The sequence below is a fragment of the Ulvibacter sp. 2210JD10-4 genome (genome assembly GCF_058148525.1).
Genome location: NZ_JBYVJZ010000005.1, coordinates 1 through 57,671, shown reverse-complemented (window position 1 = coordinate 57,671; position 57,671 = coordinate 1). Strand labels below are relative to the sequence as shown.

The window sequence follows — 57,671 nt, the reverse complement described above, 5'->3', positions numbered from 1 at the left end:
AAATCCAAGTATCTTTCCTAGTTCTGGTTGTTGCGACCTGACGGTGTCCTATGATAAAGTAGCACAACGTTGGATTGTCTCTTTTTTAAATGGCTTGAACTTAGGTGCTCAAGTAGCAATATCTGATGGGACAAGCACAAACCCTTTGTTAACCGGATGGTATGTTTATAATATCCCACAGATTAGGGATTATCAAAAACTATCCGTTTGGCGAGATGGTTATTATCTAACTGATAACAGGAGTATTGGTAATAAAGTGTGGGTAATGGAGCGAGATCAAATGTTAGTAGGGAATCCTAACGCTCAAATCATTGGATTTCCTTTACCGGGTTTTCAAACGTTTCAGTTTAACGGACACCAGGTTCTAAACATAAGTGATGACAATATTCCGGAAGATGGTCCGGCTACTGTAGTTTATTATCAAGACGATGCTTGGGCAGGCGTAAATGATGACCATTTAAAATTTTGGAGTGTTGATGTGGATTGGCAAAATCCTCAAAACTCTTTTGTTTCGTCACCTACAGAATTACCACTAACTCCTTTCATCTCTGTATTTGATGGAGGTAGTTTTAACAATTTAACGCAACCTGGCGGTGGTCCTGTAGACATGGACGCACTAACGCTTTTGATCATGAATCAAGCGCAGTATAGAAAGTTTGAAACCCATAATTCTGTAGTTTTCAATTTTGTGGTAGATGCAGATGCCGGTACCGGGGAGAGGGCAGGGGTACGGTGGTGTGAATTACGTCAGTCTGACGATGGACAGCCATGGACACTTTACCAAGAAGGTACTCACTTATCACCAAACAAACACGCTTGGGGCGCAAGTTTAATTATGGATAGTCAAGGGAATATTGGAATGGGTTACTCGGCTATGACGGTAGATCCAAACGATCCAAATCCAATAAGAGTTAGCTCATACTTTACGGGACGATTTGCCAATGACCCGTTAAACACAATGACTGTTGCTGAAGAACTCATTGCTAATGGAAGCGCAAACTTTACTACTATTAGATACGGAGATTACTTCAAAATTGATGTTGATCCTGTGAACGATCGTACTTTTTGGCATATTACTTCCTATATGAACCCAACCAGAAAGGCAGTTGTTGGTGTTTTTGATATTGCTCCAACACTCAATACAGACGTTGGTGCGGTTCTTATTGATTCACCTAATAGCGGAGCATTAACAGCTAGTGAAATTGTTCAGGTAACACTATTTAATTACGGCATCACTAATCAATCAAATATCCCGGTGTCACTTACCGTAGATGGGTCTCTAATCACTTCGGAAATCTTTACGGGTACAATTCCTTCTGCTACTTCTGCCACTCATGTTTTCTCAACACCCATAGACCTATCTACACCAGGGCAAACCTATTCTATTGAAGTAGCTACAAATCTAGCAGGTGATGAAGACCTTGCCAATAACATTGAAATTAAAGAAGTAACTCATGCTTTTGCAGATGATATAGGAATAAGTGATATAATTTCGCCTGTGAGTGGTCAAGGTCTTGGAAATGAAACCGTTACTGTTGCTATTCGAAACTTTGGAACCGAAGTACAATCAAATTTCAACATTTCATATACTATAAATGGGGGTACTCCTATTGTTGAAACTTACAGCGGTTCCCTTCTGCCAAGTGCAACGGTTAATTATAGTTTTACTACCCTTGCTGACTTGTCTGCTATAGGTGCTTACGAAATTAGTGCCACAACAAATTTGAACAATGATGGAGATGGAGCAAATAATACACGAATAGAAACGGTAGATAACTTTATTCTTGATATTGAAGATAATATGGACGATCATGGGAAGCTAGTCGTTCTACATCAAGAAAATAATCAATTTAAATTGTTATTAAACACAAAAACAATTACAGATAAGTTAAACCTTTCGGTATTCAACATGCAAGGGCAAATAATTGCATTCTATAGATTAGAAAATAAAAATGGCAAAGGATATGAATATGACCTGGATATGTCATATGTATCATCGGGTATTTATTTTATACGTATTGGAAACGAAAAAGTTGAAGGTGTAAAACGAATAATTGTGAAGTAGTCTTTTTATAGGTTAAAGAGAGCTTTGATAAAAAATTAAAATGTGAAATAACTTGCTCAAAATATTCGTAGATCCATTCATTAATGTTACCATTAGTAGATATTCTTCATTGTGAAAAAAATGGGAAAAACCCCTTTTGAATTTGGGTTAAATCACTCTATTTTAGGTTTTTGCATGTTTGTATATTTAATTTCTATAAATGCAAACTAAAAACTCTAAAATTTATTTATCATGAAAAGACTCATTGTTTCGGCAGCAGCCAGTCCATTGTTCAAAAACTTTCTTATGTTAGTTTCTGTTTCAACCGAAAAAGAAGGCAGCCCTGTTAAAAAATTAAAAGCGTCCAATTTTAGTATCTATCATCTGGCGAGCTTAAACCATGCCCATGCATCAAAGCGAAAGGTTAAAAGTGTAAAAGAAGGGCCAGATGGATTTTATATTGTACAATTGGTTCCACAAGAATTTCAACCGGAGTTACCACCTGGGCATTATGTTTTTTCAGTAGGTGTTAAAAAGCCTCATTTGGTCGTTGGGCAAGTAGGAAAACCACTTCCTAGACCTAGTAAATTTGATTTGGGTCAGACTGTTGCGGTTGGTGATTTACCTTAATTTTGTAAATAACATTTAAAAATACGTTCAGATAATTGGCAAACATGCTAATGTTCATTCTTTTTAGTCTCAGCTTGATTTCTTTTACTTCGGTAATCATGTGGAAAAAATACAACAACAACAAAGTTAATAATCGCTAACAGCAATTTGTGTATCACTTTTTTCATAGCAAATATATATTCCGTGAATAATAATTTGTTTGCTTTTTATAAAAATGCAACAAATATTCCTTTGAACCAAGAGGAAAAATCCTGATTTCCGGTAGGAAAAACCCTGTTTTTTTACAAATAACACTAAAAGATGGATTTTGTGGTTAGAAATAATTTGTTAAACCGTTAAAAACAGGCTATTCCATTACTCATTTAACACATTTTTAAGAAAACACTATACGTAGCGATTGTATATTTAGTGCTCTTATTAAAATCAATCAAAAATGATATCAAAAAAATCCCTTAAAGCGTATGTTGTTATACTAACAGCATTGGCTTTTGTTACAATTTCGTGTAACAATGAAACAACGAATAGTGTAGAAAAAACTGCAAAACTATCTATTGATTTCGAGAAATATGAATTGGAAAATGGTTTGGATGTAGTATTGCATCAGGATAAAAGCGACCCTATTGTGTCTTTGGCCATTCAATATGGAGTAGGATCTAATCGTGAAAAGACCGGAAGAACCGGATTTGCACATTTGTTTGAACACATGCTGTTTCAGGAGTCTGAAAATGTAGGGCAGGACCAGTTCTTTAAAAAGATTCAGGATGCAGGAGGAACCCTAAACGGAGGAACATGGAAAGATGGTACGATCTACTATGAGGTAGTTCCTAAAAATGCAATGGAAATGATTATGTGGCTGGAAAGCGATCGCATGGGGTATTTGATCAATACCGTTACCGAATCTGCTTTTTATAACCAACAGGAAGTAGTTCAGAATGAAAAAAGACAACGTGTGGACAACAATCCTTACGGACACACAAATTGGGTGTTGGACAAAAATCTATATCTGGAGGGTCATCCATATAATTGGCAGGTAATAGGAGAACTGGTAGATCTTCAAAATGCGACCGTGGACGATGTTCGTGAGTTTTATGATAAGTTTTATGGGCCAAATAACGCTACATTGGTATTAGCAGGTGATTTTGAAACCGAAGAAGCCAAATCATTAATTGAAAAATATTTCGGAGAGATCAAACGCCGCCAGGAAGTTGAACCTTTAAAGCCACAGCCAGTAACTCTTGAAGAAACAAAACGGTTCTACCATGAAGATAACTTTGCTACAGCTCCCCAATTGAATATGGTATGGCCGGCTCCAGAGCAGTTTACACCTGATGCATATGCACTGAATTTTTTGGCTGAAATTTTAGCAAGCGGAAAGAGGGCTCCTTTGTACAAGGTGCTGGTAAAAGAAAAGGATTTAACTTCTCAGACCAATGCATACTATAATGACCAGCAATTAGCCGGGGAGTTCCAAATTAGTATCACAGCAAATAGCGGTAAAAGCCTGAAAGATGTTGAAGCAGGTATTTTTGAAGCCTTTGCCATGTTTGAAAAAGATGGTGTTACGGACCGTGATGTTGAGCGTATTAAAGCTGGGTTGGAAACTCAATTTTATAATGGAATTAGTAGTGTACTAGGTAAATCTTTTCAATTATCGCAATACAATGTATTTGCCGGAGACCCCGGATTTATTGAACAAGATATACAAAACATAAAAAAAGTAACGAAAGAAGATGTACTACGCGTATATAATACATACATCAAAGACAAACCTTTTGTAATGACGAGCTTTGTTCCAAAAGGGCAAATAGAACTGATTGCTGAAAATTCTCTTAAAGCTCCTGTGGTTGAAGAAGAAATTAAAGAGAATGTTACCAAGACAGTGATAGATAGTAATGAAGAAATAGCTAAAACCCCTTCAAATTTTGACCGTTCCATAGAGCCTGCACAAGGAGAAGCTCCGGCATTGAGTATTCCGGATACTTGGACGGCTAATTTATCTAATGGTATTGAAGTGTATGGTATTGCACAAAATGAGATCCCTACAGTTAATTTCAGCTTAGTGATTGAAGGAGGACATCTACTGGATGATAAAAATAAAAATGGAGTGGCAAATCTAATGACTGATATCATGATGGAAGGTACTGCCAATAAAACTCCCTTAGAATTGGAAGAAGAAATAGAATTATTGGGAGCAACCATCAACATGTTCACTACAAACGAATCCATTGTTATTAGAGGGAACACTTTAGTAAGAAACTTTGATAAGACCATGAAACTAATAGAAGAGATCCTATTGGAACCACGTTGGGATGAAGAAGAATTTGCTCGTATTAAGACAAGAACGATCAATCAGATTAAACGTTCACAGGCAAACCCAAATGATGTGGCCGGACGGGTATTCAATAAATTGTTGTATGGAGAAGACCATATCTTCAGTTACCCAATTAGCGGTACTGTAGAAGATGTAAAAGCACTTACTATAGACGATCTAAAAGATTACTACAATAAAAACTTCTCACCGTCTGTGAGTACATTCCATGTTGTAGGAAAAATTGACAAGAATACTACTGTAGAAAACCTAAAAGGATTAGAAGAAAAATGGGCTGCTAAAGAAGTTACAATTCCAGATTATCCTGCTGAGAACAACCGGGATAAAAAATCTTTATATTTTGTAGACATTCCAAATGCAAAGCAATCTGTAATAAATATTGGTTATATCGCTTTACCAAGAACAGACAAGGATTTTTATCCTGCTGAAGTGATGAATTATAAACTGGGAGGATCATTCTCAGGGAATGTAAATCTGATTCTTCGTGAAGAAAAAGGATATACTTATGGAGCTCGTACCAGATTTAATGGAGGTAAGATTCCCGGAAAGTTTACAGCTTCGTCTAGTGTTCGCACCAATACTACAGGAGAATCTGTACAGATATTTAAAGATCAGATCGCGAATTATAAGGAAGGTATCCCGGAAGAAGATCTGGAGTTTACAAAGAATGCTTTGATCAAGTCCAATGCACGACGTTTCGAAACACAATTCTCTCTTTTAGGAATGTTACAGGAAATGAGCAACTATGATCTACCTTCAAATTATATAGAAGGCGAAGAGCAGATCATAAAAGGGATGACCTTAGAGCAGCACAAGGCATTGGCTAATAAATACTTAGATGAATCTAAAATGGCATATTTGGTTGTAGGAGATGCAGCTACACAATTTGCTCAGTTTAAAAACATGGACTTTGACGAGGTGAAATTATTGGATAGAGAAGGAGAAGAAGTTAAGTTGGAAGATGTTAAAATGTAAATATTAGTTTTAATATTCTGAAAAAAGGGCGCTGATTGGCGTCCTTTTTTTTTGATACCTTTAAACGGTATTAGTTAAAATATATCTACTATTGAAAAATCTCTTTAAGAATATTGGCCCTGGAACCTTAGTGGCTGCAGCATTCATTGGTCCCGGTACAGTTACCGTTTGCACTTTGTCAGGTGTACAGTTTGGGTTTACCTTACTTTGGGCAATGGTTTTGTCAATTATTGCTACCATTGTTCTTCAGGAGATGGCAGCACGTTTAGGACTGGCCTCTGGAAAAGGACTTGCCGAAACAGTAAAAAATGAAATAAGCATCCCTGCCTTTAGAATAATTGCTATTCTATTGATCCTTTCGGCGATACTCATTGGAAATGCAGCCTACGAAGCCGGAAATATTAGTGGAGGCGTATTAGGATTACAAACACTTTTTTCAGAAAAGACCATATCCATAGCGAATCTGGAAATTAATGTATTGAGCCTTATAATAGGGGTACTGGCATTTGGGCTGCTCTACATAGGAAATTATAAAGTAATTGAGCGTAGTTTGGTCACACTCGTAATCTTAATGAGTTTGTCATTTATAATTACTTCAATACTTACCAAACCAGATATACTGGCTGTATTGAAAGGAATGTTTATACCTGCTTTCCCCGAAGAAGGCTGGCTTACCATTATAGCACTTATTGGTACGACAGTAGTACCGTACAACCTATTTCTACATGCTTCTTTGGTAAAAGAGAAGTGGAAAGATATAAACGATTTAAAAGCGGCCCGTAAAGATCTATACATTTCTATTATTTTGGGAGGAATAGTTTCGATGGCAATTATAATTTCAGCTACAGCCATTCAGTCTTCGGAAATTTCCAATGCTTCAGATCTGGCAAAGAGTCTGGAGTCCTTGTACGGGAGTTTTTCAAAATATTTTTTAAGTATCGGTTTGTTTGCTGCCGGAATTACTTCAGCCATAACCGCACCATTAGCAGCAGCTTACGTAGCAAAAGGATGTTTTGGATGGAGTGGAGGGCTAAGGTCAAACAAGTTCAGAGCCGTTTGGATCTTTGTTTTAGTTTTAGGGATTATATTTTCATCGATAGGAGTTAAACCCATTGAGATCATAAAATTTGCACAAGTAGCTAACGGTCTGCTGTTGCCGATTATTACCGGATTCTTACTTTGGGTGGTGAACCGGAGTATGGTAATGGGATCTTATCGAAATTCAAAGGTTCAGAATATTTTAGGCGTTCTGATTCTACTAACAACGATTATCTTAGGAGCAAAGAGTCTTTTGAAAGTTTTTAATATTTTGTTTTGAAAAAATTAATTGATATCAATGCCGATTTAGGAGAAGGGACAGGAAATGACGAGTCCATAATGCCATTTATTTCATCATGTAGTATAGCTTGTGGGGGGCATTTTGGAAATGAAAAGACCATGCGTACAGCAATACAATTAGCTAAAAAGAATAAGGTAAAAGTAGGGGCACATCCTTCGTTTCCAGACAGGGATAATTTTGGAAGAAAAGTACTAACAATTACTAAAAGTGAACTAACAGCTGCTATTTTTGACCAGTTATTACACTTTTATGCAGTTTGCGAGACTGAAGAGATTGAAGTGCACCATGTAAAACTGCACGGTGCATTGTATAATCTTGCAGCTAAAGATGCACCTACAGCTGATGCCGTTGTAGAAGCTATTGTAGCTACAAAAGCTCGCCCAAAACTGTATGTTCCTTTCGCCTCTATTTTGGCTAAAAAGGCTGAAAACTTATTACCCTTGGTATATGAAGCATTTATAGACAGGCGTTACAATAGTGACCTTTCATTGGTCTCCAGAAAAGAACCAAATGCTGTGATCGATAACCCTCAAGTAGCTTGGCAGCAATTGTTCCAAATGGTAAATGAAGGTTGTGTAAGTACCGTCTCTGAAGAAAAAAAAGAAATAACAGCAGCTACGTTTTGTATTCATAGTGACCATACACATTCGATAGCTATTTTGCAATACATCCAGGAGCAATTGAAAAAACATGCTATAGCCCTCCTATGAAAAAACTACCTATTTGGCAAGAATTTGGTGAACATGCGCTATTAGCCAGCTGGGATGCCGGCATTGACGAAAAAGAGAATGCTGAGGTGCTGTGGTACAGCAATTTTATTTCTCAAAACTTTCCTGAAGAAATTATAGAGACGGTACCGGCATATTGTTCACTGGCAGTATATTTGGATGAGAGTATAGTTGCAAAAGATTTTTTGAAAAAACTCAAAAGCACTCAGTTTAAAACAACAAAGATTACTTCAGAACAAAAATATGTAGTTTCTGTTCCAGTGTGTTATGAAGGTGCTTTTGCACCGGACATAGCAACGATTGCTTCCACTAACAGTTTATCTGTTTCAGAAGTGATCTCGTTGCATACAAAACCACTATATAAAGTCTTTTTCATTGGCTTTCTTCCGGGATTTCCATATTTGGGCGGATTGGAAGAACGATTGCATACTCCTCGAAAAAAGACCCCACAAAGATATGTTGAAAAAGGATCTGTGGGTATTGGTTCAGGCCAGACAGGTATATATACGTTGGATTCACCTGGGGGGTGGAATATCTTGGGAAGATCCCCTCTCCATTTTTTTTCTTCGGAATTAAGACCTCCCAGCTTATTACTAGCTGGAGATTATGTGAATTTTTTTTCAATTTCTAGAAAAGAGTTCATGGAAATTGGAACTCAAATTGAAAATGGAACTTACAAAATAAAAAAGGAGGTGTACAATGGTTAAGGTCATCTCCGGGGGATTCTACACAACGATCCAGGACTTGGGCCGTTATGGATACCGAAAGTATGGAGTTCCGTTAGGAGGGAGCATGGATAGTTATTCGGCCCGATTGGCAAATCGTTTAGTAGGAAATGCCAGAACCGAAGCTGTAATGGAGATTACATATATCGGCCCCGTACTTCGCTTTGATACAGCCACAGAAATAGCCATTACCGGTGCAGGGTTTTCACCTACACTTAACGATATTGAAATTCCTTTGAATACACGTATTCAAATTCAGAAAGGGAGCATTCTTAAATTCGGACTTCCGGGATATGGTTTACGCGCTTATTTATCTGTTCTTGGTGGATTTAAGACCGAATATGTGATGGAAAGTTATAGTTACTACAGAGGTATTAGTTTAAAACACTCTATTGATACCGGAGACCAATTACTCATTGCTCCCTATACTGGTGTACAATCTAATGTTACAGCTTCGGTGAAGATACACCGATCGTATTTTTCATCATCCATAATTGAAGTTAATAAAGGCCCTGAGTTTAGTCTGCTGTCTAAACTGTTTCAACAACAACTACTAAACACTACTGGCATTATTTTACCGGAAAGCAACCGCATGGCTTATCTATTAAAAGGATATGAAGCACTTTCAGCAAAGGAGATCATTACGGCACCTGTTCAACCGGGAACAGTCCAATTGATGCCTTCCGGAAGATGCGCAGTCTTAATGCGCGATGCACAGACTACCGGTGGTTATGCAAGGGTTTTACAACTTAGGGAGGAAGCGATTAACTTATTGGCACAAAAAGGAGCAGGAGATGAAGTGAAGTTTAAACTAATAGATTAGAACGACATTTTAGGGTCCTCATTTTTCTCTATTTTTTGAGTATTGACCAATTTTTCAATCTCTTCAAATTGATTGTCCAAGAGCGGGTGTTCTAAAATACGCTCAATATAAAGTAAACTACTTCGACTTAAATGGCGAGAGAGGGTGGGTTCATAAAACTTCCATGGATCAAAGAATGATTTTTCAGGATCTTCGGTCTTATCAAGAATCTCTTTGTTCTTTTTGTCTAAGAATTGTTGTAAGTCTTTTAAAACATCATTATCCCCATTTTCAATCTTTCCATCAAAAAAACTTTCTACATCATCAAACGAAACTTTATGTGGCATAAAAATTTTAAAGTATCGTATGTTTCCGTTTTGAGTATTTTCCCAATTGGTGATATAATCACTTAAATATCCGGGAATCTTATCCAGGTTTAAACCGGTTTTTAAATCTACAATGATATTATCAGTTTCATTTTCATTTTTAATAATGTGTTCAATATTGTATTCTTCTTTAAATCTATTTATCAAGTAGTTAATGTACAATGTTTTACTGTTGATAATTTCCAAATAAGCAATTTGTTTATCTCCGATCACAGATTTCTTATAATTAAGAAGATAATTGTGTAAATCTAAGCAACCCAACAAGCCACTGTTGTCAATAGCTCCAGCATCTATGTAGTGGCCGTAACCGGGAATTTTTGCGGCAGGGCTAAAGACAGGAAAACGATTGGTAGTAGAAACTGCCTGATAGAAAGGGATCGTTTTGGTTTCATCGTATAGGTCGGCAAGATTTTCAGCAAAAGGAAATACCTTATTAAAATCATTTTGTTTTACAGACCATAAAATACCTCTGCTTCCTTTAGTACCGGCAGTATTCATAATAAGAGACGGGAAGTATCCGGTTTTAGTAAATGCTTCTTTCCAATAGTCTCTAAAAGAAATACTATCAAGCGTTTTTCTGTTGGTATCATCCACATTCTTTTGGTATTTCACCATGGCATAATAAGGCCTGTCCCTTAACCCTATGCGTTGGCTGAGAGGCCATAATTTACGGTAGCTATCCAAGCCGAATGTGAGTGTAAGGTCTAATGAAGTATAATTTTCCTCGGAGATTTTATCAATTTTTTCTTGAATTGTATTAGTATCAATACCATTTTCTTTATATAAGCCTGTATAAAGTGCTAATCCCAGAGAGCCTCCGGATGCTCCGGACATAGCAATGGTTTGGTTAAGCAATTTCCCTTTGGTTCTTTGTTGTAGCCTATTCAAGACATTTAGGGTCCATACATTGGCTTTAAGCCCACCGCCATGAGAAGCAATAAAGAATAAGGTGTTATCACTTTTGGCTGAAAGACTATCTAAAAACCGGTCTTCTAGAATTTCAACCTTATTGTTTTTTACCAGATCAAGTTCGTGTGTTGTAACTTCTACATTGGCACAGTTTGTAATGAAAAGAAGTATTACAACAACAGAAGAAACTCCAAAAATAACTCGGTATTTTCTGGTGCCAAACAAATTCATTTTTTTAGTGACAAAGAAATATTTTCCTAAACTGGCAATAATAAAATAATAGAAATAGAAGAAGGCCAGAAGTATAGGGATTCCGTTGTTTAATCCCCATCCTTTGATACTTGCGATAGTTGAGTAAACAAGTAAAAAAATTGAAAAGAGAAAATTCAAATTGAATAATGCAATATAGTTTTCAGATTTTTCAAGAAATTTTATCCATCCAATAAATAGTTGAGCAGGTAGTAATAAGGGGCTTTTTAGTGTTTTTTTAACTCTAGAAAACTTTGTTCTTAAAAGTCTGAAAAACACATAATTAAACATAAACGCATAACTGGTCAATAAGATCAATACAAAACCTCCCGGGCTAAAATTCCCTGCAAAAATTGTAATGAGTAGTAATAATAGGTTTGATAATGCAATAAAGAAGTACCAAAGCCCAAGCCTTTTGTATAGCTTATTGAGTTTATTATAATTTTCTGTTTTTTTAAGATCAGACAAGCCATCTCCGTTTTTGTCTGTCTGTGACGTGAGTTTTGTAAACTTTTCTTTGAAAATTATATATAGGATAAAAGGAACAACTAGTAAAGAATAGATGACAGCCTTAACAGGCCCTAAAGGGAATATTTCAAAGATGAGGTTAGGAGCAAAACTACTTACTATAAAATGAATCCATACCCCGTGAATGAGTAAACCGATAAAATACCGCAAATAATTTGCCCAATTGTCCGGAGTATACCCCGAATCTTTATTAGTTGTAAAGATAAAAATGGGAAAATGTTTTAAGGGCCAAAATTTAAAGGGGTACACCTTCTTCCAATTGGTAAAATCTTCCGAATTGTTTAGATCAGCAGCGTAATACGTATAAATTGGAAAATGAGAAAGCGCAATAGCCAATGCGTTAATAAAAAGAAATGAAAGAAATAGTGATAACCCGCGGTTTTCAATGAGGTCCACCATCATAGTAAATGCTTGATCCATTTGTGTTAGGAGCAGCAAAATGATGGTGATGATAATGAGGCTTAAAATAGATGATTTCACAAAGTTTTTAAACGACCGTATCAAGTGATTAACACCTGCGATAAATCTTGCAATTCTTGATTTTTTTTCAGCCATGGAAGGTAGTTAAGGTATGATTGTCTAATTTACAGATAAGAAAGTAGCAAAACAATAAACTTTCTGCATAATGAAGCAGAATAACTGTTTTACACTAAGGGCGCTATTGAAAATACATCTATTTTGGATTTTTGAAAATTCCGAGTTCTTTTCATTACGGCAATACCGTTTCTGGAACCTGCCTGATTTGTATTTCCTTCAATAGTTTCAATAACATCATCTTTTACAGCAGTTATAATTCCTGTATGTATCCAGTCGAATCTGGATTTTTGCAATAAAAAAAGGTCTCCGGCTTTTATTAAAGAAGGATCTCTTCTTATATCTTGATACCTGCTAAGCAACCCTTTTTCTATCCCTTTGTTGCCAACGGTATCACAACTATAGGTTAGAGGGAACAGGGTTTTAAAATTTTTCCCTTGTGCACTGGCAGCCTGGTCTATGATTGTTTGAGCAAATCCCATACACCAATACCACGAAGAACCTTCATGACCATCCATATAAGCACGTACCCACGGACCACTATTAGAAGCCCCTTTAATTTGTAGTTCGTAAGCAAAACTGCTTAGATGATTCTCTGAAGCTTCTACGACCAAGTCTCTTAAGTTTGTAACTGTGAGCGGTTTCTCAAAAGCTTCTTCCATAGGAGCGCATAATTTTGAAAACAATAGTTTGGTAACAATTCCGGAAACGGGCAAATTCATCGCTTTTTGAAAATTCTTTACGGCTTTTTCAGTTGCAGGGCCAAAATCACCATCTATGGATGTGGCTGTACCGGCACTTGGATTTTTAATTGCGTACAAAGAAAGCCATGACTGGATTTTCATAACATCTTTTTTGTTATTTTCCGTACCTTTTCTCTTTTGTGTTGCTTTAATGGAAAGCTCTTTTTTGTAAGATGTTTTTTTCATGATTGGCCCTTTTAATCTTTATTATTGGTTTTTTTATTTGTAAAAGTTAAAAAATAAATCCGTTAGATACTTTTTGAACAGGAATAGCGAGTAGAAAGCTATTTTATAATAAAAATCTGTACAAGAGGTATTTACCTAAATATTTAAGGTTTTTTCTTGAAAATGATAAGGAAAAACCCTGTTTCTATTCTCAGGATTTTCCCTTTTTTAATGATTTAATGGAAGGCTGGACTAAGTTTTTGACTATTTTTAAGTACTAATTTTAAAAACCCAATTATTATGGAAAAACCGTCAAAATGTATTAGTGAAACCGAAGCAAGAGCATTGTATAACAACTGGAACCCCCGTGCGTCCTTAATAGATAGGGATCTGGGATCAGATGTTAGAGATTTTGTGTTTAGTGTGAAGGAATTAGAAGAGTTTCTGGCATATGTAAAAAAGAATCATATCGGAACTTCTGAACCTGGCATTAGAATATACCTTGCTGCCTATAACAATTCAAAGTCTAAACAAAATACTGTGTTTTTAGCTCCTACAAATGGTATTAAAGCAGATTCTCCCAATAACTATAGTATAGATTCACTAAACACTGTAGGAGGCGGTTGGCCCCCTAATATTTACTAGTCATTGGAAACACGATTATTTTTCAATTTATTAGAATTAATAGCTTTTTTACTATCTATATACTATTATAGAAAATCTAGCGATAGGTTTTCATTAATACTGGTATACTATTTAGCTTTTACAGTATTTGTAGAAATCATTGGCTGGTACAATTATTTTATAAATGATTTTTCATTTTTAAACTCATTGAAGGGAACTGTTTTCGAACAGAACTATTGGTTGTACAACATACAGTTACTCATTAGTATGATATTCTATGTAACATACTTTAAGCTTTATCTGAAGTCAAAGAATCTTAAGAGGGTTTTAAATGTGCTTTTAACCCTCTTTGTTCTTACCAGTGTTTTGTATTTGACTTTTTCAGGAATCTACTTTGTAGCTTTTTCACCATTTACGGTCATAGTTGGTACCCTGTTGATATTTCTTAGTATATTCTTTTATTACCTCGAACTTCTTAATAGTAATGAAATTCTGAGGGTGCACAAAACGCTGCCCTTTTATGTTTCTGTAGCTGCATTGATATTTCATTTGTGTACAACACCATTGTTTATTTATAGTACTTATTTTAGTGAATCACATAACCCTGAGTTTTTCAATTTATATATTCAGGTTATCTTTAGCTGTAATTTCATTATGTATTCTCTTTATATCATAGGATTTTTTATATGCGCCCGGAACAAGAACCATTATTACAGCAAGAAGCATTATTAATTATATACTTTGTTGCTATATTACTTTTCCTTGCTGTTTTTGCAATCATATTTGTCATTGCATTTCAAAGAAGGAAAAATAAATTTCTGATGGAGCGCTTAGAAGCAAAACAAAAATTTGAAAAAGAACTTGCAAATTCTCAACTCGAAATACAGGAACAAACGTTAAAGAACATTGCCTGGGAACTACATGATAATGTAGGGCAATTATTATCTGTAGCGAACATACAACTAAATATGCTTCTAAATACAACTCCGTTGAAGTTCCATGACCAAATCAAAGAAACTAAAGAAGTGGTTAAAGAATCTGTTACCGAAATCCGCTCATTGTCGAAAATTCTCAATAGTGATGTTATTCAAAAAAACGGACTTGTCACTTCTTTAAAACTGGAACTGGAAAGATTTAATCGACTCAACTTCCTAGAGGCTACTTTTAAAATTGAAGGAAATGAAGCCTTTATTAAAAGTGAAAATGAAATTATCATCTTTAGAATTTTACAGGAGTTCTTTTCAAATGTTATAAAACATGCGAAAGCAAATAATTTATTAGTACATTTAAATTATAAAGAAGCGGAACTGGAAATTACTGCAAAAGATGACGGCGTAGGATTTGATCCTACTCAGAGCAGTGAAAACAGCGGCATGCAAACCATGAAAGGCCGCGCAGAATTATTAGAAGCAGATTTATCGATCACTTCGAAAATTGGAGAAGGAACCAACTTGTTTTTAAAATATCCCTATACCCATGACAAATAACCCCACAAATCACACCATTGCTATAGTAGATGACCATTTACTCTTTGCCGGTTCCTTAGAAAAACTAATCGATACTTTTTCCGGATTCAAAGTTTTATACCATGCCAAAAACGGTTTTGATTTACAGCAGCAAATGAAAGCTGCTAATGCATTGCCGGAAATTATTTTATTAGATATTAATATGCCGGTCATGGACGGTTTCGAAACCGTACAATGGCTTACCAGCACCCACCCGGATATCAAAGTTTTAGCACTGTCCATGGAAGATGATGAATTAACCATTTTAAAAATGTTGCGTGGAGGGGCAAAAGGTTATTTATTGAAAGATATTCACCCGGATAAACTTCAGGAAGCATTGACAGAAGTTATTACTAAAGGCTATTATCATTCTGAAAAAGTTGCCACAACTCTTTTACATTCTTTGCAGCCCGGACAACAAAAAAATCAGTTAGTGCTAAAAGAAAATGAAATCACATTCCTGCAATTGGCATGCAGCGAAATGACCTATAAAGAAATTGCAGGAGTCATGAATTTAAGTCCTAAAACCATTGATGGGTACCGCCAGGAACTCTTTAATAAACTTCATATAAAGAATAGAGTAGGATTGGTTATCTATGCATTAAAGAACAATATTATTTCGATCTAAATACAAGCGTTCCAAATACTATTATTTGGTGGTGGAGCAATTATTGATAGTTCTTCTTTTTTTACAGGGTGTATAAAGCCTAATTCTCTTGAATGCAGATGTATGCTTCCATCTTTGTTGCTTCGGTCAAAACCATATTTTAGATCTCCTTTTATGGGGGAACCTATGGCAGCAAGTTGACTTCTTATTTGGTGATGCCTTCCGGTTTGCAAGTCTATTTCCAATAAAACATAATTATCCAGTTTTTTTATAATTGAATAACTCAAAATAGCCTTTTTACTGTCGGGTACCTCTTTACTATTCGCGTAAGATTTGTTTTGTTTTGTGTTTCGTTTCAGAAAATGAATTAAAGTATCTGAATCTTTCGGAGGTCCATTTTTTACAACTGCCCAGTAGGTCTTTTGCGTTTCCCTTTCAGAAAACAATTTATTCAATCTTGAAAGTGCTTTTGAAGTTCTCGCAAATACGACGATGCCACTTGTTGGACGATCCAACCGATGCACCACGCCTAAAAATACAGCTCCGGGTTTGTTATATTTTTTGGCGATATACTGTTTTACAATTTCCGATAGAGGAGTATCCCCGGTTTTATCACCCTGTACAATATCGCCAGGGCGTTTATTGACAATAATTAAGTGATTATCTTCATACAAAATCTGAAGATTTTCAACGGTAGTATGCATTAATATTGTTCTTTATCGCTTGGGAAATCACCACTTTTCAGATCTTTGATATATTGCTGAAAGGCATTCGACATATCAGAATACAGATCGAGGTATCTCCGTAAAAAACGCGGATTGAACTCATGTGTCATTCCCAGCATATCATGTGTTACCAATACTTGCCCATCTGCACCACTACCTGCTCCAATTCCAATTATAGGAATGGTTAAGCTTTGAGCTACTTCTTCTGCTAATTTAGCAGGGACTTTTTCCAAAACAATGGCAAAACAACCGGCTTTCTCCAACAATAAAGCATCTTCTTTTAGTTTTTTGGCTTCTTCTTCTTCCTTCGCACGTACCGTATAGGTCCCAAATTTGTAAATAGATTGTGGAGTCAGTCCCAAGTGGCCCATTACAGGAATCCCGGCATTCAAAATACGTTTTATAGATTCTCTTATCTCTTTCCCTCCTTCTAGCTTTACAGCATGAGCACCACTTTCTTTCATAATACGAATAGAAGAGCGCAGCGCTTCTTTAGGGTCGCTTTGGTAACTTCCAAATGGAAGGTCCACTACAACCAAACTACGCTCTACAGCCCTAATTACCGAAGCTGCATGATAGATCATCTGGTCGAGTGTGATAGGTAAAGTGGTCTCGTGTCCTGCCATAACATTGGAAGCAGAATCTCCTACCAAAATCACATCAATGCCTGCACTATCCACAATTTTGGCCATTGTGTAATCATAAGCGGTAAGCATGGAGATTTTTTCACCCTTCTTTTTCATATCCACCAAAGTCTTGGTAGTAATACGTTTGTATTCCTTTTTAGCTACTGACATATATTTTTGTAACAAAATGAGCGGTAAAAGTACTAATTTTGAGAATCAATCTTTAAACATTCTCTTATGAAGTTACTTCTTTCAACTCTCTGCCTTCTGATATCTATAGTATCTCTTTCTCAAAATGAATTTTCTGAAGCCGATGCCAAACAAGTTATCGACACCTTTTTTGATGGTTTCCATGAAGGAGACACACTTAAAATGCGTTCCGTAATGATGCCAGCTGTACTCATGCAAACTGTTTTTACAGATAAGGAAGGAAAAAGCCATGTAAAAGATGGAGATGCCGATAATTTGATAAATGCAATAGCAAAGCGTCCCGAAACTGATAGGTGGGATGAACGCCTTTTAGATTATATTGTACAAATCGATGGCAATCTGGCACATGTTTGGACACCTTATGAATTTTGGTTCAATGATGCGTTTAGTCATTGTGGAGCCAATGCTTTTACACTTGCCAAGACAGATAACGGCTGGAAGATAGTCCATCTTATAGATTCAAGGCGAAAAGCCAGCTGTAAAAGCTAGCAGTCGCTTAGGCTTACCTTTACTGCCAATCCGCCTTCGCTGGTCTCTTTGTACTTGGTATTCATATCCTTTGCAGTTTCCCACATAGTGGCAATTACTTTATCCAGTGGGACTTTTGCCTGTGTCGGGTCTCCATCCAGAGCCATTTCACAAGCGTTTATGGCTTTAATGGCCCCCATAGCATTGCGTTCTATGCAGGGGATTTGCACCAGACCACCAATAGGATCACATGTTAAACCCAAATGATGTTCCATAGCAATTTCACTTGCCATTTGAACTTGTTGCGGAGTACCACCCATTAATTCTGCTAAAGCTCCTGCTGCCATTGCCGAAGAAACCCCAATTTCTGCCTGACACCCACCCATTGCTGCCGAAATAGTAGCTCCTTTTTTAAACAAACTTCCTATTTCTCCTGCAACCAGCATAAATTTTTGTACATCATCAAAATCAGCATCGTGATTTTCAATGACCATATAATACATTAGTACTGCAGGAATCACTCCGGCACTTCCATTGGTAGGTGCTGTTACTACTCTTCCCAACGAAGCATTCACTTCATTCACGGCGAGTGCAAAGCATGAAACCCACTTTAATATTTGCCTGAACTTTACTGTAGTACCTCTAATAGCCTCAAGCCATTCTTCCGGGTTTGAGTATTTAGCGTCACCAATCAGGTTTTTATGTATATCGAAAGCACGTCTCTGTACATTGAGACCTCCGGGAAGCTTTCCCTGTGTATGGCAGCCTACGTACATAGAATCAAGCATCACATCCCAAATTTCTTTGAGTCCTTTACGAATAGCGGCATCACTTCTCAATGACCGTTCATTTTCCAGAACCATTTCACTAATGGATTTTCCCTCATTGTCACAATGTATTAGCAGATCGGTAGCAGTTTGAATAGGAAAGGGGAATTGCGCAAACTTTTGTAACTTCTTCTTTGCACGCTTTCGCTCTTTTTGCACTACAAATCCACCACCAATTGAATAATAGGTTGAAGCAACCTTTTTTCCATCTTTCAGTATTGCCCGAAATGTAATTCCATTGGGGTGGAACTCTAAGAATTTTCGGTTAAACCTTATATGTTCATCCGGCTTGAAAGAAAGCTCCAGTTCACTATTGAGGCTTAACCTGTTCTTTGAAGTAATCTGCGCTATTTCAGTTTCAATTTTTTCAGTGGGGAATGTGATAGGGTCGAATCCGCTAAGGCCCAATAGTACGGCAATATCTGTTGCATGGCCTTTCCCGGTAAGGGATAAAGAACCATACAGATCAACAGAAACTTCATTGATTTTGTCAAACTTCCCCTTACTTTTTAATTCGCCAATCCATCGTCTCGCAGCTCGCCATGGGCCTAGCGTGTGGGAACTGGAAGGTCCCACACCAATTTTCAACATATCAAAAACACTAATACTTTCCATAGGTCAGATAATGGGGTCAAACCTAAGAAATTTTAATGTATCGGCTGGCGTGATTTATACATTTCCACAAATATCTTTTATTGGAAATATTCCATATATTAGGAATAATTCCATATTTTTGCATTATGGAGATTACTGCTTCTGGAAAACTTCAGAAAACAAAACACCGCCACCAGCCGGAAGTCTCAAAACAAACAGGCTTTCCCAGTGCTGCTACCCACTATATGGAGGCGCCTATTGATTTGCATAAAGAGTTAATGCACAATCAGGATGCTACCTTTTTTATTCGAATAACCGGTAATGGTTATAAAGGATTCAATATTAGACATCGGGATGTATTGTTGGTAGACAGATCATTGCCTGCTGCAATAGGGAGGTTAGCATTGGTAGTGGAAGATGGAGAATTTAAGGTAATTCGTATTCCGAAGGTCTCTTCAGAAAAAGAGCTTATCCTTTGGGGAATTATTACCTACATAATTCACTATACGCTATGATCGCAATGGTAGATTGTAATAGTTTTTATGCCTCATGTGAGCAGGTATTTCGTCCTGACCTTTGGGGTAAACCCGTGGTGGTTCTAAGCAATAATGATGGCTGCGTAATTGCAGCTAACAAAGAAGCAAAGGCATTGGCAGATATCCCAATGTTTGAACCGGTGTTTAAAATTAAAAAACACCTTGTCAAGAATAAGGTAACCTTCTTTTCTTCCAATTATACGTTATACGGAGAAATGTCACAGCGTGTAATGAACATTCTTACCACTTTTTCTCCGGAAGTAGAAGTGTATAGTATTGATGAATCTTTTGTGGACCTAAACGGCATGGAGCACGTAAATCTAAACGATTACGGACACCGGATAAAGAATAAGATCTATAATCATTTGGGCCTGCCTGTGGGCGTGGGAATTGCGCCGACGAAGGTATTGGCAAAATTGGCGAACAGGATTTCAAAGAAAGTAATAGGCAATGATCACGTATTTGTAATAGATTCTGAAGAAAAACGTATCGAAGCACTACGTTGGGCAAAGATCGGAGATGTATGGGGTATTGGCAGAAAACATACGAAGCGATTGCAAAATATTGGGGTTCATACAGCTTATGATTTTACCCAACTTCCCCTGGCATGGGTGAGAAAGGAAATGACCGTGGTAGGTGAGCGCATGTGGCGTGAAATGAATGGTGAATCCTGTTTAGAATTTACTGTAGTGCCTAAACCGAAAAAGGGAATAGGTACAGCAAAATCCTTTGGGCAAAAACTGAGGGACCTGGGGCGAATTGAAGAAGCTTGTGCATACTATATTAGTGAAGTAAGTGAAGTCTTGCGGGCCCAAAGATCCTGTGCTACTTATGTACAGGTCTTTGTGCATACCAATTATCACAGTAATGTAGACGAGCAATACTCCAATAGTAAAACTGTAACCATGGCAGTTCCCACCAATGATACATTTGCTTTGATCATAGAAGCCCGTAAGGCGCTGCGCCTTATTTACAAGCCTGGGTATCGTTACAAAAAAGTGGGTGTTTGCCTGAGCGGAATCATTCCGCAGGAATATGTGCAGGGAAACCTGTTTCATCAGCCTTCCGGGTTGAACAAGAATGAACTTATCCGCACATTTGATAAAATCAACAATAAATATGGTAAATCTACCGTATCCTCCGCGATGATAGGAACCCGAATTAACGAATGGGAGCTTATTAAAAAAGAACGCAGCCCTCGGTATACAACCCAATGGGGAGAGTTGTTGGAAGTAAGTAGTGAATAGAAGCAAGAAACTGATTCTATCTAGGTAGCCTGATCCTTCTTTTTTTATAAAAGCATTGAAACTGACACCCTGTCATAAAATGTCCACTGGCATAATCATTGTCATATACACCGCGTATAAAATTGAATTAAGTAAAAAATATAACTATAATACTATGAGTAAAATAATTGGAATCGACTTAGGAACTACCAACTCGTGTGTCGCCGTAATGGAGGGTAGCGAGCCGACTGTAATTCCTAATGCCGAAGGTAAAAGAACAACACCTTCTGTAATTGCCTTTGTGGAAGGTGGTGAAATTAAGGTAGGAGATCCGGCAAAACGACAAGCTGTGACCAATCCTACTAAAACTATTTCTTCCATTAAGCGTTTTATGGGAAATAAGTTCTCCGAATCTAAAAAAGAAGCTGATCGTGCTGCTTTTAAAGTGGTAAAAGGGGACAATAATACACCACGGGTAGATATTGATGGCCGTTTGTATACACCACAGGAATTGAGTGCGATGGTGCTTCAGAAAATGAAAAAAACTGCCGAAGATTACTTGGGACAAGATGTAACCGAAGCAGTGATCACCGTACCGGCATATTTTAATGATAGTCAGCGTCAGGCCACTAAAGAAGCCGGAGAGATCGCAGGCCTAAAGGTAAGACGTATCATTAACGAACCAACTGCGGCAGCTTTGGCGTATGGACTTGATAAAAAAGGACAAGACCAGAAGATCGTGGTATTTGACTTTGGTGGAGGTACTCATGATGTTTCCATCCTTGAATTGGGAGACGGTGTTTTTGAAGTATTGTCTACCGATGGAGATACTCACCTGGGTGGTGACGATGTGGACCAGAAGATCATCAATTGGTTAGCAGATGAGTTTCAGAAAGAAGAAGATATGGATCTTCGTAAAGACCCAATGGCGTTACAACGTTTAAAGGAAGCTGCTGAAAAAGCGAAGATCGAATTGTCTTCGGCTGCACAGACTGAGATCAACTTACCTTATGTTACAGCAACTGCCAGTGGACCTAAACACCTAGTAAAAACATTGACCAAAGCGAAATTTGAGCAATTGATCGATGACCTTATAAAAAGAACCATTAAGCCTTGCGAAACAGCTCTAAATGCAGCGGGACTTTCTAAAAGCGATATTGATGAGATTATATTAGTAGGAGGTTCTACCCGTATTCCTGCCGTTCAGGAAGCAGTAGAAAAATTCTTTGGAAAAGCGCCAAGTAAAGGGGTAAACCCGGATGAGGTGGTAGCTGTTGGAGCTTCTATTCAAGGAGGGGTATTGACAGGAGATGTAAAAGATGTACTGTTACTGGATGTAACACCACTTTCTTTGGGTATTGAGACTATGGGTAGTGTGATGACGAAATTGATCGATGCGAATACGACGATCCCTACTAAGAAATCACAAATATTTTCAACAGCTGCAGACAATCAGCCAAGTGTAGAGATTCACGTTTTACAAGGGGAGCGACCTATGGCAAATGACAATAAGACAATTGGTCGTTTTCATTTGGACGGAATTCCACCTGCGCAACGAGGTGTGCCTCAAATTGAAGTAACTTTCGATATTGATGCCAACGGTATCATTAAAGTAAGTGCTACAGACAAGGCTACCAACAAAACGCAGGACATTCGTATTGAGGCTTCCAGTGGATTAACTGAGGAGGAAATCCAAAAAATGAAAGCCGAAGCCGAAGCAAATGCGGAAGCGGATAAAGAGGTAAAAGAAAAAGCGGATAAGCTGAATGAAGCTGATGGAATGATCTTCCAGACAGAAAAGCAATTGAAAGAATTTGGGGATAAATTATCTGACGATAAAAAGAAACCAATTGAGGATGCACTGGAAGAGCTGAAAAAAGCTTATGAGACAAAAGATGTAGCAACTATTCAACCTGCGTTGGATAAGATCAACGAAGCATGGAAAACAGCTTCCGAAGAGATGTACAAAGCACAGGCAGAAGCACAGGGAACTCCCGGAGCCGACGCAGACGCAGATACTGCTTCGCAAAATGGAGAAGAGAACAGTGATGTTGAGGATGTAGATTTTGAAGAAGTGAAGTAAATAAGTATGTCATTCTGAGCAAAAGCGAAGAATTTCCATAAAAAAGCTCGATAGTTTCTATCGGGCTTTTTTAATACTTTCAAAAGATGAATTCTTTACATTTAGATTAACTAAGAAAGGAAATATTGTTCGGCATTGCCCAATAAATTTGACAATCATTATAAATTTATCATAAATATGCATAAGTTTGATAGTAATACTAAAAAAATGTTATGAAAGAAGCTATAAGTACCCTACTATGTTGTTTTATTTGTTTATTGACTTTTGGTCAGGATGGTTGGAGTGAATTACCAAATGCCCCATCAGGGATTGGACGATTTGATGATGTGTTTTTTATTAACAATGATATTGGCTGGGCAGCCAATGGCCCGTCCGGAGTGGTTTATAAAACTACCGATGGTGGTAATTCCTGGGTACTGCAATTTTCTGCAGGAGGTTTTTATTTTAGAAATATAGAATTTCTGGATGAAAATGTAGGTTTTTTGGGGTCATTGGACGGGGTCTTTTATAAGACCATCGATGGTGGTACTACATGGTCACCGGTAACCATTAGCCCAAACCCGGATGCCATATGTGGCCTGGATACCGTGGGAACTTCTACTATTTATGGTTGTGGAGCCTATTTTTCGCCTGCATATATTATCAAATCTACAGATGGAGGAACTAATTGGACTTATATTGACATGTCTGCACATGCAGAAGGCTTAGTGGAAGTACTTTTCATTGATGAGTTACATGGTTTTGCTTCTGGAAATGGTACCAATGGAGGTGTTGTCCTTGAAACATTTGACGGAGGTTTAACATGGAACCAGATCTTTATTTCAGATTATGCTGGAGATTATGTCTGGAAACTTCAGCTTATGGACAATAATACACGCATATTTGGATCTGTACAATCTAATATTCAGGGAAAACTCATAAAATCTTCTGATTCAGGTGCTACCTGGGAGCAATGGGATGCTCCTGAAGAATTTATACAAGCAGTTGGTTTTATTAATCCTACGCATGGTTGGATGGGAGGACATGGAACGGGGTTCCATAGAACAACAAATGGTGGGCTCACATGGGAAAATATGAACCTGGGGTTCAATTTAAATCGTTTTATTTTTCTAAATGAAAATTTGGCCTACTGTTCCGGAGAGACCATTTATAAATTTAATGGTACACTCTCAATAAGTGATTTTGATCAGGTTACAACGCCGACACCTGATCTGAAAATTACCATTGCACCAATGCCAATTGTTGACCGGCTAAATATTGAAGTTGAATATCAACATACCGATAACTTATTATTAGGGCTGTATACTCTCAACGGCCAGTTGGTAGAACGATTAACCAGAGACCGTATAGCAGGCGCCGGAACGAAAACTTATTCTTTTGAGTTTAATTATCCAGCCGGCTCCTATATTTTAGATTTCCATACCAATGATGGAAGACGTACTTATACCATTATAAAAAAATAAGGTCTTGTGAAATGTTTAAATGAATTGCAGAGTTTTGCCTTCTGTATATTACTGTAATTAATTATTTTAATTTACTATAAACTTCATGGCATAGGTTCTTTCATTGTCATTTATCTGTAAGATATACATACCCGACCGGAAAGAATAGACTATATCGATTTGGCCTGAAGGAGCTGCATATTTACGGGAGAGTACCTGCTGCCCGGTAATAGTAAATACAGATATTTCAATATTAGAATATAAATAGACAGGATTTAATTCTAATACAATAGCGTTTTCAACTGGGTTTTTAGCAAGGAGGTACTTATCATTGAATTCAAAAGCTGTTGTCCCTAAAACACCATTGCGTATTTCGTCTAATGCAAATTGAGCACTGGCTTGTGTTACTACACCATGAGTTTCATTTTCAGCAGGAATATAGGTATTGACAAAAGGAGATGTATGTATACCTCCAATATCCGGGGCTGTAAACCAATCGTCTTCATTGCTTATAGCTAAACTACTGATGACCGGAATAAAGGAGAACTCATCTTGGTTTAAAGCATTTATAAAGTCGGTTATCACCGGGTTCCCTCCAACTGCTCCCAATGCGTTGGATATATTGGAAGTCCCTCCAGGAGAGGCATCTATACCATCACTGTTAGCAAAGGATTCGGCATTTGTTTCAAAGGAGTCCACTGGAATACCAAACAAAAAAGAATTGAAATTGGTAACGGTATTTGTTTGACCGGCCTCCGGCGTGAAATGCAAGGTTACATCTGCCGTAGCTCCACTTCCAAAATCCAAAGTAGTATCTACAACCTGCATCCCCGGCGTTCCTGTAGTTGTTCCCTGAGAGCTTCCATTTACCATTGATACGTTTCGTACCTGTTGTGGAAAACCAAGTGCATCCAATTCGGCTTGAAAGGCATCTCTGAAATTAGGTGCACCTACAGGAAGTAACTTGGCTGGATCCTGCAGATAGTTAGAACCATTCATCAAATGTCCTAAGTAATGATCATAAAGCATTTCTTTTGCAGCAGCAGAGTTAAGTACTGTAGTAATAACTGCTTGTGCATCTGGATCACCTAATTGTTCTGCCAGATAATTGATCAAATATTGTAAACTTATAGGAATATTGGCACCTCTGTGGGGCGAATCAAATGAAAGAAACAAACGGGTTTCAGCTTCCAGGCTATTTTGTTCCATATATGCTAAGGCATATCGTGCGATCAATCCGCCCATACTTGGCCCCAATATCACTAATTCTTCATCACCTACTTTTTGATCATTCAGAAAATTGATCAATTCTATCAAAACCATTGCATTTCGCTGAATGTAATCCGCGCCACCATCTATATCCTTTCCGTTTGTATTATACTGAGGTGCATTCAATACGACAATGTCAAAGCCTTCATCACGTAAAATATCAGCCATATTTTGGCTATTAAAGTTCAAACTATCATACAGGTCGGTGATATTACTATTGTCCCCGGGATCAAAACCATCTAATATGATGATGGGTTTGTCCAAGATACCGTCAAGGTTGTCTAAGAATATTTCGTATTCTCCTTCACCAAAATAAGCCTCTGTTTCATCATATCCCTGATAGGCTATAGTTGCCACAATAGGAGTTACAACGGCTCTGTAGGTAACAGGCTTGGTTTTTATTTTTTTCTGAAAAGAAGTTTGTGAAAAAGAAATAATTGAAAAAAGGCTAAATAAAAAAAAGTATATAAATTTCATAGAATTGTAGTATTTGGACCTGTAAGATAGTATTTAAGGTAGGGTTTTCAAAATTTGAAATTGACAGGAAATATTTTTTATAGGTTTAATAATAAATGATCTGCATACTATGTAACGAAACACTGATATACAGATCAGATAAAGAAGTTTTGGACAATCTTTAGTTCAATATATTAATAGTCATATTTTAACCGGTGGGCGGTTTTTGTGGCTTATCTTTAGTTCGGTTATTATTAATGCCTTTTCCTAGAATATAGCCGGAAATACCAGATAATATGGCTGCCAATTCTCTTCCTTCAAGTATTCCCAGAATACCAAAGAGAATGATCGTTATCACCAGAACGAACAGGGTAACAAATTGTAATCCGTTATCTCCAAGAAATTCCTTTCCGATACTAGCATCAGATTTGAAATAAATTATAATAAATTATAGTAAAAAAACCAATAAGCAAAAGGCAGATCAACAGTGTAAAGTTTAAACTTACAGTCCTTCTGAATTCCTGTTTGATCTGTTCCGGTGTTAAAGCAATTTCTATTTGTTCTTCACATTTTATAATATCTTGATTAATTCTGATAACATTTTTCTTTCAGAAATTAATTTATTTTGCTCTGCAATTAAAGTATCGAGTGCAGGAATGATTTCTTTATGAATTTTTTCAACGGTTATTATTTCATAGAAGCTATCATATCTTGTGTATTCGTCAAGATATAAATTCACTCCCGGAATAGATGTTGTATCTTTTTTACCCTCAGTTCTCTTTTTTAAATCATCTTTTTGTTTACTATAAGATCTTGCTCCGGAATTCTCATCTTCTCTAATAAATTTGTAACAGATTCCAAGAGACCTTTTTTGTTTTTTAAATACGTTCTAAGCTTCTGAAAATTCCTTTTATCCGATTCAACTGTTTTTTTGAAGAAATAATTGATGGTAAGGCCACGAGTGTCTTAAGACTAGTAACAAATTATATAAAAAAGCCCATCTTTAATGATAGGCTTGTCGAAATGCTGGAAGATAAAGCGAATTACATTCGCTTGACATTTATCGCATTTAATCCTTTTGGGCCTTCTTCAATATCGTAGCTAACTTTGTCTCCTTCGGAGATTTCATCTACTAATCCGCTGGTGTGAACAAATAGATCTTTGTCACCTTCATCAGGGACAATAAACCCAAATCCTTTTGCATTGTTGAAAAATTTTACGGTACCATTACTCATAATAAAAATTTTGTGTGAAAAACTAAAATACTGCTTTTCAATTTCATAGAATAGTATTTTATGAATTACTTCTATTTTTTAATCCATCAAATGTCATTAAGCACATCTATTATTCTAATTAAAAAGAGGTTTATATTTCTCCTTATAATAGAAAACCAGTAGAATATTAATTGCTGATACGACAATTGCCGGCCACATTTCGGTAATATCTGTATTAGAAAAACTGAAAATAAGGAATGAAATTGATAATGGAAAAAGGACTATCAAAATGAAAGCTGTCCATTTATTAAAAAGTAAAAACAAACCAATAATAATTTCAAAAATGTATAAAGCGGGAAGATAAATGACGACTGCATCTATAAAATTCCTGGCATTTTCGGGCATAGCTCCATAACTGGTGGGTAAGAAATGAAAAAACTGATTTATAGCATAGATAATCAAAAATAACCCTAAAAGAATTCTAAGCCATTTTGTACTATTCTCTATATTTTTCATAATACTACCTATTTATGATAATATTAAAAATATGAGTTTCGCAGCAACAGGAATATGATATTGGTCATATATAGTATTTCGATTAATAAAATCGTAAATATGTTCTATCTTTCCAAAGAAAAATATTATTTACTTATATGGATAGTGCATCAACTCTTATTTTAGCAGGAGCCCTTATTGTTATCATGTTAGGGATGGGATTGTCATTGGTAACAGCCGATTTTAGACGTATTATCCTCTATCCCAAAGCTATTGTTATAGGATTGATAAACCAATTAATTTTATTGCCACTAATTGGTTTTGGAGTCACGTTTTTGTTTCCAATGCAACCGGAAATTGCAATAGGGGTGATGATTCTAGTTGCCTGTCCCGGAGGTCCAACTTCTAATCTAATTTCTTTTTTAGCGAAAGCAGATCTGGCTCTTTCAGTTACATTGACTGCACTGAGTAGTATAATTACTATATTTACGATTCCTTTTATAGTCAATTTTGCATTAGACCATTTTCTGGAAGTTGAACAGCTCATTGAACTCAATGTTTTTGAAACTATTACTCAGATATTTGTAATTGTGGTGATTCCTATTGCCATAGGGATGCTTATTCGGTATACAAAACCCATTTTTGCAGAACGTATGTCAAAGCCTGTGAGAATAGCTTCAGGAGCAGTCCTGGCATTAATTATTATTGGTATTGTAATTAAAGAACGAGAAAACTTTATTCCTTATTTTAAACAAGCCGGTTTGGCTACTTTAGTACTCAATGTACTTACAATGGCCGTAGGTTATTATTCCGCAAAATTGTTTAAAATTGATAAAAGGCAAGCACTCTCTATTGCTATTGAATCTGGAATACAAAACGGGACTCTTGCCATTACCATAGCCGTAATTTTATTAAACAGCACATCTTATGCAGTAGCTCCGGCAGTTTATAGTCTGTTGATGTTTTTAACCGGAGGTATGATCATCTACTGGAGTGCTAAAAGGAAGAATTAATTATATATGAAAGAGCGGTTTCAGAAGAAACCGCTCTTAATCAAAATATAAGCTTATTAATTAACCAATATTAATCCTTATATCTGATTTTACTTTAAATGTCAGACGAAATATAAGATTTTTTAGCTAAATGGTAATGATTTGCCGCAAATAGATGGTGTGTTTTCGATGAAATCACCGATTTGTTAAGAAAATTTGACGACAAACAACCAAAATCCACCTTTTAACCAGTCAATTTTTAAACATAAAAAAACTGGATAAAAAAAAGCGACTCTAAAAATGGGCCGCCTTTTCTAATAATAATTAATCTTTAAATCATGCATTAATTTTCATCATCACTAGTTTCAATGGCAATTACATTTTTAGCACTAGGTGACAGTATAGGTTCATTTAAATTTATTTTAGATCCCGAATTGGATAATAATGTCTTTGAAAAATTTTCGTTGGTCCTTAAATTGTTTTCAGCAACCATTAATTCTTTCAGGTTGGTGTTACTTGCCAGCCCGACTGGTAATTCACCATTAAGATTGTTGTCGAACACATTAAATACCTCTAGCTTTTCTAGATATCCTATAGAACTCGGAATTGTACCTTTTAATTTATTACTACTAAGGTGTAACTGCTTTAAATTATACAAGCTACCAAGTGTTGCAGGGATATTACCAGTTAAATTATTTCCATTAAAAGCAAGTATTTCAAGGTTTTGTAAATTACCTAAACTTTCCGGAAGTACTCCTGACAGTTTATTAAAAGAAAGCTCTAATACTTTTAAAGCCTCTAAATTACTCAATGTTGCAGGTACTGCTCCCTCCATATTGTTGAAGAGCAGGCTAATACCAACTACCTTGTTGTTTTCTACGGTAATGCCTTTCCAATTTGCTACAGGTTCATTAACATCCCAGGCGTTGCTCCAATTTTCACCGTTGGTAGCAAGGTAAAGGTCTAAAAGTGCTTGTTTTTCTTTTGCACTTACTTGTGCAAAGATCACTACAGAGAGTAGTGAAAAAGTTAAGGTTAGTAGTGTTTTTTTCATGATCGGGGGTGTGAAATTTCTTACATTACAATTCAAATTAATAACATTTAAAGTTATAATGCAAAAAAAATCGATGAAATGCACAAGTTAATTAACTATTTTTAGTCAATTTTGTAAGAAAGGGTCTGTAAACTTCATGAATACCATCAAAAACTTCTACTGTTAAGCGGCTTCCAAAAAGAGAGGTGCCTTTAAGTTGCTCTTCAGTTTTACGGGCTTCAGTTATATATTCATCTTTATTGCCATAGAGGTATGTTACTTTTGCACTTTGTTTTAAGTATGAAAAATCCTTCGGAATTAATTCAACCGGAATACCTCCGGAATGCAACACCAAATGGTCACATTGAACTTTTCGACTTGCCATCCAGCGTGTTGCAATGGAAACACCCTGAGAATATCCCAGAACAATAAAATTAAAAGAACCTTTAAAGTCTTCAGCTTTAAAAACAGCATCTACATAAGATAGTACATTTTTGGTTTCATCCGGAGTGTTTTCTCGGGTTAACCAGGATGCTCCTACATATTTGAAATCTTTTCCATAATAGTATTTTGAAGGTGCCTGTGGTGCTACGATATAATTTTCTTCAGGATTAAGATGTGAGAAAAAGTCAATAAAATATCGACTTAAATATCCCATTCCATGAAAAACCAGCCAAATATTTTTGGTTTTTGATGTAAGTGTATTTAGTGTTGAATATGTGTTAGTAACAGTAAAAGAAACCTGTTTTTCTAGAGCCATGTTTTAAGTTCGTTTTGTATTTTTACAAATGTAAATCAATCGTATGAAGTATTCTAAAAAAGAAACACTGGAACGCTTAAATTTGATGTGTGAAAACACATTGATGGAAACACTCGGGATTGAATTTATAGACATTTCCGATGACACTATCGTGGCCAGAATGCCTGTAACGGCTAGGGTACATCAACCTAATGGTGTATTGCATGGAGGTGCTTCGATAGCATTAGCAGAAAGTGTTGGAAGTGCAGGCTCTCTTGTTTTTTTGGATGATGAAGATGCGCAAATCAGAGGGATAGAAATTGCTGCGAATCATGTAAAAGGCATTCGTGATGGATTTGTATATGCAAAAGCAAAAATTCTACATAAAGGCAGGACAACACAATTATGGCATATCCCTATTACAAATGAAGCAGGTGAATTGATATCACAGGTAAAACTAACTACACTTACGTTACGTAAATAGCGATTATGGATGTAAAGCTGCTTACCAAAACTTTAGAAGAGCATTATAGCAAGAAACTCCCGTTTGTAACTTTTTCATTACCCGAAAACAATAGTGTTGTCACTTTGCTTCAAAAAGACTCACAATTGCATACCGAGGATAGCTTTACGACAACAAGTGTGGTTTTAGCTCCTTTTGATTTTAAGGACGTTGCCTATTGTATTCCTGAAGTACATAGTAAGATTATTGAAACAGAATTGACAGCTGAATCTTTTCCAATGGATGAAGTATTCATTGAAGAAGCCGATACCGATAAAGAACAATACATTCAATTGGTAGCCAAAGCAATTGATTCCATAAATTCAAAAAAAACGAAAAAGATCGTTGTATCCCGGAAGAAGGATATAAAGATCAAAAACTTTCAATTTAAAACCTTGTTTTCCAGAATTTTTAGTTTGTACCCCAATGCGTTTCGCTATATATGGTACCATCCGGAAATTGGCCTTTGGTGTGGAGCTACACCGGAAGTTTTAGTTACAACAGAAAACACTTCGTTTAGTACGATGGCTTTAGCAGGTACTCGAAAGTTTTCTGAAAAAATCCCCATTTACTGGAACGAAAAAGAGATTGAAGAACAGCAATTTGTTGTTGAGGCAATTACCAATAGCCTTCAAAAAGTGACAGATATACTGAAAGTTTCCAAAACCTACACACAGCAAGCCGGTTCACTGGCACATTTGAGGACAGATGTAACCGGGATATTAAAGAGTGGTAAAGCTACATTGAGGAATATTTCAATAGCATTACATCCTACACCTGCAGTGTGTGGTACACCAAAAAAAGATGCTAAGGAGTTTATACTGGAGAATGAAGGATATGACCGTGAATATTATACGGGATTTATTGGCCCGATTTGTTGGGAAAATACACGTTCGAGCCTTTTTGTTAATCTGCGTTGTATGAAAATTAAAGACAACAATGCCAGTCTATATGTTGGGGGTGGAGTTGTAGCTGCATCCAAAACCTTTGAAGAATGGCAGGAAACACAAAATAAATTACAAACCATGTTGCAGGTATTGCAACCAATGCTTTAAAATTGTATTACTACTTTGTACCTTTGTAATCAATGAATTTCTCTAAGAAAATCCTTTCGCAAACAATTACTCAATTATGTCTTGTCAAAGGGATCGATCATATTGTAATTTCTCCCGGGTCACGTAATGCACCTCTCACAATTGGTTTTACAGAACACCCATCATTTAAGAACTTTAGTATTGTAGACGAACGTTGTGCCGCTTTTTTTGCTTTGGGACTAGCGCAACAACTCAAAAAACCGGTTGCATTGGTTTGTACGTCTGGTTCTGCATTGCTCAATTACTACCCTGCCATTGCCGAGGCTTTTTACAGTGATATTCCCTTATTGGTGATTTCTGCAGACCGACCTCAGGAATTGGTCGATGTAGGAGATGGTCAGACCATTCGGCAAGAGAATGTTTTTTCCAATCATATTTTGTATAGCGCAAATTGTAAAGAAGGTGATGTTCATCAGGTTTTTAATGAGACGCAGATCAATATAGCTCTTAATACAGCAATAGAATTAAAAGGTCCGGTTCATATCAATGCTCCTTTTTCTGAACCATTATATGAAACAGTAAATGATTTGCAGGTACGTCCGCAACATGTCACTGCACGGTCAATTTCTACTTTTTTTTCTGAAAATTTAGAGCCCTTCATCAAGAAATGGAATGCTAGCACTAAAAAGATGATCTTGGTTGGAGTACTCCAGCCGGATAGTATCGAAAAGAAATATATTGAAGCCTTGGCTGAAGATAAAAGTGTTATGGTTTTTACAGAAACCACCTCCAATTTACATCATGAGAACTTTTTTCCTGCAATAGACCAATTGATCGCTCCTTTAGATGCAGCAGGTTTTGAGAAATTGAAGCCGGAAATATTATTGACCTTTGGCGGAATGGTAGTTTCTAAAAAGATCAAAGCCTTTTTGCGATCGTATTCACCGGACTTACATTGGCACGTAGATGAAAAAAAGGCATTTGACACCTATTTTGTCCTAAAACATCATTTTAAAACAACTCCCAATATATTCTTTAAGCACTTTCTTTCGGCAGTACAGATAGTGGATGGTACTTACAGAAACGATTGGCTTACCGTGAAAGAACATCGCTTATCAGAGCATAAAAAATACGAAGAAAAGATTCCTTTTTCCGACTTCAAAGTTTTTTCAGCCATCTTTAAAAAGCTTCCAAAAGAGGTTCAATTACAGTTGAGTAACAGTGCAACGATTCGATATGCACAACTATTTAGTATAGATGCTTCGGTACAGGTTTTTTGCAATCGGGGAACAAGTGGAATTGACGGAAGTACAAGTACAGCCGTTGGTGCTGCATCCATTTCAGAAGAGCCTGTAGTTTATATCACCGGTGACCTTAGCTTTTTCTATGACAGTAATGCACTATGGAACGATTATATTCCTAAAAATTTTAGAATTATTGTAATCAATAACAGTGGGGGAGGAATCTTCAGGATCTTGCCCGGAGCAAAGAACACAGAACACTTCACTACTTATTTTGAAACAGAGCACCAATTTTCGGCAGCTCAATTGTGTACTATGTATGGATTTGAGTATAGTTCAGCAAAAAATGAAGCTGACCTGCAAAAAGGATTGGACCTATTCTTTAATGATGCTACCGTTCCTAAACTATTGGAAGTTTTTACTCCTTCAAAAGTGAATGATGTTGTTCTTTTAGATTATTTTAAAAGTATACAATAGGTTATCTGTTATCCAAAATAGTTTTTGCCCAGTTATAAGCAGAAGGGATATCATCAACAATGTTAAAGGGTTTATTAAAAAAATTAGCTTCAAGAGCCGCGTTCTTTTTTCCAATCTCATTAGGAGTTACTATGGCAATACCTTTAAGAGTTGGTATTTTCTCCAGGTATTTATAATCGTTAGGGTTAACCGAATACGAATTAATCCGGTTCGCAATATAGACCCATTGCTTTGCTCTTAGGCTTTGTAAGCCTTTTACAAGAATTGAAAATGCTGTTTGATAAGATAATGTAACTCCTTCAAAAGCTTCAACTATAACAATGTTTTCATAAAAATATACATTTCCGATCTTAGTTTCGAGGACGTTATATAACGTAGCTGAATCAGGGAAATCGTGGGGAGATTTTACTTTCATCGATTGTGAAATTAATAAATAAGTTTGATATTTTTCAAGTTTTTTTTAAGCATTTTATCACGTTGGAAACTGTATCTTTGCAGCTATGATTCAACTAGGTGAATATAACATACTTACAATTCTCCGTGAGACAGATCCCGGCTTGTATCTGGGTGATGATGAAGGCGCAGAAATACTTTTACCACATAAATACAAACCTGAAAATTTTGAAATAGGTGATGAAATTAGGGTTTTTGTATACCTCGATAACGAAGAACGACCCATTTCAACAACTTTAGAGCCATTTTTAACACTCAATACCTTCGGGTATTTGCATTGCAGCGATGTGAATAAATATGGAGCTTTTATGGATTGGGGACTGGAGAAGCAATTATTTGTTCCTTTTAAGGAACAGGCACGCCCTATGAAAGTAGGTAATTGGTATATAGTGTATTTGTATCTGGATGAAATAACCAACCGTCTGGTAGGTTCCAGTAAGACAAATCGCTTTGTCAATAATGAAAATGTTACGGTCGCAAAATTTGATGAGGTTGATGTTTTGGTAACACATCTTACAGAAAAAGGAGCGAATGTGATCATCAATGGAAAACATAAAGGGCTTATTTATATAGATGACATCTTTGAAGACATTCGCAGCGGTGACAGATTGAAAGCCTTTATTAAAAAAGTACGAGATGATAAAAAGATCGATGTCGTATTACAATCTCCTGGCTACCGAAGCATAGAACCCAATGCTAATTTCATTTTAGATGAGTTAAAAGCTGCAGGAGGGTTTTTACCTGTTCATGATAAGACAGATCCCGAAACCATTAAAAATGAATTAGGAATGAGTAAAAAAAGCTTCAAAAAAGCCATTGGAACTCTCTATAAAGAAAAACAGATTGTAATTAAAGAGGATGGGATCGAGTTGCTAAATTAATACCCTCTTCCAACTCGATAAGGTGCACAACGCGAACAAATGCCTACCGGAGGACAAGGATCCAGTATATTCAAACCGCGAACTTCTTTGTAAGCTATATTCTTAACACCAGTAGCACCATCGGCCTGATATGTTTTATTTCCGTCACTTAAACCAAAGAGCTGTTCTTGCAATGGAGCAATATCTACTTTGCGTTGAATAAATTTTTGGTTTTCATTTACGACCGTTACCATATCAACCGGTTCGCGGTAATTTTCAGCATTCATTTGAAAGGTTTTCAATTTTTTGGTAATAGACGGGCCTTTTTCTAATGAAAATGAAGCCGAAGTAAGTTCCTCTATTTCCGGGAGTGATTCAGAAGTAATCGTATAATAACGTGTATCAAAATCATATTGCGCATTGACAAGCAATGGAAATAATAATAAAAGAAACACTCCTCTTTTCATAAAATCAAATGTATCAAAAATGGAGCCGAAACGAATTTTATTTTTTAAAAGTTTAACTTTTTCGATGTGGATTTGGGAACGGCGTCCTTATGCACCATAACACTAATGGTCTTTAGGCGCATATAAGCTTCACTAAAATATACATACCCACCATTGGCAGTTCGGCTTTCATCTGTTCCCCAGCTGTTCTTTACTTTATAATATTTTGTACCGTTCTGGTCGCGTAAAACACCGGTAATGTGCATTAAATGATCATCTGTCGTAGTATAGTTCTCAAACTCATCCTGGCGATATTCCTGAGAGATATTCTTTTCCGGGTATACTCCCTGTAATGCTTTGACATTGTTTTTTGAATCCTTCGGAATTATTGCAACACCGTCTTTTGAAGAAAAGGTACGTTCACTTACATCACAGTCCAATTCTATTGTGAACCCATTCTGAAGTGCATAATCAATAGTTTCCATCATTTCGTCTAAAGGTACATTGTACATACTTCCGTAGCTCCAGTTGTCTGGTATATTCAGAATAAATTCAGAGTAGTAAGGTGCATGTGAAAAAGAGGTAATGGTCACATAATCTGTAGGGCTAATTTTTGTCATTTCTAAAAAAGACTTCGGTGTATATTGTTTCCCTTCGTAGGTAAATGTCTTGGGATTAGCACCCAAATAAACATTTAGAACAGCATCTACAGCCTTTTTCCAGTTTTTACTCAACTTTCTTCCCGGATTATCAATATAGGTCTCTAACATGGAAGTTAACACAGCTACCAGTTCGGCATGATTATGAGTGGATTGTTCTGCAAACAATCCACTATAAGCTCCATAGGGAACCAATCCATAGTCTTGTACCGAGTTGATCACATCATGTGCAAGCCCACCTTCACTAAACTGTGCTTTTCCCTGGCGCATCACAAAATTTTCGGCCTTTTTAGGATAAGTATTTCGTACGGTATACATTTCTGAAAGGTCTATCTGTTTGCCGGTCAAACGGATAATTTCTGATTCCAAAAAAGAAGAAGTAGAGAAACTCCAGCAGGTTCCCGTTCTTCCCTGGCTAATAACCGGAGTAGCTTCGAGGTCAATAACTTCAGTAAACTGATAAGGCTCTTGTGCGTTTAATGTAGCGGTAAAAGCAAGTGCAAAAATGAAGAGTAAGTAGCGCATAATTTTTATCTTTACGCTAAAATAAAAAATATGAGCACACCTAACTGGAAAACGGCGAAAGAATATTCGGATATCACCTATAAAAAATGTGATGGCGTAGCCAGAATTGCTTTTAACAGGCCGGATGTTCGCAATGCATTTCGTCCTAAGACCACTTCAGAATTACTGGATGCCTTTCACGATGCACAGGAAGATACCAGCATAGGCGTGGTATTATTGTCTGCCGAAGGCCCTTCATCCAAAGATGGTGTATATAGTTTTTGTAGCGGAGGTGATCAAAAGGCCCGAGGACATCAGGGTTATGTAGGAGAAGACGGGTACCACCGCTTAAACATTCTTGATGTACAGCGATTGATCCGTTTTATGCCAAAGGCTGTAATTGCTGTTGTACCGGGCTGGGCAGTAGGAGGAGGGCACAGCTTACATGTGGTTTGTGATATGACTCTCGCGAGTAAAGAACATGCGATCTTCAAACAAACCGATGCAGATGTGACCAGTTTCGACGGTGGCTACGGAAGTGCTTATCTTGCCAAAATGGTGGGGCAGAAACGGGCAAGGGAGATTTTTTTCCTCGGAAGAAATTACAACGCTCAAGAAGCTTTTGAGATGGGAATGGTCAATGCTGTTGTATCTCATCATGACCTCGAACAAACTGCTTATGAATGGGCACAGGAAATATTAGCAAAGTCTCCAACATCTATAAAGATGCTCAAATTTGCCATGAACCTTACAGACGATGGCATGGTGGGCCAACAGGTGTTTGCAGGAGAAGCTACCCGTTTAGCGTATATGACCGATGAAGCCAAAGAAGGGCGTGATGCTTTTCTTGAAAAGCGCAAACCTAACTTCGATAAAAAATGGCTGCCATAAAAAATAAAATGGAAAGACTTATTTGCGTATTTGTATTGTTAATGATCTGTTCCTGTAAAGAGGTTAAAGAACCGGAAGCTTTTAATAAAGAAAGAGTTGCATCCGAAATTGAACAAATGCTTATCGATTACCATGGTGCCATGAATAAAGAAGGCCTAATGGCAGAGTTTGATTATCTGGATAATTCTTCCGATTTCTTTTGGGTGCCCCCGGGTTATGAAACTGCTTTGGCTTACGATTCGGTTAGAACAATATTAACTTCCAATTCAAAGTCGTTGCGTTCTGTGAAATTTCATTGGGATACGTTACAGGTATTCCCGCTTTCCAACACCGTTGGCAGTTATACAGGCATAGTCAAAGGCCAAATGGTTGATACTTCAGGAACTGAAACCAATGTTTCCATCATTGAGTCCGGAACCCTTATTAAACGTACAGATGGCTGGAAACTTTTAAACGGGCAATCTGCTGTTCTTAGTCCGAAAATGGATCCAATAATGAAATAATGTCATTCTAAGTAAAACGAGGAATCTACTTTAAATTCTTCACTTCAAAGGAGTTGAACAACAGCTTATCTTTAATAAGCATCATCATGTACATTTGCAACGGCACGCCCGCTTGGGTCGTTCATATTCTTAAAACTTTCATCCCATTCTAAAGCTACCGGACTACTGCAAGCTACCGAAGGAACAGACGGTACGCTTAAAGCAGCAGTATCGCTGGGGTAGTGCTCTTCAAAAATAGAGCGATAATAAAACTCTTCTTTACTGGTAGGTGTTTGTATAGGAAAACGGTACTGTGCATTTGCCATTTGCTCATCTGTTATGGCCTCATTCACCATTTCTTTTAAGGTATCGATCCAGTTATAGCCTACACCATCGCTAAATTGTTCTTTTTGGCGCCATGCTACACTTTCCGGAAGCATGTCTTCAAAAGCTTTGCGTAACACCCATTTTTCCATACGCTCTCCATTGATCATCTTATCTTGGGGGTTAATGCGCATGGCCACATCCATAAATTCCTTGTCCAGGAAAGGTACGCGGCCTTCAATTCCCCAGGCAGCCAATGATTTATTGGCGCGCAGGCAATCGTATTGATGTAATTTTTCCAGTTTTCGAACAGTTTCATTATGAAAGTCTTCAGCACTGGGCGCTTTATGGAAGTACAGATATCCTCCAAAGATCTCATCACTTCCTTCACCGGAAAGCACCATTTTTATTCCCATCGCTTTAATGGCACGGGCCATTAAATACATAGGAGTGGAAGCGCGGATAGTTGTAATATCATAGGTTTCCAGATGATAGATTACATCCCGGATTGCATCAATTCCTTCCTGAATGGTAAACTTTATCTCATGATGAACCGTATCAAGATGATCGGCTACTTTTTTTGCAGCTTCCAGATCTGGAGAGCTCTCCAGTCCAATTGCAAAAGAGTGGAGCTGTGGCCACCAGGCCGAATCGGTATCACCACTTTCAATACGTTTGTCAGCATATTTTTTTGCTAATGCCGAAGTGATGGAAGAGTCTAAACCACCAGACAGTAATACTCCGTAAGGGACATCACTCATCAATTGGCGATGCACAGCAGCATCCAGTGCTTCCCGAAGTTCAGCAATACTGGTCTCATTTTCTTTTACCGCCTCATATTCCATCCAGTCACGTGTATACCAAGGCTTTAACTCTCCTTCGTTGCTGTCTAAATAATACCCGGGAGGAAAGAGTTCAATTTTGGTACAAACACCTTCCAGTGCTTTTAATTCTGAAGCCACATAAAAAGTTCCATTCTGATCCCAGCCTATATACAATGGAATAATACCCATATGGTCACGTGCAATCAAATACGCATCTTTTTCAACATTGTATAGGGCAAATCCAAAGATACCGTTCAATTCATCCAAAAACGTATTTCCTTTTTCTTTGTATAAGGCCAGGATAACTTCACAATCACTTTTTGTCTGGAAATTATACTGTCCTTCAAATTGTTTACGTAGTTCCTGATGATTGTAGATTTCACCATTGGCAGCCAATACCAGATTATTGTCTTCAGAGAACAAGGGCTGTTTTCCTGAGGTTGGGTCTACGATCGCCAGACGCTCATGGGCTAAGATAGCTTTGCTATTGTTAAAGATTCCACTCCAGTCCGGGCCCCGATGTCGAATACATTTGGCCATTTCCAAAATTTGTGGACGTAGTTTTTCTGATGACTCTTTAAGTTGGAAGGCGCATACAATTCCGCACATAGTTTTAGTTTTATATATTCTGCAGCAGCAGAATTTTATTAATGATCTTTTTAAGTTTACCCGCCCGTACTAAAGTTTGAGCAAAGTGTTTTTTGTAAAAACAAAAAAGCCTGTCAAATTAAAAAACTTGACAGGCTTATATATCTCGACAAGTTTTTGTTAAGGCATCCCGTTATTATTATTATTTAAATTGAAATGTAACACTTGTTTGTTTTTGTTTACTGGTTCAAATATCTGATTATTTCTGAATAAAAGAAACTTTCTGTTTACTTTTTTTAGAATTATCTCAACTTTGGGTAATTAGTTGGATTAGCTTCGTGCATGATTTCATATACCTTTTCGAAAATATCTTCGGCTGAAGGTTTCGAAAAATAATCCCCATCTGTTCCATAGGCAGGGCGGTGTGCTTTGGCAGAAAGCGTTTGTGGTTTGCTATCCAGATGTTTGTAACCGTTCTGCGTATCCACGATATGCTGCATAATATAAGCAGAAGCACCTCCCGGAACATCTTCGTCGATCACTAATAAACGATTTGTTTTTGCAACACTTTTTATTAAGTCTTTATTTAAATCAAGTGGTATAAGCGATTGTATGTCAATTATTTCAGGATCAATACCAACCTGTTGCAATTCTTTTGCAGCTTCTTGTACAATTCGTAAAGTGCTTCCATAGGAAACGAGTGTAATATCGGTTCCTTCTTTTACAGTTTCAACAAGACCGATAGGCGTTCTGAATTCTCCTAAATTGGTTGGCATTTGTTCTTTTAAACGATACCCGTTTAGGCATTCCACGATCAATGCAGGTTCGTCAGATTCCAGCAATGTATTATAAAAACCTGCGGCTTTGGTCATATTTCGAGGTACAAGGATATAGATTCCACGAAGTAAATGTACCAGGCCACCCATTTGTGAACCACTGTGCCAAATACCTTCCAAACGATGGCCTCGCGTACGTACAATAAGTGGAGCTTTTTGTTTTCCCTTGGTACGGTAACGTACTGTTGCCAGATCATCACTCATTATCTGCAGGCAATATAATATGTAATCCAGGTATTGAATTTCAGCAATAGGGCGGAGCCCACGCATTGCCATCCCAATTCCCTGTCCTAAAATGGTAGCTTCCCGTATTCCGCTATCGCTAACTCTTAATTCCCCAAATTTTTGCTGCATTCCTTCCAGCCCCTGGTTTACATCGCCAATTTTCCCTGCATCTTCACCAAATATCAATACTTCCGGGTGTTTGTCAAACAATACATCAAAATTGTCACGTAAGACCAAACGCCCGTCTACTGTTTCAGCATTATCATCATAAGTTGGCAGTATTTCGGCAACGCCGGTTGCATTATTTTCAGCTTCAGAATAGAGGTCAGAACTGTATTTTGGCTGAATAATTTCGAAATAATTTTTGATCCAATCCAGTAATTGCCCTTTTTCTGCGGAATCTTCCCCCACTACATAACGTAAGGCTTTACGAGTGGCAGCAGCTATATTTTGACGTAGCGGTTCTTTTTCTGAAGCCAGGTCATTTTTTATTTTTTCAATAAAATTTTTGTTCGGGCTGCTTTCCGCTAAATTGTTTAATAAGGTTACGGCTTCTTGCTGTTCCTGCTTCTGAGGTGCTAAAAATGCCTCCCAGGCTGCTTTTTTTCCACCTCTTACTTGTTTTTTAATATTTTTCTCGATTTCAGAAAGCGCCTCATCTGTTGCTATATTATTGGCGATCATCCATTCACGCATCTTTAGGTTGCAATCATACTCACGCTCCCATTGCAGGCGTTCATCACTTTTGTAACGTTCGTGAGAGCCACTGGTAGAATGTCCCTGCGGTTGTGTGAGTTGCTGTACATGAATTAGAACAGGAACGTGTTCTTCACGTGCTATAACACCTGCTTTTTGGTAAGCTTCAATCAAGGCTGGGTAATCCCAACCATTCACACGAATGATCTCATAGCCGTTTTCTTCTTCGGTTCGTTGAAAACCTTTCAGAATTTCGGAAATATTCTCTTTTGTGGTTTGATGACGAGCATGTACCGAAATACCGTAGTCATCATCCCAGACACTCATTACCATGGGTACTTGCAAGACACCTGCAGCGTTGATAGTTTCCCAAAACAAGCCTTCGCTGGTACTGGCATTACCAATGGTTCCCCAGGCTACTTCATTACCATTTATGGAGAAGTTAGTTTTATTATTGATGCCTTTTATATTTCTAAAGATCTTGGATGCTTGTGCCAAACCTAATAATCGAGGCATTTGCCCGGCAGTAGGAGAGATGTCTGAGCTACTATTTTGTTGTATAGTGAGGTTTTTCCAACTTCCATCATCATTCAAACTGTGTGTGGCAAAGTGGCCGCCCATTTGGCGTCCGGCACTCATAGGGTCTGCTTCAATATTAGTGTGAGCATACAATCCTGCGAAGAATTGTTGAATGGTCAATTTCCCAATTGCCATCATTAAAGTTTGATCACGATAATAACCGCTCCGCCAATCACCATTTTTAAAAGCTTTTGCCCAGGCAAGTTGTGGCACTTCTTTTCCATCGCCAAAAATTCCGAATTTTGCTTTTCCGGTTAAGACTTCCCGACGTCCTAACAAACTACATTCCCGACTTGTCACTGCAATTTTATAGTCATTTAAGACTTCGGCTTTAAAATCGTCAAAAGAAAGTTTGTTATTTGTCTGTGGGTTTGTCTGCATCTTCGTTTTTAGTTAGGGCTACAAAAGTAGCGAAAAAGCACGTGTTTTACAATTTGAATAGGCAGACATATTTTCAATTTTAAAAAACAAATACCAAAAAAGCCTTAGCAAAATTTGCTAAGGCTTTTTTTTAATGGTAATTTTTAACTAAGCTATTGCTTTTTGATAATAAATGCCCTCAGAATATAAGATGAACCGTTACAGCCACCATCATCTTCTCCTTTAAGGAAGGTACTTTCCTGAACATAACAGGTATACTCTTGTCCATTGTGGTTAAAGGTCTTTGATTCTCCTGCTTTTAGCGGAATGGTTTCACCTCCTGCTTTCAAGTTTAATACAGCAGGATGATATCCTTTTTCTACTTTTTCCATATCCAGACCATCCTGAAACAATAAAATACTTTCCGAAGACTCAAATGCTATAGGTTCATGTAATGATTTCCATAGAAAAGCAATTTCGAGGGATTCCGGATTTCTTAATACGATTTCTTTAATAGAGCTTCCGGGATCACTTAAATTGCTCACTTTTAGCACAGCATCTTTTATGACAAACTCTTGATCAAGTTTATTATCTCTGGGAAATGCATACGAAATAAACATGGTTTCCTCTTGAGAAGTAGTTAACTGAAGCAGCCCTTCTTTAATATAAGACAGGTATCCTTCAAAAGTTTTAGTGCCTACAAATGTTTTATTTTCAGCATTAAAAACATTCATATCAAAAACATCTGAGCTAATAGTTTGTTCACCGGGTTTGTCATCTCCATTATAGGTAACTGCTTTTAAAACAGAATTCAATGGAGCTTCATTTACTTTCCCTTCAAATATCTCTCTGTTGTCTTGTGCCACTACTACTGTTTGTAGTAATGTACAGAAGAGGATGAACGTTATTTTATATATATTTTTCATTTTAAAATCTTTAAATTAATTATCAATTATTATTCCAAGAACTGTCTGTAGCTGTGAAATCTAACCTAATGGAACCCCATTCGTTATAATCTATCGATATATCGGTTGTGTTTCCATCACCATTTAAGTTAATGGCACCAATATTATTGGTGACACCATTACCATTAAAATCCAGTGCATTATTATCACAAATGCCATTTGCTTCATTGATATTGGTTTCATTGAGTGTCGCCAACATTCCCTGAGAGAATCCAAATACGTTATCTGAAGTCAGGTCACAATCATTAGACACGGCAGGAAATTGATATCTGTAGTTCATACTGGAAGGTTGATTTACTTTAAAGGTTTCGTTCCAATCTGTAGGTGTTACACACGCTCCTCCGTGACAGAGGTTAATATTGTGTCCAAATTCATGTACAAAAGTTCCTATTTGATTTCTTGCAATAGAGAAGGCATTTGCGCCTGTAAAATTAAAGAAAGTTATCATGAAATCATTTCCAAAAACCTCTCCTCGCCCCGAACTGCCATTTGGCCTTGCACGCCCAAAGATACCATAGTGAAAAATATCCTTTCTGTTAGGGTCAAAGTTTGCGCTATTATTCTTATAAGTATAAAAATCTACATAACCCGGAGTGGTGCTTGAGCCAAAATCCATAGTAGTATGATTGGTCAAGACGGTTCCTCCATTGGTAAATGCTCCTCCTTGTCCTCTGTCCAGATGTAATGAAATACCGCTACTTCCATCCGGATTTAGTATGGGGGCTTCTTCAAAGACATCTTCAATAGTAGCCCAGATAGTACCATTTGGTGCTGCCGCGGAAATCCAATCTACTTCTACCAATACATCTTTTCGTTTAGGATCACAACCCATTGCTTTTAGATCGATAGTTGTACCTCCAACAGTATAACCATTTTTTTCCCATTCATCCAATAAACCGTCATTATCACTATCTAAAGTAGCCAGTGATGTTGCAAAGTTATACTGTTTTGAAGGTGATGTTGCTGCATCATGATTTTTTACCGTTACTTGAATTGTACTATTCCATGCTTGATTCTCCAGTATTCCCACCAATAATGTATAGTGATATATTGGATATCCATAGGTAGCGGGAACGTGATTTTCTAAAAAGTCTGATGGAATTGCAGACACAAAGATTGTTGTGATGTCAACCCCTCCAACTTGTATAACAGCATCGGCATCGGCATTTGCTGCTGAGACTGCTATATAAAAATCTGCATCGGAAGGTGTGGCATTAATCACATTGTTAATACCTATATCTTCGATTCTTGGTGCCGGCCAGGCCCCGGAAGGGGAAAGAACAGATACATTGACCTCATTTACAGATTTTCCATGACCATTTTTTAAAACTACAGGGTGATTTCCTGTACTTGCCACATCCGGAAGCTGAAAATATCTGGAAGACAAAAAATTTGTTTTCAGTGTAGTTTCAGAACTCAAATTGTTATCCCAAACAACACTTGAAAGGAATTGATTGCTTCCCTCTGTACTGAGAATTTGCCTTGGATATGCAGTTGAAGGCTCAATATCTGTGAGTACCGGCTTAGAGCAGCTTATTATAAGCAATGCTGTACTCAGGTAACATAGATACTTAAATTTCTTTTTTGGTTTCATAGTTTGTCTATTTAATTGAAAAATTCATTTAAACAAAGCTATGTGTTGTCGTTTCATTATCACTTAGGTAAACAACTGATTTACAGTCAGGAAAAACCCTTATGTATTTCACATAAATACCCTAAAGAAGAATCCGGGCAATTTAAAAGATCAGTTTTTTTTCTTTTTCAGAAATACGCTAAAGATCAATAGTCTAATAAGCAGAACAAACGGGAACCCGTGTAATAAAACATCAAACCAGTCTAATGGTTTCATGCCCTCTGCTCCTCCTGCAATCCATTTAAGCTTTCCCCATATATGGGGTTCGGGAAAAAAAGGAGCTAATCCCAGGGTGAAACAAAGTAAAATGATAATACGCCAATTCTTCAGTAAATTCATAATCACGTTTTAATACCATTCACGAGTAAACAGGCCTAACAATGTTTTGAGGTCCAGGGTGACAATAAAACGAATTCTTTGGCTGTAATTACCTAAGCCGGGTTCCCAACCAAGATTGGAATATAAAGGGAAATATAATTCGAAATAGTCTGCCACAAGGCTGGTACGCACTCCGGTGTCATATACACAGTGGGTTCCTCTATTCTTGTTATGTACCAGTCCTACATCTCCATACGCATAGATCCATTTCCAGATATTGGTGCTGGCATTAAGTGTTGTGATCCAGCTATTGGCAAAAGGAGGGTCTAATTTTGACTTAAAACCGCCTTCAGCAATGATAAGCTGCTGGCTAAATAATCCGTCATCTTCACTTCTCCCATAGTAATTATAGTCTAAAAGATAATCTGTGGGTCTGTCTAAAGCAAAACTAAAAAAATCTTCGCCTTCTCTTGTATCATTAAATACGAAGGTTCCGGCAAATAACCGTAGATTCAACTGACGATTATTTAGAAACAATTTTCGGTATTCGAGTGTTGTAGAAATCTTACTGAATTTATCGGAAATTTGATAGTCAACAATACCGCGAAAGTAATTGATGAGGTTTCGGTTTGAATACACATATTGCGCATTGAATACACTATAGTTAGGAGTTTCATTAGGCTTTTCCGGGTCTTCGTCCCGGTATATATTTACACTTCTCAGATTGATAAATTGTTTCTTGTTATCACGCAGGTCCTTATTCCGAAAGGCAAAAGTCATATACGGGCTTAGTCGCTTGTAGAATAAATCCTTATCAAAAGAAAAATAACTTCCTGCAATCCCATAACGCATTGCATAGAGGGAGTTGTCTTTAAAGTTTTGGGTATACATAAGGGAACCACTTCCTATCAATGTTTTAGACCGAAATCCGTACTGGGGCGATAAATTGTAATGAAATGCTTTTGGCAGTACAGTTTTGTTGTATAATTTGGGGCCAACTGAAAATCCATCATATAGATTGTACTGAAATACCGGCATAAAGAACAACTGATTATACTTTGGGTCTCCTACATCCTGAAATAGCCTGAATTGTATAGGTCTATTGAGAAGTCCGGTTACATTCTTATAATTATTTCGCTGATTGTATTCCGGTATTTTAGCCTCATAATTAAGAGCAAGCTTTCGAACGTTTTTTGCTGAAACTGTAGTTGTGAAGGTTGAATCTATTGGAGGTAGCCATTGCTTAAAGATAATACTGTCTTTATTGATTCCGTATAATGAAACCGGCATTGTATTGTCTCGAAGATTTTTTACAACTACTTCTAAAGAATCTCCTGTTTTTCGTACTTTTTTTATTTTAAAATCTATAGTAGTCTCAGAATTGACATAATCGTCAAAAAACCAATTAACAGGAGCTGTTGTATTTTGAGATAAAATTTCTTCAAAATCTGAAGGCGTTACTTTCTGCAATTTCTTTTCAGTATAGAATTGTTTGATACTGGTCGCCAAAGCTTCTTTTCCTAAATAATCTGAAAGGTATTCGAGGCCATCTCCGGCGTAATAATCATTGGCAATGTTCTTATTGAACTTCACCAATGAATCTTTTGGAGTTGCTAGTGACTGGTTCAAATTATTACGGGCCATATTAAGATATAGCAATGGGTACTGGTCATTAAACTCTAATTTGGAAGCATGTGACCATCGTATCACCCAGAAATTGCTTAGGTTTCCTATGATCTTCATCTTTGGATAGTAAGTATCTACATACTCCATCATTAAATAAATCTGTAAGGCACCGGTAAGCCAGTAATCTTCTCTGGGGTGTAGCGGAAGCGTGTTCTTAATATAATTCCGGCTAATGGTTTTGAGTTGCTCCATATCATATTCAAAACCATCAGGGAACGGACTTATAAAATCCGGTAATTGGTTTAGGCCATAAACGGGGTTATTTCTATACTCGGCATCGCTAATGACCATTTTCTTAAACGGGTAGGAGCCTAATTTGTCATTCAAAAAATGTACAATTCTGTCTATTACAAGAGCACGAATAACGGGGGTGACTTTTTTCCCCTGAATATTGGTAACGACCTCTACCTTATCTGTTTCAATTGATTCAAACGATCTGATTCTTTCTAAATGAAGAATAGCACCAACCCGTTTCTTTCCGCTTAGCTGTGTTATTCTATTGGCTCCTGAATTTTCTTCCTTTACCACATCAAAATCTGAAACAACCCTGTATTGTTTGGGTGTATGAAATTTTATGTAAAAGTTGGAAGGTAATAAAAAGAGATCTTCGGTATTCTTATTACTATATGCATGCCATTTTCCGTCAAAAACAGCCGGTGATATGTACCAATACCGCAATTTAAAATCATTGGTTCTGGAAACTCCGTATCGTGTAAAGCGATCATTAGGGACCTTTACGGTGTACTGAAGATTGAGGATGTAGCTTTCATTTGGCTGAAGCGGTTTATCTAAAACAACTTTGATTATATCTGCCTCATCTCCACGTTGCCATTCTAATGGGAAAGATTGGCGGTTGGTAATGCTATATATAGTTGTTTTACCTCGATCCTTTTTATTTTCAAAATGAAATGAACTATCGTAATTCTCGGCAAAACGTTTAGCAAGTGGCGTTGTTTTACTGGAAAAACTATTGGCCCAATCGTTCAAATAAAGTTCATTTAAAGCAATACCGGAGGTATTATGATACGTAATTTGCTGAGTGATATTAACTTCTTTTTTTGCAGGTTTTAGAGTTGCATCAATAGTAATATCATGCTGGGCACCTATAGATGCAGTGTAAAAAATAATAATATATATGAGGATCCTACTTGCTTTCAAGAATTTTATTAATTTTTTGTGTTAAGAGGAAGTAGGTGTTATTTTGTACATATTACGGGGATAATAATAGGATTAAAAGTTAGGACTTAGATTAAATTTATCGTAGAAATCATTTAATATCTCTAATACTTCATCTTCGGTGTCGACTATATGTACCAGATCCAAATCTTCCGGACTAATATTTCCGCTTTGCTCTAAAAGCATATCCTTTACCCAATCCATTAAACCGGACCAAAATTTGGTGCCAACCAGAATAAGCGGGAATTCATCAATCTTATGTGTTTGTATCAATGTAAAAGCTTCAAAAAATTCATCTAACGTCCCAAATCCGCCAGGCATTACAACAAACCCTTGAGAATATTTTACAAACATTACCTTACGCACAAAGAAGTAGTCAAAATCGATACTTTTATCACTATCTATGTAAGGATTGTCATGTTGCTCAAAAGGAAGTGTAATATTTAATCCTACAGATGTACCTCCTGCCAGATGGGCGCCTTTATTACCGGCTTCCATAATTCCCGGCCCACCACCGGTAATAACCCCATAACCATTTTCGGTTATTTTTTTTGCAATACGTTCTGCCAGCTTGTAATACTTATTGTCAGGTTTGGTTCTTGCAGAACCAAAGATAGACACACAAGGGCCAATACGGCTCATTTTTTCATATCCGTTCACAAACTCTCCCATGATCTTAAAGATCGCCCAAGAGTCATTTGACTTCACTTCATTCCAATTCTTCGGTGTACTTTCGTTTCTCATCAATTAATCTTCAATCTTCAGTTTAAAGTATATCTTATGAACAGTTATAGGTAAGATTACCCTAATGTACATAGATTATAAGGGCTAATGTAGTTCTTTTTTAAGAAAATTCGCTGTATAGCTTTTTTTATCTTTTATAAGTTCTTCCGGTGTGCCCAGTGCCATAATTTCACCACCTTTTTTGCCTCCTTCCGGGCCAATATCTATAATATGGTCAACGGTTTTAATTACATCCAGATTGTGTTCAATGATTACTACCGTATTTCCCTTATTTACCAGCTTGGTGAGTACCAGCAACAAGACACGAATGTCCTCAAAGTGAAGGCCTGTTGTAGGTTCATCCAGAATATAAAAAGTGTTTCCTGTGTCTCTTTTTGAAAGCTCTGTAGCTAGTTTAATTCTTTGTGCTTCTCCTCCAGAGAGTGTTGTAGATTGTTGTCCCAGTGTAATATAACCCAAACCAACATCTTTAATAGTCTTTAGTTTTCGGTAAATTTTTGGGATCGATTCAAAGAAATCACAGGCTTCATTAATGGTCATTTCCAGCACATCATAAATAGACTTTCCTTTGTAACGAATTTCCAGTGTTTCACGGTTAAAGCGTTTTCCCTGACAGGTTTCACATTCTACATAGACATCCGGAAGGAAATTCATTTCAATAACACGCAGTCCTCCTCCTTTACAGGTCTCACAACGGCCTCCAGCTACATTAAAGCTAAACCTTCCTGGCTTGTAACCACGTATCATTGCCTCGGGAACTTTGGCAAAAAGACTTCTGATTTCAGAGAATACACCCGTATAGGTTGCCGGATTGGAACGAGGAGTACGTCCAATAGGCGATTGGTTAATGTCTATAACTTTATCGATATGTTTTAATCCGTCAACCTTTTTATAGGGCATTGGTTTTTTTACACCGTTAAAAAAATGAGCATTTAGAATAGGGTAGAGCGTTTCATTGACCAATGTGGATTTTCCACTCCCGGAAACACCTGTTACCCCAATCATTGTCCCTAGTGGGAAAGTAACTGAAACATTTTTTAAATTATTTCCGGTGGCACCACTAAGCGTTAACACTTTGCCATTCCCTTTTCTTCTTTTTTTAGGAATTTCAATTTCTTTGGTTCCGTTTAAGTAGTCCGCAGTAAGCGTATGGTGTTTTTTTATTGCTGAAGGCGTACCTTCTGAAACGATTTCTCCACCGTGCCTTCCTGCCGCCGGGCCAATATCGATCACATGGTCTGCATGCTCGATCATATCTTTGTCATGCTCTACTACAATAATTGAATTGCCAATTTTTTTTAACTGAATTAAAGAATGGATCAGTTTTTCGTTATCTCTTTGATGCAGCCCTATACTTGGTTCATCCAGAATATAAAGTACACCTACCAATTGCGAACCAATTTGAGTTGCAAGTCTGATACGCTGTGCTTCTCCTCCCGAAAGTGATTTCGAACTCCGGTCCAAAGCAAGGTATGTTAAACCAACATCTACCAGGAACTGGAGTCTTGATCTTACTTCTTTAATGATTTCCGAAGCAATTTTAATTTGAGTTTCGGAGAGGTCTTTTTCCAGGTCGGCAAACCAATCTGCTAACTCAACCACATCCATATGTGCCAGTTCGGCGATATTTTTGCTGTTTACCTTAAAATTAAGAGATTCCTTCCTTAAACGGGAACCTTCACACTCCGGACAAGAAATTTTGTCCATATATTCTTTTGCCCACCGCTGTAATGACCTAGATTCATTTGCTGCAAACGTATTTTGAAGAAAAGTGGCCACACCTTCAAAATCTATTTTATACGTTCTGGTGATTCCCAGGGTTTTGGATTCTATATCAAATTTTTCATTTCCACCGTAAAAAATGATATCCTTAGCTTCCTGTGGAATGTTTTTAAAAGGATCACTTAATTTAAAACCATACCTTTCGGCAATAAGCTCTAATTGTTTAAAGATCCAATTGCTTTTTTGTGGTCCATGAGGGGCCAAAGCACCTTGTTTTATAGATAAATTTTTATTAGGTACAATTTTATCAAGGTTTACTTCATATAATTGTCCCAGCCCTTTACAATGTGGACACATCCCTTTTGGAGAATTAAAAGAGAAGTTATTGGGCTCCGGGTTGGGGTAGGAAATACCACTGGACGGACACATCAGGGAGCGGCTAAAATAACGAACTTCGTGGGTTTCGTTATCTAAGACCATTAGTACATCATCGCCGTGATACATTGCCGTAATAATGGTTTCGGAAAGACGTTTGTCTGTATCACTTTCTTCGGAGATCTTTAGACGGTCTATAACGATTTCAATATCATGTGTTTTATAACGGTCAATCTTCATTCCCTTAACCAGATCCATAATTTCACCATCCACACGTACTTTCAAAAAACCCTGTTTGGCGATCTGTTCAAATAATTCACGATAATGTCCTTTACGGGAACGAATTACGGGAGCGAGTACACTTACTTTTTTATTGTTAAAATCCTTGATGATAAGTTGTTTGATCTGTTCATCACTATAACTTACCATTTTTTCACCGGTATTATAACTGTATGCATCACTGGCGCGTGCATAGAAAAGCCGAAGAAAATCGTAGATTTCAGTGATGGTGCCTACAGTTGAACGCGGACTGCGACTCGTTGTTTTTTGTTCAATAGCGATAACGGGTGATAGTCCTTCGATCTTATCGACATCCGGGCGTTCCAGACTTCCTAAAAACTGTCGTGCATATGCTGAAAAAGTTTCAATATAACGCCGTTGTCCCTCCGCATAAATAGTATCAAAGGCCAGTGAAGATTTTCCACTGCCTGAAAGCCCTGTAATTACAACCAGTTGCTCTCTGGGGATGCGAACATCTATATCTTTTAAATTATGAACCCTAGCCCCGAGAACTTCAATAAAATCGTTACTTTTTACCATAATTTGCAAAGGTACTCAATTGTATTGAAAATTTATAGGGGGAAACGTGTTTGAAATTGTTAATTTTTGAACAAAAGAAAAATAAATGAATCGATTCCTTAGCTGTTTATTTCTCTGGATAGAAATGGGTAGAAACTAATGCTTATAAAGAAAATAACACTAATAACAAATCCAAAACTGATAATTAGAGTTAGTATTGGAAGACTGAATAACAAATAACACAAGGGTAACAGTACCCCAAAGAGAATTAGTAGTAAAAAGATACTGTACAAATAGCGCATAACAGCGGGTATATTTTTACCGGATTTGTCTTGAAACTGATACAGTTTAGGAAGAACCTCCTTGGTCATGTATTCTCCTAGTTTCGAGAGAAAAACTTCATTGAATGAGGAGTCTTCAAATGCTTCACTGTCTATTGTATTTGCCAGAGTCATGATCTTATCCTGATGCCTTTCAAATACAGATCCAAGATCTAATGCTTCTTTATAAATCGCGAATTTGTAACCAAAGTAGTACCAAAGCCCCGAACCACATTTGTGCTCTAACCATTTTTCAACAATACCTTTGTTATACATTTTTGGATAGCTGATATTCTCAGGAATATTTTTATCCTTTGGATTTGTCATGAGTAATGATTTCAATTCCAGATACAAGTTTTCGGTGTCTGCATAATCGTGGTTTTCCTGAAGAAATTCAATGGCGATTTTCGATTTTCCCTTATAAAACTCTTTTACTTCAAAAAAGGTGAGCCCGGCAAATTCGTCATCAATATATTCGCTTAGTCCGGGAAGCCAGATTTTAGAACGAAAGAGTAGTTCTACGATCGACCTGAAATGGTGCATTTTTTGTGTAACCTTTCCAAGATTATCAATGACCATGGCGCGGCTTTTCTTCATATTTACTACAGAAATTGCTAAATAGACCATGATAATCGCACTTAAAAAACCGCTAATTGCTATAAAAATTGTAGTAAGGTTTGTAAGCGTTTCGGTGAAATTAGGAGTAGTAGTTACCTTTTGCCAAAGAAGAAATATTAGTGCAATACAGAGAAGCCCACTAAAGAGCAATGGGAAGAGGGCAAACAAATCCTTAAAGAAAGATTTACTTCTCATGATCAATAATCACAAAAAAATAGATGATTGATAATTGTTTTCTGAAAAGAAAGGGGATATCTCTTGTAAAGGAAATGTTACTTTACCTGAATAACTTCATTCAATTTTAATGTGAATTTTCAGCCCCAATTTTGCGAAACAATTATGTATTTTTATGTGATAATTCCTACGTTTAATAGTTATTACCTTCAAATTTAGCCTTTTTAACGTCATTTTGTAGTAAAATACCTACATTTCGATATAAGGTTAAAGTTGTCGGACAAAATACTTAAAATTCTGCTTTAGCTGTTAAAATCCGACCGCGGTATCATCCCCTCTTCGGTCTGCTCCTCCTTCCAATTTTAAATTCGGAAGCACTAAAATTGCATCAACCTTGCCAATTATTGGGTCGGTATCGGTATTATTTGGATATCCTTTTTCCTCAAGTTCCCGTATAAGTTCCTCCGTAAACATATCAAGTTCATATCTAATAGCGTCCGGGAGCCATTGATGGTGGAATCGTGGAGCATCCACAGCTTCCTGCATATTCATATCATACTCATACACATTGAGAATTGTTTGCAATACAGAGGTGATAATAGTAGCACCTCCGGGTGTTCCCACAACCATCCATAGTTTGCCATTTTTTTCCACAATTGTGGGAGTCATGGAGCTTAACATTCTTTTTTGTGGAGCGATTGCATTACTTTCTCCACCTACCAGGCCATAAATATTTGGTTCTCCGGGCTTAGCACTAAAATCATCCATTTCGTTATTTAAAAAGAATCCCAGTTCTTTAGAATATAGTTTTGACCCGTAGCCGGAATTGAGTGTGGTGGTAACGGATACAGCATTCCCAAATTGGTCTATGATTGAGTAGTGTGTGGTTTCAGGACTTTCATAACCGCTAATATCACCATAGCTAATTGTTTCTGAAGGCGTTGCAGCTTCAAATGAAAAAGTTTCCATTCTGTTCTTTAAATAAGTCTCGTTTATAAGTGAATCGATAGGGTTATCTACAAAATCCGGATCACCCAAATAATAACTTCTGTCTGCATAGGCACGGCGCTCCGCTTCTGCAATTAGCTGAATTGATTTTACGGTATTATGGCCATATTCCGATACGGGAAAAGGTTCCAGCATTTTTAATATCTGAGCCAAGCACACACCACCGCTGGAAGGGGGAGACATAGAGATCACTCTTAGTTCCTTGTAGTCAAATACTATAGGTTCTCGCCATTCGGCTTCGTAGGCATTGAGGTCTTCCATTGTAATGATCCCTCCTTTGGATTTTATATATGCCGCCAATTTTCTACCGGTATCGCCATTGTAAAATTCGGCCCGGCCATTTTTTGAGATCCGGTTGAGTGTAGCTCCTAGCGCTTTATTTTTGAGGGTATCACCTGCTTTGTATACTTTGGTAAAAAGGGAAGTTTCCTGATTTACTTCTTCAAAAGCAGCCCTATACTTAGAAAATCGTTCCGCTTGTTTTTCGGTTACGGCAAAGCCTGTATATGCTAATTGTATGACCGGTTTTAGAATTTCTTCCATGGGTAATGATCCTAACTTTTCATGTACTGCAAAAATTCCTGCAATAGAACCCGGAACTCCAACAGCAAGGCTTCCTACTTTACTTTTTTGTGAAAGATATACGCCATTTTCATCCAGATACATGTTCTTTGAAGCTGCAATAGGTGCTTTTTCTCTATAATCAAAAGCACCCAGTTCTCCATATTGTGTTCTATAGACCATAAAACCGCCACCCCCAAGATTACCGGCATAGGGATATACGACTGCTAATGCCATTTCGGTAGCGATAGCAGCATCAAATGCGTTACCACCTTTTTTTAAAATTTCAACACCGATCCTTGATGCTTCCTCTCTTGCAGAAACAACCATTGCTTTTTCAGCTATGACCGATTGCTTAGATTGTATTTCGATAGTTGTCTGCTCAACTTCCTTTTTACAGGAAACGAATAGTAATACAATAAAAAAGTAATGAAATAGTCTCATAGTTCTTTTAGTCTTTTTGAAGAATAACTAATCAATTCTTTAAAAAAGGAGGTGAATTCAGCTTCAAATTCGCCGTAATATTGTTCTAGTTCGATCACGGCAAAATTCATTTTAGAAACACGTTTGGTCCTTACATTCATTTGTGCCAGGATTTTACTTATTCCGGGTACGGTAGCATAGCTCAATAACCAATTATCTGCTATCATATAAGGCATCATTCGTTGAATGCGGGCCGGTAATATTTGAAAATTATTTCGAAGTAGTTCATAAAATTCCTCTACATATTCGTCAAGAGGCTGCGGATGGTATTCACTCCAGTTTTTTGCCAGAAAATGATCGTACAAAATATCTACGATCACACCGCTATAATGCCCATAATTCTCATGAAGTCTTGCTGTACTTTGTCTAACGGTAGGGTGGTGGTCTGTGTAACTGTCTATTGCACGATGCAGGAGTATCCCTTTTTTTATTTGTTGGGGGTATTTTAGATACCTTTTCCCTTTAATTCCATCTGCAATAAAATTACCAATGGTAATTCCTTCATCATCTCCGGAAAGATAAATATGTGCAAGAAAATTCATACGGTACAATTTACAAAATAGTGTCAAAGAATTGTGTTTTTAAAAAAGTATCTTTGCTGAAAAATTGAGATAATGACATTAATTAAATCCATTTCAGGAATCCGTGGAACCATTGGTGGAACACAAGGCGATAATTTAACTCCAATCGATGCCGTGAAATATGCAGCTGCATATGGTAGTTGGGTAAAGAACCAAAGAGACAAAGAAACATATCGTATTGTAGTAGGGAGAGATGCAAGAATTTCCGGTGAAATGGTTCAGCAATTAGTAATGAATACACTGGTTGGATTAGGAATTCATGTAATTGACCTTGGATTATCAACAACCCCTACAGTGGAGGTTGCTGTTGCTCTGGAACATGCAGATGGTGGAATTATTTTAACAGCGAGCCACAATCCAAAACAATGGAACGCTTTGAAATTACTCAATAATAAAGGGGAATTTTTAAATGCACAGGCTGGGCAGGAAATACTTGATATTGCCGAAACAGGTGAGATCAACTTTAACGAAGTAGACACTCTTGGAAAGATAACTGTGAATGAAGCCTATATCGATATGCATATCGATGAGATCCAGGAACTTCCGTTGGTAAATGTGGAAGCTATAAAAAAAGCAAAGTTAAAAGTGGTTGTGGATGGTGTAAACTCTACCGGTGGTATTGCAGTACCTTTATTGTTGGAAGCTTTAGGAGTACATCCTGTAAAATTATTTTGTGAGCCTAACGGTCATTTTCCACATAACCCGGAACCTTTAAAAGAGCACCTGACAGACCTGATGGCCAAGGTAGTTGAAGAAGATGCAGATTTTGGAATTGTTGTGGACCCGGATGTGGACCGCCTGGCATTTGTAGATGAAAAAGGAGAGATGTTTGGTGAAGAATATACACTCGTTGCAGTAGCAGATTATATTTTAAAGCATACTCCCGGAAATACAGTTTCCAATATGTCATCTTCCAGAGCTTTACGGGATGTAACGCAAGGACATGGCGGATCATATACTGCGAGTGCTGTTGGAGAAGTGAATGTGGTGGAGAAAATGAAAGAAACCAATGCAGTGATCGGTGGTGAAGGGAATGGAGGGATTATTTACCCCGAATTACACTATGGGCGTGATAGCCTGGTGGGAATTGCTCTGTTTTTAAGTCATTTAGCTGAGGTAAATCTATCGGTAAGTGAGCTTCGAAAACGATATCCTTCTTATTATATGAGTAAAAAGAAAATCCAGCTAACACCACAATTGGACGTGGATGCTATTTTGAAAGCGATCTCAACAACATATGCTTCGGAAGAGATTACTACTATAGACGGAGTAAAGATCGATTTTGCTGAAAATTGGGTACATCTTCGTAAATCCAATACCGAACCTATCATTCGAATTTATACCGAAGCAAAGTCACAAGCTGAAGCTGATACATTAGCAGATAGGTTTATTAGCGAGATAAAAACTTTCTTAGATTAAATAAAACCCTACTTATCATTAAAAAAATAGGTTGGGCTAAATTTTAGGAGCTCTACCGACTTCTTTTTTTGTTTTTCAAAAAGTTTATTCAACAATTATGTTTCTGCCTTCTTCATTGATAAAAAATCTCAGTTGTTTACTGTAAATCAGCTTAAGGATAAGTATTTCATCGAAAAAAATATGGAAATGTACCACCCTACCACATTTTGTATAAAAAAAAGTACATAGGTTTGTTTTGCTCGCCTGTTGATTCATATGAAGGCCTGTTTTTTGGCTGGACTTGCAACAAAAAGTCGGACAAATTTTCTAAGACCTATGCCACATTTTTGATTTGATAAAATTCTAATTCCAT

General features: G+C 37.1%; 47 protein-coding genes (1 of these 47 running past the window's edge). 23 read left to right on the top strand and 24 right to left on the bottom strand.

Annotated features, from left to right (window positions below):
- The 7 genes from ACY2RT_RS12125 to ACY2RT_RS12095 form a co-directional block, all read left to right on the top strand.
- A protein-coding gene (locus ACY2RT_RS12125) for a T9SS type A sorting domain-containing protein (RefSeq protein WP_490156186.1) crosses the window boundary here: on the top strand, positions 1-2,065 show its 3' portion. Its footprint begins 449 nt before the window's first position; 2,065 of the gene's 2,514 nt are visible here — the last part of the coding sequence; its start codon lies off the left edge, out of view; the stop codon is at positions 2,063-2,065.
- Positions 2,066-2,296: 231 nt separating this feature from the next.
- Positions 2,297-2,674, top strand: a complete 378-nt coding sequence (locus ACY2RT_RS12120; RefSeq protein ID WP_490156185.1) for a hypothetical protein — start codon at positions 2,297-2,299, stop codon at positions 2,672-2,674.
- A gap of 433 nt (positions 2,675-3,107) precedes the next feature.
- Positions 3,108-5,978 carry a M16 family metallopeptidase gene (locus tag ACY2RT_RS12115; RefSeq protein WP_490156184.1) on the top strand — a complete coding sequence of 957 codons (2,871 nt, stop codon included), beginning with the start codon at positions 3,108-3,110 and terminating at the stop codon, positions 5,976-5,978.
- 91 nt (positions 5,979-6,069) lie between these two features.
- Positions 6,070-7,296 (top strand): Nramp family divalent metal transporter, encoded by a 1,227-nt coding sequence (locus tag ACY2RT_RS12110; RefSeq protein WP_490156183.1) that lies wholly within the window; start codon positions 6,070-6,072, stop codon positions 7,294-7,296.
- Complete coding sequence (gene pxpA, locus ACY2RT_RS12105; RefSeq protein WP_490156182.1) at positions 7,293-8,027, top strand: 5-oxoprolinase subunit PxpA; 735 nt, start codon at positions 7,293-7,295, stop codon at positions 8,025-8,027. The genes ACY2RT_RS12110 and pxpA overlap by 4 nt, the downstream gene beginning before the upstream one ends.
- Entirely contained in the window at positions 8,024-8,752 is a 729-nt protein-coding gene (pxpB, locus tag ACY2RT_RS12100; protein WP_490156181.1) for a 5-oxoprolinase subunit PxpB, read from the top strand. Before pxpA ends, pxpB begins: the two co-directional genes overlap by 4 nt.
- On the top strand, positions 8,745-9,593 hold the full coding sequence (locus ACY2RT_RS12095; protein ID WP_490156180.1) for a 5-oxoprolinase subunit C family protein: 849 nt from the start codon (positions 8,745-8,747) through the stop codon (positions 9,591-9,593). The genes pxpB and ACY2RT_RS12095 overlap by 8 nt, the downstream gene beginning before the upstream one ends.
- Here ACY2RT_RS12095 and ACY2RT_RS12090 read toward each other — a convergent pair.
- Together ACY2RT_RS12090 and ACY2RT_RS12085 are read right to left on the bottom strand one after the other, a co-directional pair.
- Entirely contained in the window at positions 9,590-12,199 is a 2,610-nt protein-coding gene (locus tag ACY2RT_RS12090; RefSeq protein WP_490156179.1) for a patatin-like phospholipase family protein, read from the bottom strand. The two genes, ACY2RT_RS12095 and ACY2RT_RS12090, sit on opposite strands and share 4 nt — an antisense overlap.
- An 89-nt stretch (positions 12,200-12,288) precedes the next feature.
- Positions 12,289-13,107, bottom strand: coding sequence for a peptidoglycan-binding protein (locus tag ACY2RT_RS12085; protein WP_490156178.1), 819 nt, complete (start codon positions 13,105-13,107; stop codon positions 12,289-12,291).
- A gap of 279 nt (positions 13,108-13,386) precedes the next feature.
- Between ACY2RT_RS12085 and ACY2RT_RS12080 the strand changes: the two genes are divergently transcribed.
- The 3 genes from ACY2RT_RS12080 (at position 13,387) to ACY2RT_RS12070 (ending at position 15,843) form a co-directional block, all read left to right on the top strand.
- On the top strand, positions 13,387-13,731 hold the full coding sequence (locus ACY2RT_RS12080; RefSeq protein WP_490156177.1) for a hypothetical protein: 345 nt from the start codon (positions 13,387-13,389) through the stop codon (positions 13,729-13,731).
- Between the two features lie 800 nt (positions 13,732-14,531).
- Positions 14,532-15,197 carry a sensor histidine kinase gene (locus ACY2RT_RS12075; protein WP_490156176.1) on the top strand — a complete coding sequence of 222 codons (666 nt, stop codon included), beginning with the start codon at positions 14,532-14,534 and terminating at the stop codon, positions 15,195-15,197.
- Complete coding sequence (locus ACY2RT_RS12070; protein ID WP_490156175.1) at positions 15,187-15,843, top strand: response regulator transcription factor; 657 nt, start codon at positions 15,187-15,189, stop codon at positions 15,841-15,843. The genes ACY2RT_RS12075 and ACY2RT_RS12070 overlap by 11 nt, the downstream gene beginning before the upstream one ends.
- Here the strand turns inward: ACY2RT_RS12070 and ACY2RT_RS12065 are convergent.
- On the bottom strand, positions 15,840-16,526 hold the full coding sequence (locus tag ACY2RT_RS12065; protein ID WP_490156174.1) for an RluA family pseudouridine synthase: 687 nt from the start codon (positions 16,524-16,526) through the stop codon (positions 15,840-15,842). The two genes, ACY2RT_RS12070 and ACY2RT_RS12065, sit on opposite strands and share 4 nt — an antisense overlap.
- A complete protein-coding gene (gene panB, locus ACY2RT_RS12060; protein WP_490156173.1) occupies positions 16,526-17,344 on the bottom strand; it encodes a 3-methyl-2-oxobutanoate hydroxymethyltransferase in 819 nt (272 codons plus the stop codon). Before panB ends, ACY2RT_RS12065 begins: the two co-directional genes overlap by 1 nt.
- A gap of 66 nt (positions 17,345-17,410) precedes the next feature.
- Between panB and ACY2RT_RS12055 the strand changes: the two genes are divergently transcribed.
- Entirely contained in the window at positions 17,411-17,872 is a 462-nt protein-coding gene (locus ACY2RT_RS12055; protein ID WP_490156172.1) for a nuclear transport factor 2 family protein, read from the top strand.
- On the opposite strand, the gene ACY2RT_RS12050 is transcribed toward ACY2RT_RS12055, so the two are convergent.
- A complete protein-coding gene (locus ACY2RT_RS12050; protein WP_490156171.1) occupies positions 17,869-19,293 on the bottom strand; it encodes an L-serine ammonia-lyase in 1,425 nt (474 codons plus the stop codon). The two genes, ACY2RT_RS12055 and ACY2RT_RS12050, sit on opposite strands and share 4 nt — an antisense overlap.
- A gap of 125 nt (positions 19,294-19,418) precedes the next feature.
- Here ACY2RT_RS12050 and ACY2RT_RS12045 point away from each other — a divergent pair, with 125 nt between their 5' ends.
- From ACY2RT_RS12045 to ACY2RT_RS12030, 4 genes are all read left to right on the top strand, one after another.
- Complete coding sequence (locus tag ACY2RT_RS12045) at positions 19,419-19,787, top strand: S24 family peptidase (RefSeq protein WP_490156170.1); 369 nt, start codon at positions 19,419-19,421, stop codon at positions 19,785-19,787.
- Entirely contained in the window at positions 19,784-21,055 is a 1,272-nt protein-coding gene (locus ACY2RT_RS12040) for a Y-family DNA polymerase (protein ID WP_490156169.1), read from the top strand. Before ACY2RT_RS12045 ends, ACY2RT_RS12040 begins: the two co-directional genes overlap by 4 nt.
- A gap of 154 nt (positions 21,056-21,209) precedes the next feature.
- Complete coding sequence (gene dnaK, locus ACY2RT_RS12035; protein ID WP_490156168.1) at positions 21,210-23,117, top strand: molecular chaperone DnaK; 1,908 nt, start codon at positions 21,210-21,212, stop codon at positions 23,115-23,117.
- A 212-nt stretch (positions 23,118-23,329) separates the two neighbouring features.
- Positions 23,330-24,580, top strand: a complete 1,251-nt coding sequence (locus ACY2RT_RS12030) for a T9SS type A sorting domain-containing protein (RefSeq protein ID WP_490156167.1) — start codon at positions 23,330-23,332, stop codon at positions 24,578-24,580.
- Between the two features lie 66 nt (positions 24,581-24,646).
- On the opposite strand, the gene ACY2RT_RS12025 is transcribed toward ACY2RT_RS12030, so the two are convergent.
- The 3 genes from ACY2RT_RS12025 to ACY2RT_RS12015 form a co-directional block, all read right to left on the bottom strand.
- The gene (locus ACY2RT_RS12025) at positions 24,647-26,305 is read right to left on the bottom strand and encodes a T9SS type A sorting domain-containing protein (protein ID WP_490156166.1); all 1,659 of its coding nucleotides are present in this window, start codon (positions 26,303-26,305) and stop codon (positions 24,647-24,649) included.
- Between the two features lie 1,022 nt (positions 26,306-27,327).
- Positions 27,328-27,519, bottom strand: coding sequence for a cold-shock protein (locus tag ACY2RT_RS12020; protein WP_490156165.1), 192 nt, complete (start codon positions 27,517-27,519; stop codon positions 27,328-27,330).
- Positions 27,520-27,633: 114 nt separating this feature from the next.
- Positions 27,634-28,014: a hypothetical protein gene (locus ACY2RT_RS12015; RefSeq protein WP_490156164.1), complete on the bottom strand. Its 381-nt coding sequence runs from the start codon at positions 28,012-28,014 to the stop codon at positions 27,634-27,636.
- Between the two features lie 137 nt (positions 28,015-28,151).
- Here ACY2RT_RS12015 and ACY2RT_RS12010 point away from each other — a divergent pair, with 137 nt between their 5' ends.
- Positions 28,152-29,006 carry a bile acid:sodium symporter family protein gene (locus ACY2RT_RS12010; RefSeq protein WP_490156163.1) on the top strand — a complete coding sequence of 285 codons (855 nt, stop codon included), beginning with the start codon at positions 28,152-28,154 and terminating at the stop codon, positions 29,004-29,006.
- A gap of 322 nt (positions 29,007-29,328) precedes the next feature.
- Here ACY2RT_RS12010 and ACY2RT_RS12005 read toward each other — a convergent pair whose 3' ends face one another.
- The gene (locus tag ACY2RT_RS12005; protein WP_490156162.1) at positions 29,329-30,039 is read right to left on the bottom strand and encodes a leucine-rich repeat domain-containing protein; all 711 of its coding nucleotides are present in this window, start codon (positions 30,037-30,039) and stop codon (positions 29,329-29,331) included.
- Between the two features lie 91 nt (positions 30,040-30,130).
- Complete coding sequence (locus ACY2RT_RS12000; RefSeq protein WP_490156161.1) at positions 30,131-30,778, bottom strand: alpha/beta hydrolase; 648 nt, start codon at positions 30,776-30,778, stop codon at positions 30,131-30,133.
- A gap of 43 nt (positions 30,779-30,821) precedes the next feature.
- On the opposite strand from ACY2RT_RS12000, the gene ACY2RT_RS11995 reads away from it, so the two are divergent.
- From ACY2RT_RS11995 to menD, 3 genes are read left to right on the top strand one after another with little or no spacing between them, the layout of a single operon-like run.
- On the top strand, positions 30,822-31,241 hold the full coding sequence (locus tag ACY2RT_RS11995) for a PaaI family thioesterase (RefSeq protein ID WP_490156160.1): 420 nt from the start codon (positions 30,822-30,824) through the stop codon (positions 31,239-31,241).
- Between the two features lie 5 nt (positions 31,242-31,246).
- The gene (locus tag ACY2RT_RS11990) at positions 31,247-32,314 is read left to right on the top strand and encodes an isochorismate synthase (RefSeq protein WP_490156159.1); all 1,068 of its coding nucleotides are present in this window, start codon (positions 31,247-31,249) and stop codon (positions 32,312-32,314) included.
- A gap of 32 nt (positions 32,315-32,346) precedes the next feature.
- Positions 32,347-34,011 (top strand): 2-succinyl-5-enolpyruvyl-6-hydroxy-3-cyclohexene-1-carboxylic-acid synthase, encoded by a 1,665-nt coding sequence (gene menD / locus ACY2RT_RS11985; protein ID WP_490156158.1) that lies wholly within the window; start codon positions 32,347-32,349, stop codon positions 34,009-34,011.
- Between the two features lies 1 nt (position 34,012).
- Here the strand turns inward: menD and ACY2RT_RS11980 are convergent, their stop codons facing one another.
- Positions 34,013-34,426: a hypothetical protein gene (locus ACY2RT_RS11980; RefSeq protein WP_490156157.1), complete on the bottom strand. Its 414-nt coding sequence runs from the start codon at positions 34,424-34,426 to the stop codon at positions 34,013-34,015.
- Positions 34,427-34,511: 85 nt separating this feature from the next.
- Here ACY2RT_RS11980 and ACY2RT_RS11975 point away from each other — a divergent pair, with 85 nt between their 5' ends.
- Positions 34,512-35,345, top strand: a complete 834-nt coding sequence (locus ACY2RT_RS11975; protein ID WP_490156156.1) for a CvfB family protein — start codon at positions 34,512-34,514, stop codon at positions 35,343-35,345.
- On the opposite strand, the gene ACY2RT_RS11970 is transcribed toward ACY2RT_RS11975, so the two are convergent.
- Both ACY2RT_RS11970 and ACY2RT_RS11965 read right to left on the bottom strand, forming a co-directional pair.
- Positions 35,342-35,791, bottom strand: a complete 450-nt coding sequence (locus ACY2RT_RS11970) for a hypothetical protein (protein ID WP_490156155.1) — start codon at positions 35,789-35,791, stop codon at positions 35,342-35,344. The two genes, ACY2RT_RS11975 and ACY2RT_RS11970, sit on opposite strands and share 4 nt — an antisense overlap.
- Before the next feature lie 44 nt (positions 35,792-35,835).
- Positions 35,836-36,954, bottom strand: coding sequence for a C1 family peptidase (locus ACY2RT_RS11965; protein ID WP_490156154.1), 1,119 nt, complete (start codon positions 36,952-36,954; stop codon positions 35,836-35,838).
- 30 nt (positions 36,955-36,984) lie between these two features.
- Here ACY2RT_RS11965 and ACY2RT_RS11960 point away from each other — a divergent pair, with 30 nt between their 5' ends.
- Positions 36,985-37,824, top strand: a complete 840-nt coding sequence (locus tag ACY2RT_RS11960) for a 1,4-dihydroxy-2-naphthoyl-CoA synthase (RefSeq protein ID WP_490156153.1) — start codon at positions 36,985-36,987, stop codon at positions 37,822-37,824.
- Positions 37,812-38,327, top strand: a complete 516-nt coding sequence (locus ACY2RT_RS11955) for a hypothetical protein (RefSeq protein WP_490156152.1) — start codon at positions 37,812-37,814, stop codon at positions 38,325-38,327. Before ACY2RT_RS11960 ends, ACY2RT_RS11955 begins: the two co-directional genes overlap by 13 nt.
- Positions 38,328-38,398: 71 nt before the next feature.
- Here the strand turns inward: ACY2RT_RS11955 and asnB are convergent, their stop codons facing one another.
- From asnB to ACY2RT_RS11900, 11 genes are all read right to left on the bottom strand, one after another.
- Entirely contained in the window at positions 38,399-40,063 is a 1,665-nt protein-coding gene (gene asnB, locus ACY2RT_RS11950; protein WP_490156151.1) for an asparagine synthase B, read from the bottom strand.
- Between the two features lie 281 nt (positions 40,064-40,344).
- Positions 40,345-42,759 (bottom strand): alpha-ketoacid dehydrogenase subunit alpha/beta, encoded by a 2,415-nt coding sequence (locus tag ACY2RT_RS11945; protein WP_490156150.1) that lies wholly within the window; start codon positions 42,757-42,759, stop codon positions 40,345-40,347.
- Between the two features lie 152 nt (positions 42,760-42,911).
- Positions 42,912-43,664 carry a hypothetical protein gene (locus tag ACY2RT_RS11940; RefSeq protein ID WP_490156149.1) on the bottom strand — a complete coding sequence of 251 codons (753 nt, stop codon included), beginning with the start codon at positions 43,662-43,664 and terminating at the stop codon, positions 42,912-42,914.
- A 22-nt stretch (positions 43,665-43,686) separates the two neighbouring features.
- Positions 43,687-45,297: a hypothetical protein gene (locus tag ACY2RT_RS11935; protein ID WP_490156148.1), complete on the bottom strand. Its 1,611-nt coding sequence runs from the start codon at positions 45,295-45,297 to the stop codon at positions 43,687-43,689.
- Positions 45,298-45,447: 150 nt separating this feature from the next.
- Entirely contained in the window at positions 45,448-45,675 is a 228-nt protein-coding gene (locus ACY2RT_RS11930; protein ID WP_490156147.1) for a hypothetical protein, read from the bottom strand.
- A gap of 9 nt (positions 45,676-45,684) precedes the next feature.
- A complete protein-coding gene (locus tag ACY2RT_RS11925) occupies positions 45,685-48,498 on the bottom strand; it encodes a gluzincin family metallopeptidase (RefSeq protein ID WP_490156146.1) in 2,814 nt (937 codons plus the stop codon).
- A 72-nt stretch (positions 48,499-48,570) separates the two neighbouring features.
- Positions 48,571-49,260: an LOG family protein gene (locus ACY2RT_RS11920; RefSeq protein ID WP_490156145.1), complete on the bottom strand. Its 690-nt coding sequence runs from the start codon at positions 49,258-49,260 to the stop codon at positions 48,571-48,573.
- Between the two features lie 84 nt (positions 49,261-49,344).
- Positions 49,345-52,176 (bottom strand): excinuclease ABC subunit UvrA, encoded by a 2,832-nt coding sequence (gene uvrA / locus ACY2RT_RS11915; RefSeq protein ID WP_490156144.1) that lies wholly within the window; start codon positions 52,174-52,176, stop codon positions 49,345-49,347.
- A 98-nt stretch (positions 52,177-52,274) separates the two neighbouring features.
- Entirely contained in the window at positions 52,275-53,288 is a 1,014-nt protein-coding gene (locus ACY2RT_RS11910; protein WP_490156143.1) for a hypothetical protein, read from the bottom strand.
- 288 nt (positions 53,289-53,576) lie between these two features.
- On the bottom strand, positions 53,577-55,280 hold the full coding sequence (gene ggt, locus ACY2RT_RS11905) for a gamma-glutamyltransferase (protein WP_490156142.1): 1,704 nt from the start codon (positions 55,278-55,280) through the stop codon (positions 53,577-53,579).
- The gene (locus ACY2RT_RS11900) at positions 55,277-55,861 is read right to left on the bottom strand and encodes an acyl carrier protein phosphodiesterase (protein ID WP_490156141.1); all 585 of its coding nucleotides are present in this window, start codon (positions 55,859-55,861) and stop codon (positions 55,277-55,279) included. The genes ggt and ACY2RT_RS11900 overlap by 4 nt, the downstream gene beginning before the upstream one ends.
- A gap of 72 nt (positions 55,862-55,933) precedes the next feature.
- On the opposite strand from ACY2RT_RS11900, the gene glmM reads away from it, so the two are divergent.
- The gene (gene glmM / locus ACY2RT_RS11895; RefSeq protein WP_490156140.1) at positions 55,934-57,319 is read left to right on the top strand and encodes a phosphoglucosamine mutase; all 1,386 of its coding nucleotides are present in this window, start codon (positions 55,934-55,936) and stop codon (positions 57,317-57,319) included.
- Positions 57,320-57,671 lie beyond the last annotated feature (352 nt).

Bases quoted from the DNA above. Each gene is read 5' to 3' on its own strand.
- ACY2RT_RS12120 (WP_490156185.1), top strand. From the start codon at position 2,297: ATGAAAAGACTCATTGTTTCGGCAGCAGCCAGTCCATTGTTCAAAAAC.
- ACY2RT_RS12115 (WP_490156184.1), top strand. From the start codon at position 3,108: ATGATATCAAAAAAATCCCTTAAAGCGTATGTTGTTATACTAACAGCA.
- pxpB (WP_490156181.1), top strand. From the start codon at position 8,024: ATGAAAAAACTACCTATTTGGCAAGAATTTGGTGAACATGCGCTATTA.
- ACY2RT_RS12095 (WP_490156180.1), top strand. From the start codon at position 8,745: ATGGTTAAGGTCATCTCCGGGGGATTCTACACAACGATCCAGGACTTG.
- ACY2RT_RS12090 (WP_490156179.1), bottom strand. From the start codon at position 12,199: ATGGCTGAAAAAAAATCAAGAATTGCAAGATTTATCGCAGGTGTTAAT.
- ACY2RT_RS12085 (WP_490156178.1), bottom strand. From the start codon at position 13,107: ATGAAAAAAACATCTTACAAAAAAGAGCTTTCCATTAAAGCAACACAA.
- ACY2RT_RS12080 (WP_490156177.1), top strand. From the start codon at position 13,387: ATGGAAAAACCGTCAAAATGTATTAGTGAAACCGAAGCAAGAGCATTG.
- ACY2RT_RS12075 (WP_490156176.1), top strand. From the start codon at position 14,532: ATGGAGCGCTTAGAAGCAAAACAAAAATTTGAAAAAGAACTTGCAAAT.
- ACY2RT_RS12070 (WP_490156175.1), top strand. From the start codon at position 15,187: ATGACAAATAACCCCACAAATCACACCATTGCTATAGTAGATGACCAT.
- ACY2RT_RS12065 (WP_490156174.1), bottom strand. From the start codon at position 16,526: ATGCATACTACCGTTGAAAATCTTCAGATTTTGTATGAAGATAATCAC.
- panB (WP_490156173.1), bottom strand. From the start codon at position 17,344: ATGTCAGTAGCTAAAAAGGAATACAAACGTATTACTACCAAGACTTTG.
- ACY2RT_RS12055 (WP_490156172.1), top strand. From the start codon at position 17,411: ATGAAGTTACTTCTTTCAACTCTCTGCCTTCTGATATCTATAGTATCT.
- ACY2RT_RS12050 (WP_490156171.1), bottom strand. From the start codon at position 19,293: ATGGAAAGTATTAGTGTTTTTGATATGTTGAAAATTGGTGTGGGACCT.
- ACY2RT_RS12045 (WP_490156170.1), top strand. From the start codon at position 19,419: ATGGAGATTACTGCTTCTGGAAAACTTCAGAAAACAAAACACCGCCAC.
- ACY2RT_RS12040 (WP_490156169.1), top strand. From the start codon at position 19,784: ATGATCGCAATGGTAGATTGTAATAGTTTTTATGCCTCATGTGAGCAG.
- dnaK (WP_490156168.1), top strand. From the start codon at position 21,210: ATGAGTAAAATAATTGGAATCGACTTAGGAACTACCAACTCGTGTGTC.
- ACY2RT_RS12030 (WP_490156167.1), top strand. From the start codon at position 23,330: ATGAAAGAAGCTATAAGTACCCTACTATGTTGTTTTATTTGTTTATTG.
- ACY2RT_RS12025 (WP_490156166.1), bottom strand. From the start codon at position 26,305: ATGAAATTTATATACTTTTTTTTATTTAGCCTTTTTTCAATTATTTCT.
- ACY2RT_RS12020 (WP_490156165.1), bottom strand. From the start codon at position 27,519: ATGAGTAATGGTACCGTAAAATTTTTCAACAATGCAAAAGGATTTGGG.
- ACY2RT_RS12015 (WP_490156164.1), bottom strand. From the start codon at position 28,014: ATGAAAAATATAGAGAATAGTACAAAATGGCTTAGAATTCTTTTAGGG.
- ACY2RT_RS12010 (WP_490156163.1), top strand. From the start codon at position 28,152: ATGGATAGTGCATCAACTCTTATTTTAGCAGGAGCCCTTATTGTTATC.
- ACY2RT_RS12005 (WP_490156162.1), bottom strand. From the start codon at position 30,039: ATGAAAAAAACACTACTAACCTTAACTTTTTCACTACTCTCTGTAGTG.
- ACY2RT_RS12000 (WP_490156161.1), bottom strand. From the start codon at position 30,778: ATGGCTCTAGAAAAACAGGTTTCTTTTACTGTTACTAACACATATTCA.
- ACY2RT_RS11995 (WP_490156160.1), top strand. From the start codon at position 30,822: ATGAAGTATTCTAAAAAAGAAACACTGGAACGCTTAAATTTGATGTGT.
- ACY2RT_RS11990 (WP_490156159.1), top strand. From the start codon at position 31,247: ATGGATGTAAAGCTGCTTACCAAAACTTTAGAAGAGCATTATAGCAAG.
- menD (WP_490156158.1), top strand. From the start codon at position 32,347: ATGAATTTCTCTAAGAAAATCCTTTCGCAAACAATTACTCAATTATGT.
- ACY2RT_RS11980 (WP_490156157.1), bottom strand. From the start codon at position 34,426: ATGAAAGTAAAATCTCCCCACGATTTCCCTGATTCAGCTACGTTATAT.
- ACY2RT_RS11975 (WP_490156156.1), top strand. From the start codon at position 34,512: ATGATTCAACTAGGTGAATATAACATACTTACAATTCTCCGTGAGACA.
- ACY2RT_RS11970 (WP_490156155.1), bottom strand. From the start codon at position 35,791: ATGAAAAGAGGAGTGTTTCTTTTATTATTATTTCCATTGCTTGTCAAT.
- ACY2RT_RS11965 (WP_490156154.1), bottom strand. From the start codon at position 36,954: ATGCGCTACTTACTCTTCATTTTTGCACTTGCTTTTACCGCTACATTA.
- ACY2RT_RS11960 (WP_490156153.1), top strand. From the start codon at position 36,985: ATGAGCACACCTAACTGGAAAACGGCGAAAGAATATTCGGATATCACC.
- ACY2RT_RS11955 (WP_490156152.1), top strand. From the start codon at position 37,812: ATGGCTGCCATAAAAAATAAAATGGAAAGACTTATTTGCGTATTTGTA.
- asnB (WP_490156151.1), bottom strand. From the start codon at position 40,063: ATGTGCGGAATTGTATGCGCCTTCCAACTTAAAGAGTCATCAGAAAAA.
- ACY2RT_RS11945 (WP_490156150.1), bottom strand. From the start codon at position 42,759: ATGCAGACAAACCCACAGACAAATAACAAACTTTCTTTTGACGATTTT.
- ACY2RT_RS11940 (WP_490156149.1), bottom strand. From the start codon at position 43,664: ATGAAAAATATATATAAAATAACGTTCATCCTCTTCTGTACATTACTA.
- ACY2RT_RS11935 (WP_490156148.1), bottom strand. From the start codon at position 45,297: ATGAAACCAAAAAAGAAATTTAAGTATCTATGTTACCTGAGTACAGCA.
- ACY2RT_RS11930 (WP_490156147.1), bottom strand. From the start codon at position 45,675: ATGAATTTACTGAAGAATTGGCGTATTATCATTTTACTTTGTTTCACC.
- ACY2RT_RS11920 (WP_490156145.1), bottom strand. From the start codon at position 49,260: ATGAGAAACGAAAGTACACCGAAGAATTGGAATGAAGTGAAGTCAAAT.
- uvrA (WP_490156144.1), bottom strand. From the start codon at position 52,176: ATGGTAAAAAGTAACGATTTTATTGAAGTTCTCGGGGCTAGGGTTCAT.
- ACY2RT_RS11910 (WP_490156143.1), bottom strand. From the start codon at position 53,288: ATGAGAAGTAAATCTTTCTTTAAGGATTTGTTTGCCCTCTTCCCATTG.
- ggt (WP_490156142.1), bottom strand. From the start codon at position 55,280: ATGAGACTATTTCATTACTTTTTTATTGTATTACTATTCGTTTCCTGT.
- ACY2RT_RS11900 (WP_490156141.1), bottom strand. From the start codon at position 55,861: ATGAATTTTCTTGCACATATTTATCTTTCCGGAGATGATGAAGGAATT.
- glmM (WP_490156140.1), top strand. From the start codon at position 55,934: ATGACATTAATTAAATCCATTTCAGGAATCCGTGGAACCATTGGTGGA.